The following is a 57,671-nucleotide window of genomic DNA, read 5'->3' as shown; positions in this document are numbered from 1 at the left end:
CCGTTGGGGTGGTGAAGAAGCTCGCAATTACGATCCGAAGAGTAATTGTTTAACTTTTAACCGTTGGTTAAGAAATGGATATAAAGTTAAAGCAGGAGAAAAAGCACTTAAGTCTTTTATTGTTATTGAACAAAGAGATGAAAAAGGCTTAATTGTTTCGAAGTATCCGAAAAGTATAAGTCTTTTCTATATTCTTCAAGTCGAGAAGATGGGACAAAAAACTGTCTAGGCAAAAGGGAGTGTCTCCTTAGGGATTCGCTCCCTTTTTGCTGTTTACTTCTTGCGGTTTTTTGAGTAAGCTGGTATTTCTTCTGAATTGGGAATTAGACCAGTATTATCATTGGAATGTTCTTTTTTGTATTCTCTGTGATAAAGAAATTCAGGATATTCAATAAAATTGACAGCTTCATGCGTGTTATAACAATTAGCTTTTTTCTTATTAAATAAAAATACCTTTCTTTTGACTGCTCGACGTTTTAAATTGTCATCTTTTAAATCTTGCAATTCAAAGTAGGAAACCATAAATATCAAATGAAAAATGTTTCTTACTTCTGCAAAGTTTTGCCCCAAATCTCTTATCCTTTTGTCTATATTTGAGGTGTGTTGTACACCAGCCCAAATGTTCAGTGGAATAATTTGTCCATTTTTACCCTTCTTTACATCATGTCTGTGAGCAGAAAATTTTTGTTTAGCTGAAGGAGGCATATCTTGCCATTCTCTAGAATCAAAATATCCTTGGGCCTCATCAATAAAAATCTGTCCGCCTTTAATATGAAGTAATTCAGGAATCTCTGACCAAAAATATACTTTACCTAGCTTTTTTTTATTGTTTTTCTTCTTTACTGCATATTCAGAAAAATCTAACTTCCAATTTGCGTAAATATCGTATCCTTTCAAAAACATTTCCAAAGCTTTGTAAGTCATGAACAAGGTTTTTCCAGCTCCAGGTTTTCCTGTAATTATGGTAATCATATTTAAAATCTAAAGAATACAGCGACTTTCATGACTAGCATAAATAAAAACAAAAAGTTGCGTTAAAAGATGGACAGACTGTAGATGATAGAAAAGGAATTGTTAAATTATATTATTCAATTTATAGTAAAAATAAACCTAACGTTTTTAGTCCTCAGGAAGAAAAAGATCAATATTTATTAAAGTTATCTGAACTAATAAAAAAAGCCGAAGATAGAGAAGAGCAGAAATATACAAAATTAATGCTTACTAATAAATCTATTGCGAATGAATTAGGTTTTAGTAATTTATATAATTTGTATAGCTTAAGAACCTGGGAAATTAATGAACTTATAAAAAAAGATTTTGATAGACTAGGCATTAATGACTTAGCTAAATTATGTATTGATTTTAAAAATAGAAATTATAATAAAGTATTAACAACAATAAATAAGTCAGGATTCAAGTTAATAAAAATCGAAGATCAAGAAACAGTGTCCAATTTTTTTAATGAATTGATTATAGGTGAAATAGATTGTATAAAAGCAGTTGGAAAAGCTTTTGAAAATAAGTTTGTAAAAAAAACTAGTTCTTATAATTATTACATTGAGAATAAAGATGAATTTTTAAGAGAATTAAGTATAGATAAAGATTATCATGATCGTAAAACTTCTTATAAAAGCGGTAACACAACAGCAAAACAAATGAAAGTTGATAAAGAATTATTTAATGAATTTTTGCGAAAATATAACAAGGAACTATTTTATTTTGATTTATTTAAAAATAAAAAGGTGTCTTTTAAAGAAATTATTAATTATCAAGAATATATAGATGAAAATATCAAATCTGAATATATAACCATGCATAAAACAAAAGGTGGAGAAATTGAAAATGTAATGATTGTCTTAGACGAATTTTTTTGGAATCAATATGATTTTCAAATTATTTTTAGCGATGAAGAATTAGAGAAAAAACTTAAAAATCAGAAATTGTTTTATGTTGCCTGTTCAAGAGCCGTTAAAAATTTAATTTGTATAAAATTAATTAAAGAAGATGAAGAAAATAATTTATTAAATTATTTTTCCAATTATGAAAAAATTTAACTAAAATTAGTCAAAAAGATTTTATTGTTATTTTTGTATGCAAAACACAAAAGTGAAGTTGTCAAAAGAAATCATAAATTATATTGATTCATATAAAAATAAAAGTTTATTTGAAATTAATAAAATCATTGTTAAGTGGGCTTATGGGACTAATAAAAAATATTTATCTAAGTATTACAAGCTTATTGGTTTAAAAGATTATTCTATATATCTTGTAAATACAAAAGAATTAATCAATAAAGCAGATTTTGGAGAAATGGGTCATACAAAGTTAAAACCCGATATATTATTTAATGGTATCGACGAACGTGATTTTAGAATCGCAAAATTGTTAGAACATTGGGGTGATGGGGGATTTATTGATCCACCAGAAATTTTCATAAATAATTTACCTAATATTTCTTTTAATGATGGACGCCATAGAACAATAGTAGCTTTTCATTTAGGTGAAAAAGAAATTCCTGTAATAATACATAATACTTTAATTGAAAAAATTTCTTCTATTACAAAATTAAATAAAAAATTATTTTAATATGTTAAACAACAAAAAACAAAAAGTAGTAGTTATATCAGCAATAATATTAGTATTTTTTATAGCCCTTTCATACAATTATTTTATTCAGCGTAAATTTATTGAAACAAATCGTCAATTAAATCGCTTGTTGGACTGGATGAATAGTAAAAATGTGCCGTGTACCTCAACGTTAGATGATAATAAAAACATATTTACCTTTGATCATATAGGGTTTGGTAAGGAAGGAGATGTAGGTTGGACTAGAATTATGAAAAATAATGAAATAAAAGATTCTCTAGGGTTTTATACTAGGCATATTGATCCTATTCTTACATCTTTAACTGAAAATACTTTAATTGGATCTGCTTGGCAATGGCCAAAAGATTCCAAATTAAATAATGGGCCATTTTTCAATTATCATTTAGATTTTAACACTAGAAAGACAGAAGAATTGCCAACCAGAGGTAAACTTATCATAATCTCAAATGATGGAACAAAGGCAGTTTTCTTAGAAAGTGAATGTGTAAAAAATCCAGACAGTTTGAAATTAGGCACAGAGTGTAATGATAAAAATTTAAGTTTACGTACAATTGAATTGCCTTTAAAATAAAATGTATTAAATAATTCAAATAGAATTCTTATAAATTAAAAACAAAAAAATACTATTTGTTAAAAAAGACTTGACAACTAATAAAAAATAGTTTAAACTGCTGCCAACGCTCGGAAAAAATGTTCCTTCACAACAACCCAAAACCGAGCAGAGGAGAGAGAAAATGAGAAAGTACGCACAAATCTTTATTTTATTTTGTGTTATGTTTTTTTGTGTTTCAAGTGTATATGCTTTTACCAATGATGAATTAGCTGGCACTGCTCTTAGCTATGACACTGAAAATGTTTACCCTTTTGAGTGTAAGGGGTTTGTTCAACAAGTAATCAACCAAGAATTAGGTGCTACTCTTGGTACAGGATATTGCCAAGCTTATCTTGATCTTGGTTCTGAAGTGTCTGGTGGAATTACAAACGCCCAACTAGGCGATGTGATTCAAATTAATACATCTTCAGGTTATGAATCTTGTAGTGCATATAATAACACGACTTTTGTAACAGGCATGCACACAGCCATTTTTTTTTGGAAGACCTTGGTAGTGGCGTTATCAGAGTAGTAGATGCTAATTTTGTTTCTAGCAATACGGTTGGTGTGCATGACTGGGATATAGATTCTTGGATGGACACTTATTCAACTTTATACCTTCACGTGTATAGACTAGGCTCCACAACTGAAAACGAATATGTTTTTAATGAATATAGGCAGTTGGAAAGTGATTGGAGTACCAAAGCCTGTAGAGGTATAACTGGAAGCTCATCAACAAACTGGGTTTACTCTTGTACAACAGAAACATATACTTATTATACAGGTCAAACAGTTTATGTTTTATCAGGTATTCATAATATCCGAGAAGAACATAGATTTAAGACAATTTTTTACCGTAATGACGAAGTATATGCGACCCAAACTTCTGGATGGAATTCCGTCAGCCCTTATGTTTGGGAGCATGGGTATACATGGCATTCTTTACATCTAAGTCAAGCAGGAACATACCAAGCAGATGTTTACGTTGATACTATAGATGATGACGATGATGATTGGGAATATTTAGATTATGTACCCATAAATGTACCTTACTAAACTGTAACCGGTCTTAAAAAGGCGGGTTTTTTGTTGACTTTTTTTATGCTTTAGTGTATCTTTTAACAAATTATGAAACTAATAAAAAATTATGAATAAAAAAATAAAAATTATTATTGCATTTATTGTGGCTGTAACTGCTGTTGGAGGTTTTCTATACTTCAATTCTTTGGATAACCAACAAATGGATGAAGTGCCAAATGACGTGGTAGTTGATAATGGTGAATACACAAATAACAAAATTGGGTTTACTGTAAACATTCCTAAGAATTTTGAATTTAAAGAAGAAAGAAATGACGTGAAGTTATATTCTGAGGGTGGACCTGTCGGAGATAGTATTTACTTTGAAAAAGATGATAAAAGAGGTGTGTTTATTTTCCATGTAGATTCTTATAACGCTGGTGTGTTTGAAAAGTTTGAAGATTACCACAAAGGAGATCCTGTTCTTGTAGAAGAAAAAGAAGATCTTGCATGGAACGCTTCAGTAATTACACATGGTTTAGGTACAATTCTAATCTTTACTCCAGAAAACACAAATGAATATTTTGAGTTTAATATTAGTAGAGAAGTAGAAAATCCAAAAGAATTTGCAAAAACAATGCTTGAAAGTTTTAAACAAATCACAAAATAAAAGCTCGGAAGCTATCTCGATATTCAAACAAAAACAAAACACCACTTCAAAATAGAGTGGTGTTTTGTTTTGAGATCAATCTGCCCAAAATCTGCCCAAAAATTCAGTTTTTGTCGTTTTTCAGCGAAAATTGAGATTTTAGCGAAGTCGTAAATTTCGCTTATTTTAGCAATTTTGCTAGGTTAAGTGACATTTCAAAACCTGCATATTCGGGTTCGAATCCCTTGGCGTGTACAAACAAAATACCTGAAATGGTATTTTTTTGACGCCAAGGGATTCGAACTAAGGGGTGGTAGGGGAAAACTTTCCCCTACTTGTAGAGGAGGTTTTCCTAAGAACCTGAAGGTTCTTAGGAGCGCAACCCGAAGAGGTGAGTAGTGAGATTCTTTTGGAGTGTACAAAAATATCCAACAGGATATTTTTTTGATAGTTTCTTGAATAGAACTTATAAATAAAATTTTATAAATTATATGTATTATCTATGTTTATGAAATGCACAATTATAATATAAAAACATACTAAAAAATCAGTTTATTTTAATAGTCTAGAAATGCATCTATACGAGGAGAATTTGTAAGTTATACACAAGTCTAATATAAAAAAAATTAATAAATATGGTATAATTAAATTCGTAAGATTATTTATTAATTATTATTTATATAATTCATAGCATATGCAAATGAAAAAAACTTTGGCAAAAGCAAAAGGTTTCACTTTAATCGAATTGCTTTTGGTAATCGCAATTATTGCGATTTTGGCTCTTTTAATTTTTGTAGCGTTAGATCCTGCAACTAGGTTTGCAGACGCTCGTGATTCAAGAAGGTTCTCGGATGTAAATAATATTTTGACCGCAATTAAGGTTGACCAGGTGGATAATAAAGGTCCGTACCTAGCTAGTATTACTAGTGCGACAGCTTCCGAGGTTTATATGGTCGGTACTTGTACTACTGGAGCAACAACCACAGTAACAAATTATCTTTGTACAACAGAACCAACTCAAGATGCTTGTGCAGACTTAACCGGACTTGTGACAGATGGTTATTTAGGATCTATTCCTATAAGTCCTGATGGTACCGCAACATGGTCAGCTGCAAACACAGGATACACTATTGCAAAAGCTGCAAATGGGTCTGTAACTATTAGAGCTTGTGAAGATGAGAACACAACAGAGATTACTTTAACTCGTTAGTTTTCAAAAAACTTCAAAAACAAAAAACAAGCATAAGGCTTGTTTTTTGTTTTGTCTTATAAATTTAAATATTTTTTATTTTGTGGTATAATGTATGTATTATTATTTCGTTATTTTTTTATGAAAATTAAAGAGTACTTAGAAAAAAGAAAAGGTTTTACTTTAATCGAATTACTTTTAGTTATTGCAATTATTGCAATTCTGGCTCTTTTAATTTTTGTAGCTCTAAATCCTGCAAAGCGTTTTAAAGATGCAAGAGATGCAAGAAGATTTTCAGATGTAAATAACATTCTTCAGGCTGTTAAGGTGGATCAAATTGACAACGGCGGTACATACCTTACTACAATTACAAACACAACTGTTGGGCAGGTTTATCTTATCGGAACTTGTGTGACTGGGGCTACAGCTTCAAATGTGACAAGTTTTTGTACTACAGATCCAACACAGTCTGTCTGTGTGGATATTTCAGATATGGTGACACAGGGATACTTGGGCTCAATCCCTATTAGTCCAAATGGAGACGGTGCTTGGTCTGCATCTATTACAGGTTATACTCTGGAAAAATCATCTGCAGATCTTGTGACTATTCGTGCTTGTGAGCACGAGCTTAGCGCAGAGGTAGAGCTGAGTAGATAGGTAAAAACAAAAAACAAGCGTAGGTTGCGTTTGTTTTTTTTGTGTTATAATTTAAGAGTAAATATGAAAGATAAAAATAGAAAACAACTAAACCTGTATGAGTCCACGGCTTTGATAGTTAGTGGTACTGTTGGTGCTGGAGTTTTGGGGATACCTTTTGTTGTTGCAAAAGTTGGTCTTATGGTTGGTCTAGTCTATATAGTTGTGTTTGGTGTGCTTATGACAGGGTTAAATCTTTTAATTGGAGAGGTTTTGTCTAAGTTGAAAACTAATTTACAACTCGTTGGTTTGGCACGAAAGTATTTGGGAAGATTTGGTGAATTTTTAATGATGTCGTTGGTTTATTCTATGGCTTTTGGGGTGCTAGTTGTATATATAATAGGAGAAGGGCAAGCTCTTGCAACTTTGTTTGGTGGTAGTATTTTTATTTGGAGTATTTTATTTTTTGTTTTTGCAACAGCTTTAATTTTTGTTGGAATGGGCGTTATTAAAAAAGTTGAACTTATTACAAGTTTGGGTTTAATTTTAATTGTAGTTTTAATAGTTTTTTTAAATTTTTCTCATTTTGAAGTTCAAAATTTAGTATATGTAAATTGGAAGTTTTTATTTGTGCCTTACGGTGTGCTACTTTTTGCTTATAGTGGTTTAGCTACAATTCCAGAAGCAAAGAGTATTATAAAAGGAGATAAAAGAATTTTTAAAAAATCTATAATTTTAGCAGGATTAATAAATATCTTGATTTACTCTCTTTTTACTCTTGTGGTAGTGGGTGTGACTGGTGCAGACACTACAGAAATTGCAACAATTGGTTTGGGGTATAAAGTTGGTCCAATAATGTTGATTTTGGGTAATGTTTTTGCGGTTACTGCTATGGGAAATAGTTTTTTGCTTACCGGTCTTGCTCTCAAAGATTCGTTTATGTGGGATTTTAAAATGCCTAAATTACTAGCTTCCATTATTGTCTCCGTATTACCAATTATATTATTTTTGGCTGGAATAAGGGGGTTTATTCAGACAATAGATGTAATAGGAGGTGTATTTTTGAGTTCACAAATGCTTTTGGTTTTGTTGATTTATTGGCGTGCAAAACAACTCGGAGATCTTAAAACTGGTAGATTTAAGTTGCATCATGTCTTATTTTTAATTATAATACTTCTTTTAACTCTTTCTGGTGGTATTGTCTATAGTATTTTAAAGTGGTTTTAGATTTTATGACTACATTTTTTCAGGCATTTTTTTTAGGAATACTGCAAGGTGTTGCTGAATTTTTGCCAATTTCATCTTCAGGACATCTAATATTACTCTCTAATTGGCTTAACTGGTCTGATCAGGGGTTGTTTTTCGATGTTGTCCTGCATTTAGGAAGTTTACTAGCTGTTGTATTTTATTTTCGTAAAAAACTTTTATCATTGTTATTTTCTATTTTTGGAAAAACAGAAGATAACAAAGAAGAAAGGAGGTTTATTTTTCTGCTCGCTATTTCTACTTTACCAGCAGTATTGGTAGGTTTTTTAATAAAAGATTTTGTGGAAAATAGTCTAAGATCTGTTTTGGTTGTTGCTTTTGGTCTTATTTTTTGGGGTGGGGTATTGTGGTTTGCAGATTGGAAATCCAGACATCATAAAACACAAAAAACACACAATGACTTAAACTGGAAAGATACATTGTTCATAGGTTTTGCCCAAGCAATAGCTTTAATTCCAGGTACGAGCAGGTCTGGAATTACGATAAGTGCGGGACTTTTAAAAGGAATGAATAGGAAGGATGCGGCGAGTTTTTCTTTTTTGATGAGTATTCCTGTAATTTTTGGCGCAGGGCTTTTGACTTTTTTAGATATTACCAAATCTAGTTTAGAAACCATTTCTGTCTCTCATCTTTTTGTAGGATTTATATCAGCATTTGTAAGTGGTTTTTTTGCTATTTGCTTTTTGATGCGGTTTATACAAAAAAGAACTTTCAAAGATTTTGCAATTTATAGATTTGTATTGGGTGCTTTAATTTTAATTTTATATTTTGTTTAAAATATTTATGTCTAACAAAACAGTAACAGTAATAGGTGCAGGAAATATGGGTACAGCATTGGCCCAGGTAGTTGCAGAAAATGGATTTAATGTAAAAATATGGAATTGGGAAGGGGATATTGAGCCTTTGACTCAAATAGCTAGTTTTCAGGAAAATAGAAAGTATCTAAAAGGTGTAAAATTGTCAAAAAAAATAAAAGCTGAAAAAGACTTAGAAAAAGCAGTAAGTGGTGCGAGTATAGTTATTTTTGCACTACCCACAAATGTTATATTGAGTAATTTTAAAAAAACAATACCATTTTTAAATAAAAATTCTATTGTGGTTGATAGTTCGAAAGGTGTATGCCCTGACACTTTTGGATTTATTCCAGAGTTAATGAAAAAAAATAAAGAGTTTAAAGGAAGTGTCGTTGCAATTTCTGGTCCAGCTATCGCAAGGCAGATGGCAACAAGAAATTATACTTTTATGAATATCGCATCTAAAGATGAAAAAGCTATAAAAGTGGTGAGTTCAGTTTTGCAAAATGATTTTTTAAAACTATATCCAACTTCTGATATTGTTGGTGTGGAGTTGGGTGGTTTTACAAAAAATGTGTATTCAATAATTCTGGGTATTTGCGATGGTCTTGGATTTAGTGAAAATACCAAAGCTGTTTTTGTTGTGTTAGCTTTAGAAGAGATGAGTATATTAAATAAGGTATTTTTTGGAAAAGATGATAGTGTTTACAGTTTTGCAGGAATTGGAGATTTAATAACTACAGGATTTTCAAAAGAAGGTAGAAATAGAAGTTTTGGTGAAGCACTTGGAAAAGGTATGTCTCCAAAGTATGCTATAAAAAAAGTTGGACAAACTGTGGAAGGTGTTTCTGCAGTAAAAGCACTTTTGAGTATTACAAAAACAAAAAAAATAGAATTACCTCTGGCAAAATTGGTTTCAAAGTGTGTAAAAACTACAGGAAAGATAAAACAAAAAAAACTGATAGACATGTTTTTAAAAAAGATTTAGTATGGAATTGAAGAAAGTTTTACAGGAAATTCAGAAAGTGGGGAAGGTTTATGTTGTTGGCGGGTTTGTTCGTGATCTACTTCGTTTCTTAAAAGATAATCCAAATGGTAATTTTACACAACTTAAAACAAAAGATGTGGATTTTGTTGTTTTGGGAAGTGGTGTTGAGTTTGCAAAAAAAGTAGATAAAGTTATGGGTGAGGTTGGGTCTTTGGTTTTGTTTGAAGATTTTGATACTGCTAGATATGTATTTGATAATGGTTTGGAGTTGGAGTTTGCTGGGGCTCGAAGCGAAGAATACAAAGAGGATACACGCAAGCCAAAAGTTGTATCTGCAACTTTAGAAAGCGATCTGTCTAGACGAGATTTTACAGTAAACGCTATGGCTTTAGGTGTTGCAGATTTGTTGGTTGGAAAGATTGAAAATGTAGTTGATAATTTTAATGGAATTGCAGACTTAGAAGGTGGAATTTTAAAAACACCAATAGATCCAAATAAAACTTTTTTTGATGATCCACTTCGTATGATGCGAGCTGTTCGATTTTCTGCGCAGCTTGATTTTGAGATTGAAGAAGGAACTTATAGAGCGATAGAAAAAAATGCAGAAAGGTTAAAAATAATTTCAAAAGAAAGGATAAATGAAGAGCTTTTTAAGCTTCTTAAAACAAAAGAACCTTCAGTTGGTCTTTGGGCTCTTTATAATACAAAACTTTTTAATTATTTTTTACCAGAAATAAATGATTTGTATGGTGTCGAAGAAGTTTATGGGCAAACCCACAAAAATAATTTAGCACATACATTTAAGGTTGTGGATAACATCTCTAAATATACTGATAATGTAATGTTGCGTTTTTCGGCACTTATGCACGATATTGGTAAGCCAGGAACAAAAAGATTTACAAAAGGTAGAGGTTGGACATTTGATGGGCATGAAATGCTTGGTAGAAAAATGGTGTGGAACATAGGGAGGCGACTTAGAATGAAAAAAACAGACATTGCTTATACTGCAAAACTTGTGCGTTGGCATCAACACCCAATAAGCCTTATGGATGACAAAATTACAGACAGCGCGGTGCGTCGTCTTATTGTAAATGCAGGTGAAGAGTTGGAGGATTTATTGAAATTAGGAAGAAGTGATATTACCACAGGAAATCCATCAAAAAAAGAGCGCAGACTTAAAAACTACGATTTCTTGGAAGAGAGAATTGAAGAGGTGTTAGAAAGAGATAAGTTGAGAGCTTTTCAGTCTCCAGTTCGTGGAGAGGAAATTATGGAGCTGTGTTCATTAAAACCAGGTCCAACGGTCGGTAAGATAAAAGAGGCGATAGAGACAGCTATTTTGGATGGGGTTATCCCAAACGAACACGAGCCAGCACAAAAGTATTTTTTAAGTATAAAAGACGAATATTTAAAAGATGTTGAAGATTGGGAAAAAACTTAAACTTTTGTGGTATACTTTAAAAATAAAAGCTTTATAAAATATGTTAATTTCCATTTGGAACGACCTACTATATAAACCATTGTTTAATTTTTTGATTTGGGTTTATAACAATTGGACAAACCAAAATCTTGGATGGGCGGTTGTAAATGTGACAATTTTGCTGCGTATAGCATTATTACCATTTACTCTTGTTAGCGAAAGAAATAGAGTTAGAAACGAGGTTTTAATAAAAGATGTGAAGGCTGTACAGAAAAATGTTCACATGGATTCTATTACAAAAAAGCAAGAGATAAGAAAAATGCTTAAACTTCGCAGAGTTCAGCCGTGGGCAAAGGCCGTTGTTTTGGGTATACAAGCAGTAGTTTTAATTTTGATTTATCAGGTTTTTCTGCGTGGTATTACAGGAGATAAAATTGCAAAGTTTTTGTATCCTTCTGTGGAGTTACCAGGAGATATAAATACTATTTTTTTTGGTTTTGAGTTGGGTATGAACCATAGTTTTTTTTGGTCTGCACTAGTTGGAATGTTGTTATTTTTTGAAATTTATAGGAAATATAAAAAATTAAAACTAAAAGTTAGAAAAAAAGATTTAGCTTACTTCTTCTTGTTTCCATTTTCAGTATTTCTAATTTTATGGTTTTTACCAATGGTGAAAGCACTTTTTGTCTTGACATCTCTGCTATTTTCTGTTATTGTACACCAGTTTACTAAAGTAGTTTTTACACCAAAAAAGATGGAGGACAGTTAGTAAATTTGTTAGAAAAATAGTTTAAAATAATATTATGTCTCAAGAAGAGTCACTAGATAAATTAATGTACTCATTTGTAATGGAAGATGTCCTAAAAGGCTTCTTTATTTATGTACCACCTGGATATGTTGCATGTGTTTATGATCTTGGTCGTGGAGTATTGAAAAAGGTTTTGACTCCAGGATTACATTTCAAAATACCATTTTGGCAAAAAGCCAAGCTTTTTAATACACAAACTTTGGAGTATGGAATTTCTCGTAAATTTAACCCAGAGCATGAAAAAGCAATGGGAGATATTCCAATATCGGCTGTCACAAAAGATGCAAAACGCATTGCTTTTGAGGGAACAATTCTACTTCGTTTGGATATTCAACAAATCCCATCTTTGTGGCAAACAATAGGAGAAGATTTTGTAATAAAAATAATTCGTCCAACTGTAAGAAGTCGTATTCGAATGGTTGCAAGTAAATTTACACAAGAAGAAATAGTAGGTGTAAAAAGAGATGAGGTTGAGACAGAATTAAAAAATGAAATAGAAAGAATTTTTTACCCTCGTGGAATTTTTGTGGAAAATATACTTTTAAGTGAAATTGGAAGTGTAAATGAATACAAAAAAATAGCAGAATAAAACACACAAAAATAAAAAAAAGACGCTGAGCGTCTTTTTTTGTTTTTAATAATTTTTTATTCACAATTCCCAATTTGATATTATTGTAATTAAAAGATATAATTAAAAGATTAATAGAGATTTTTATTTATTTTTATATATGATAGCTAAACCTAAAAATAATTTTTTGTATAGAAAATTATTCTTTTTTATTTTTTTATTTTTATTTTTTTCACTAATTCCTACGGCGTCACAAGCAGCCACCAAATATTGGATAGGAACTTCTGGAGGAAATTTTTCTGCTGACACAAATTGGTCCACCACAACCGGTGGGGCAAATGATACTACTCATCCTGTTTCTGGAGACACAGCTATTTTTGATGGTGGAGATGTGGACAATGCAACTATTGATGTTGATTCTACTGTTACAACTTTTCAAATAGATGCTGGTTATTCTGGGACTATTACTGTTGCAACAGGTGTTACGCTTACTACTGGAAATTTTACACAAGCTGATGGCACATTTAATGCAGGGGATACGATTATTGATATTAATGGATCTACTACAATTTCAGGAGGTACATTTAATATGCAATCTTCAGTATTCGAACCATATAATAATTTCGTTTTCTCAGGAGGTACTTTCGATGGTGGAACAGGAACTATGATATTCCAGTATAGTTATGCAGATCTTACAATTTCAGGTGGAACTTTTACATTCCCAACCGGAACAACAACTATTACAGACGATTTAACTATTGGAGCTGGTGCTACTGTATATGAAAATGGCACAAATTTGATAATGACTTTTATAACTAGTGCTGTTTTAAATGTTCCAACAACTTTTACTTTTACAAACCTTACAATTGCTGGTGGAAGCGGTCAGCGGTTAGCTATTTATACTGGTGACACTGTAATAGTCTCTTCCACTCTTACGCTTATAGACGGAGAGCTAGATGGCACTGGAGTTTTAGAATTTACAGGTCCTGGGAGTGGTTTTTCTTTGGCTACAACATTTGATGGCGGATCTTCTGCATCATCTGGACAGCTTAAGATATCAGGAGTAGAAACAAGAAATATTATACTTGATGCAAATGTTAAGCTTCCTTTACTTAGATTGGACGCAGTAAACACAACAATAGAATTTTCTGGAGTAGCGTCTACAACTTTTGAAGGTTATTTATATTTGGATGCTGGTACTATAAATGCAAGCTCTACGGATATAAGCTTTAAATCTATTATAATGACAGGAGGAACTTTTGATGCACAAAACTCAAATTATTTGGATATTAATGGCTCTACCACTATATCAGGTGGTATTTTTAGTTTACAAAGTGCATTAATGGAAAGTTATAACACTTTAACAGTTTCTGGAGGAACTTTCGATGGTGGAACAGGAAATCTTACAATTCAATATACATATGCAAATCTTACAATTTCAGGAGGAACTTTTACATTCCCAACAGGAACAACAACTTTAAAAAGAAATTTAACAATTGGTGCAACTGCTACTGTTTATGAAAATGGAACTACATTATATTATACTCATTCAATATCAGCAACTATAGATGTACCAACAACTTTTACTTTTACAAACTTTATAATTGATGGAAGTACTAATCAAACAGTGAGCATGGCTTCAGGAGATACATTAGTAGTTTCTTCTACTTTAAATTTAGTTGATGGTGCTTTGGATGGTTCAGGTACTTTTGAATTTATAGGTCCTGGAAGTGGATTTTCTATGGCCACTACATTTGATGGTGGAACAGGACTTCTCAAAATAACAGGAACAGACACAAGGAATATAATAATTCCAGCAGATGTCGATATGCCTAAATTTACACTAAACGCAACGAATACAACAATAGAATTTTCTGGTGTAGCTTCTACTACTTTTGAAAGTACTTTAAATTTAGAAGCTGGAACAATAAACGCAAGTTCTACTGACATTGTGTTTAACGGTGCTTTTACAATGACAGGAGGAACTTTTGATGCTCAAAATTCAAACTATTTGGATTTTAACTCCTATGCTATAAATATCTCTGGTGGAACTTTCAATATGCAAAGTGCATTAATGGAAAGTTATAGGGCTTTAATAGTTTCTGGAGGTACTTTCGATGGTGGAACAGGTGATCTTTCAATCACATATATTTACGAGGGTCTTTTTATTACAGGCGGAACTTTTACATTCCCAACCGGAACAACAAGTCTTGTTTACAATCTTACTATTGGAGCTGGTGCTACTGTTTATGAAAATGGAACTACATTATATTATACTCATTCAACATCAGCAACTATAGATGTACCAACAACTTTTACTTTTACAAACTTAACAATAGAAGGAGATAGTGGTCAAACAGTCACTATTGCTTCAGGAGATACATTAGTAGTTTCTTCTACTTTAAATCTTATTGATGGTAGGATGCCTGGTAATATATTAGAATTTACTGGAACAAACTTTTCAATGGCCAGCACATTTGACAATTTAGATGTGGCCACATTCAACCTAACGGGAACCCAAGATCAGACAATAGATTTAACAGGAGTGGAAGATAAAATAAATTCAGATATAAACATAAATAAATCATCAGGAACTGTCACATTAAATTCTGGTTTAACAATGGATTATGCGAATACAGATTTAAACATAATAGAAGGAACCTTAGACCTAAACGGAAATACTTTAATAGTAAATGGATCTTCTGGAACAGTAGTGGTACAAGATGGTGGAATTTTAAAAATGCAAGGTGGTGAGACTGTTACAACAAACGCAACTTATCCTAGTTTTAGCTCTGGAAGTTCAGCTATATTTTATGGAGCTAGTTCATACACTCTTCCAAGTTTTTCAACTTTTTATGATGTTTCTTTCACAGGAGGTGGAACATATACATTCAATACGAGTACGGTAGCTACAAGCACAATGACAATTAGCTCTGGAACAGTCGCATTAAATGGAAATAATTTAACTGTTTCAAGTACATTTAGCAACGATGGAACACTTCGTATTCAAGGAGGTGAGACTGTAACACTTACAAATGACACAGATTCAGGAACAGTAGAATATGTTGGAAATGGTGATGCAAGTTCAGATGCTTATTCTACTTCTATTGTGGATTTTTATGATATTTCTATAAATTTTACAGATTCTGGAGATAGTTTGGCTCCGAGTGTTGCAACAACAAATATAAATAATGATATAACTTTGGCATCTGGAATATATTCAGCAACTGGAACATTAAATATAACAGGAGACTTCCTAAACACAGGAGGTACACTTACACCAAACTCAAGTACGGTAGACTTTGTTGGCGCAAGCCAGACAATTTCTGGTGCAAATACTTTTTATAACCTAACTAAAACAGACTCATCTGCAAACACTTTTACACTTCCAGCTAGTACGACCACAACAGTAAATGGAACTCTAACTTTGGCAGGAACATCTGGAAATCTTTTGAGCCTAAGAAGTAGTAGCTCTGGAACACAGACAAAGTTTGATCCAAAAAGTACAACGAGCGCACAATATCTAGATGTAAAAGATAATAATAACTTAAGTAGTACACAAATAGTATGTACAACCGGTTGTAGTGATTCTGGAAATAATACTCGTTGGCAGTTTGATTATGAGATTAATTTTTCTGCAACCACAGCTTCTGGAGATGAGGGAACAACAGCAGTCTCTGTCTTAATTTCTTCAGATCAAAGTGTAGTAAGTGATGTCTCAGTAGATTATGCAATAACAGGAGGAACAGCAACAGGAAGTGGAACAGATTACACACTTTCTAGCGGAACGGCTTCAATTACAAATGGAAACACAACAACTTCTTTGAGTTTGGTTGTAGTAGATGATGACTTGGTTGAAAATGATGAAACTCTAATAATAACAATATCAAACCCTGTTGGAGGTTCGCTAGGTTCTACTACAACTTACACATATACAATTACAAACAATGATACAGCAGGAGTTACAATCTCTCTTTCGTCTGTTTCTGTGACAGAAGGGTCAACAACTGACACATACACTGCGGTTTTAGACGCACAACCTACGGACGATGTAACTGTGTCAGCCGCACTATCAAACTCAGAAGTTAGTCTTTCTTCCTCTGACCTCACCTTTACAAATGCAAATTGGGATACAGAACAAACTGTGACAGTCACAGCTACAGATGATAGCGAGGTTGATGGCGAGACTACAACTATAATCTCAAACACATCTGCAAGCTCAGACTCTAACTTTGACAGCTTAACTATCGCAAGTGTAACCGCAACTATTACAGATGACGATGTTGCGTCTACCGGCGGTGGATTCTTTGCACCACCACCAACTCCATCCAAAACTCCAGCTACGGAAAGTGTATCGTCAGGATTATTATTTACAGAGTTTTTCCTGCAAGAAGAAAAATCTGCAGAAGTTGGAGCTTCTTTTCATAGTGTGTTTGTCTCTAGAATAGCAAAAGAGAGTATTACGGTAACAATTGAGTCAGACCCAATTATATTGAACCTAATAAAGGGTGTGAGTCAAAAAGTAGACACAAACAAAGATGGAGTTTTAGATTTGGAAATAGAGTATGCAGAGTTTTTAAATTATGATTCTGTGAAAATTAATCTAATAAATTTAACAGATGAATCAGAAATTTCTAATCCAGTTGTAATAAATTATGGAGCTTATACAACAGAGTCAAGAGATGTAACTATAACTTTTAACATATTAGATGCAGATAGAATGGCAGTTTCAAATTCAAAAGATTTTGCTGGTTCAGTATTTACACCATTTACCTCAAAATTAAACTGGAAACTGCCTTCTGGAAATGGAGAAAAAACTGTTTATTCTAAATTTCTTTCAAGCGGTGGAACAGCATCAACATATTTTGACACAATTCTGTTAAATGAGTTAAATACAGAAACTGAGACTGATACTCAAACAGAAAAACAAGGTTCAGACTGCAGTCTAAAAGAAGGTGGAGTATATAAAACACCAAACTCTTCTGCCGTATATCTTGTTACACCAGACTGTAAAAAAAGAGCTTTTAGTAGGGCAGATGTTTTCTACACATACTTTGACTCTTGGAATAATGTGGAGATAGTAGAAGAGAAAAGACTAGAAACAGTAGAAGATGACACTTTAGGTTTTATGCCTTGGGGTCCAAAATATGATCCAAAATATGGTGCTCTTGTAAAAATTACAACAGATCCAATGGTGTACCTACTTCTTGGTAATCAAAAATATTGGATAGACTCTGAAGAAGTATTTAATAAACTAAACTATAGTTGGAATTGGATAGAAGATATTGACCCAAGACTTCTCAATAAATACACAATTGGTGAGATAATAGATTATACAAATCGCCATCCAAACTACACACTTGTTAAATATGAAAATAACCCAGAAGTATTTAGGCTAGAGCCAGACCTAACAGACCAGACAAAACAAGTAAAAAGACATATTAAAAACGAGGAAGCCTTTAGTAGATTGAATTTTAGGTGGGATAGAATAGTGACGATAAAAAATGATGAAGAATACGAAATAGGAAAAGAGTTAAAATAAAAACATAAAAAACCCGCGAAATGCGGGTTTTTTTATGTTTTTATTAATAATAGAGTTTGTAAAATACTCTATTATTATTTTTTCTTGACACTAAAAAATAGATGTGATATATTATCACTCAATAGGTTAGAGTGATAATATATGAAAGAAAGAAAGAAAAAATTACTAAAACTTATCATAGAAAATTATATAAAAACTGTAGAGCCAGTTGGATCTAAATTCTTAGCAAACAGCGGGAGTTTGGATGTAAGTGCACCGACAGTTCGAAATGAGATGCGAGAGCTTGAATCTGAAGGATTTTTGACTCATCCTCATACTTCTGCAGGAAGAATTCCTACAGAAAAAGGGTATAAGTTTTATGTTGAGAATATAATAAAACCAGTAGGAATTGGTGAGTTTAAGGAAGTGTTGGAAAAAAGTGAAATAGTGAATTTTGAAGGTTGCGATAGGGTAAAAAAAATAGCTCAAGAGGTTGCAGAATTTTTAAACAATGCCGTTTTTGTGGCTTTTAATAGTAATTCTGTTTACTACACAGGAATTTCCAATTTATTTTCACAGCCAGAATTTAAAAATCATATAAATACTCTAAACACATCTGTAATGTTTGATAAATGTGAAGAAATAGTTTATAATCTTTTGGGTAAAATAGAGCAGAATAAAACGAGTGTTTTAATAGGTAGAGAAAATCCGCTCGGCTCATCTTGCTCTAGTATTATTGCAAGATTTGGAGAAGAGGGTTTGTTTATATTGATTGGTCCAACTAGAATGGATTATGAGAAAAATATAGCTATATTAAAATTTTTGATTAGTAAATTATGAAAAAAGAAAAAATAATAAAACCTGCAAAAAAGAAAAGTAAAATACAGGAATATAAAAATATGGCTTTACGCGCGCAGGCTGATTATCAGAATTTGCAAAAGGAAGTTTCTGAGCAAAGAATTGTTTGGGCAAAGATGAGTAAGGTTCAAGTAATAGAAGATTTTTTACCAGTATTTGATAATTTTACAACAGCTTTTGCACATAAAGACAATTTGCCAGAAGACAAGAATTGGGAGAGTTGGTCAAAAGGAATTGGATTTATAATGAAACAGTTTGAAGATATTTTGACTCAAAATGGGATAGAAGTAATAAAAACTGTTGGAGAAGATTTTAATCCAGAATTTCACGAGGCTGTAAGTGAGGAAGATTCAGAAGAGTTTGAAAGTGGAAAAATTTTGAAAGAAGTTGGTGTTGGTTATAAGGTTGGCGACAAGGTTTTGAAAGTTGCTAGAGTGATAGTAAATAAATAAAAATATGTCAATAATGAAGTGGAGACCAATGTTAGATCCATTTGAAGAAATGGAAGAGATGATGAAGCGTTTTTTGCCAAATAGAAACCCTATAAATAGAAAGTCATTTATACCAGCTGTAGATGTCTATGAGGAGAATGGAAGGGTGGTTGTGGAAGCACCTTTGGCAGGGATAAATCCAAAAGATGTAAGTATTTCTGTGGAAGATAATGTTCTAACTATAAAAGGTGAGAGTAAAAAAGAGCATGAAGTGGATGATAAGAGTTATTATAGAAAAGAGGTAAGAATGGGTTCGTTTTTTAGGCAAATTTCTCTACCTTCTACTGTAAATAAGGAAAAGATAAGTGCAGATTTTAAAGATGGTGTTTTGAAAATAACCTGTCCAATAAAGGAGGAAAAAAAAGAAATAAAGAAAATTGATATTAATATTAATTAGTAAGTCTCTTGGTTGAAATTTTCAGCCAAGTCCTTAAAAATTAAGTAAAAGTACTATATGGGAAAAATTCTAGGTATAGACCTTGGAACAACTAATTCATGTATGGCCATTGTGGAAGGTGGTCAGCCAAAAGTTTTGGAAAGTAAGGAGGGCAACAGAACCACTCCGTCTGTGGTCGCAGTATCAAAGAGTGGTGAGCGTTTGGCAGGGCAACTTGCAAAGCGTCAAGGAACCACAAATCCACAAAATACACTTTATTCTATCAAGCGTCTTATTGGGCGTAGTATCAAAGATAAAGAAGTGGATGAAATTAAAAAACATGTGCCTTACGAAATCACAGCAGACGGTGAAAAAGTAAAGGTAAAAATGGGTGATAAAACTTATACTCCACAGGAAATTTCTGCAATGATTTTGCAAAAGTTAAAAGCAGACGCAGAAGAAAAATTGGGAGAAAAAATCACAGAAGCAGTTATTACTGTGCCAGCATATTTTGACGACTCACAAAGACAGGCAACAAAAGATGCAGGAGAAATTGCAGGATTGAAGGTGAGTAGAATTATCAACGAGCCAACGGCAGCAGCTTTTGCGTATGGTTTTGACAAGAACAATGACCAGCAGATTTTGGTGTACGATTTGGGAGGTGGAACATTTGATGTTTCAGTTCTAGATATTTCTTATGACAAGGAAGACAACAATTCTACAGTGGAGGTAAAATCAACAAGTGGTGATACTCATTTGGGTGGAGACGACTTTGACCAAAAGATTATTGCTTGGATTATAGGTGAATTTAAGAAAAATGAGGGAATTGATTTATCAAATGATCCGCTTTCACTTCAGCGTGTAAAGGATTCAGCAGAAAAAGCAAAAATTGAGCTTTCTAGCTCTAAAGAAACAGAAATCAATGAGCCGTTTATTACAGTTGGGACAGATGGGCCAAAGCATTTGGTATTGAAATTGACTCGCGCTAAATTGGAAGAGTTGGTAATGGAGTTGGTAGAAAAAACATTTGAGCCAGTGAAAAAAGCTTTGAGTGATTCTGGATATGATAAGAAAGATATTGAAGAAGTGATTTTGGTTGGTGGTATGACTCGTATGCCGTTGGTACAGAAAAAAGTAGAAGAATTTTTTGGTAAAAAACCAAATGTAAGTATCAATCCAGATGAAGTTGTAGCTTTGGGAGCAGCAATTCAGGCTGGACAGCTTCAAGGTGATTTGGGCAAAGAGATTTTGCTTTTGGATGTCACTCCACTTTCACTTGGAATTGAGACAATGGGTTCTGTAATGACAAAACTTATTGAGAGAAATACAACAATTCCTACAGGAAAAAGTCAGATTTTCTCAACTGCAGCAGATAGTCAGCCAAGTGTGGAAATTCATGTTTTGCAAGGTGAAAGACAAATGGCAGGAGACAACAAGACTTTGGGAAGGTTTATGTTGGATGGAATTCCACCAGCACCGCGCGGAGTACCACAAATTGAGGTAAACTTTGACATAGATGCAAATGGAATTTTGAATGTTTCTGCAAAAGATAAGGCAACAGGAAAAGAGCAGTCAATTCGTATTGAGGCTTCCAGCGGTCTCTCTGACGAGGAAATAGAAAGAATGAAAAAGGATGCAGAAGCACACGCAGACGACGACAAAAAGAAGCGTGAGCTAATTGACGCAAAAAATACAGCTGATACAATGGTGTACACAACTGAGAAAATGATGAAAGATGTGGAAGAGAAGAAAATTGAACTTACAGACGATGAGAAAAAAGGTGTAGAAGCATCACTTGCGAAGTTGAAAGAGGTAAAAGATGGCGATGATTTGGAAGCTATTCAAAAAGCGTCTGATGATTTGGCAACTGCTGGACAAGCTATTGGAACAAAAATGTACCAACAAGAACAGGCTAAAACGGAAGCAGACGCAAAAGCTGAAACTTCAAAAACAGAAGGAAAAGAAGAAAAGAAAGAAGAAGGTGAGACAATTGAGGGTGAAGTAGTAGACGAAAAGAAATAATCGTCATAAAACATCCGAACCCTGAGTACTGCTCGGGGTTCGTGGTTTTAAAATAAATTATGTCAAAAGATTATTATAAAATTCTAGGAGTGGAGAAGAGTGCAACGGATGATGAAGTGAAAAAGGCTTTTCGTAAGTTGGCGCACAAGTTTCATCCGGATAAAAAAACTGGGGACGAGGCTAAATTTAAGGAGGTAAATGAGGCTTACCAAGTTTTGGGTAAACCAGAAAAAAGACAAAAATATGATCAGTTTGGGTCTAATTTTGATCAGCAAGGTGGATTTGGTGGTGGAGCTGGTTGGGAAGACTTTATGAATGCTTCTCGCGGACAAAGTGGAGGGGGATTTCAGTTTGATTTTGGAGATATAGTGGGAGACTTGTTTGGATTTGGAGGAAATAGAAACAGAAAAGGAAAAAGAGGAAAAGATATTCAGGTTGATATTGAGATTAGTTTTGAAGACGCAGTTTTTGGAATTGAAAGAGAAATAAATTTAACAAAAAATAATAATTGTGATGTTTGTGCTGGAAGTGGTGCAGAACCCGGTTCAAATATAAAAACTTGTAGAGAGTGTAATGGACAGGGACAAGTTTCTAGAGTTCAACAGACAATTCTGGGTGCCATACAAACAAATGCAGTTTGCTCAAGCTGTAATGGTGTGGGGGATAAGGCAGAAAAAGAATGTAAACACTGCAATGGTCGTGGTTTTGAAAAAAGTGCATCAAGCTATAAATTCAAAATTCCTGCTGGGATAAGTAACGGTGAAACTATAAGAATCTCTGGAAAAGGGGAGAACTTAGGTAAAAATGCGACTTCTGGAGATTTGTATGTGGTTGTGCATGTTAAATCTCACAAAGAATTTAAAAGGAGTGGGGCAGATATTTATTCTAATTTGACTGTAAATTATCCACAGGCAGTTTTGGGTGAGACAGTAGAGGTAAACACAGTGGATGGCAAGAAAAAAGTGGTAGTACCATCTGGAACTCAGTCTGGACAGCAAATTCGTTTGAGAGGTTTAGGTGCACACAGATTAAATAGATCTGGAAGAGGAGATCACTTTTTGAAGGTAATTGTAAACATTCCAAAAAGAGTAAGCAGAAAAGCGAAAAAGTTGTTGAAAGAATTGGAAAGTGAATTGTAAAATTAATTTATTTGAAAATAAAAAGACCCCGCAATTTGTGCAGGGTTTTTGATTTATGGAAGGTCTGAAAGTTCTATTTCTAATCCTTCTGCTTTTAGATAGTAATAATCCATTTGAAGTTGAACCCTTCTTTTTGTTATTGCAAGTTTTATTCTTTGTTTTGCAATACTATTTCCAATAGGGAAGTCACAACATTTTAGGCAAAATTCTCCAACATTTAGTGTTATTGTTGGTGTAAAAGGTTCTAAATTATCACAAGATTTACAAAATGGAGTTTCTTCAAACTTTACTTCTTTTGGAATTTCAGTATCTTGAATAGGATTTTCAGAAACATCTTTGTCAAAATCTGTTTTTAAGGGGAACAATGTATTGAATAAATAAGTTTTTTTTGCTTCTATTCCTAATATTTTTCCTAAATCTTTTTCCATCTTTACTCTTATTGTGTACAGATCACTCAAATCCATAAACATTAAATATAGTGCTGGGTTTGTGTTTGGATCACAATTTATCTCAATTACCTCTTTTTCAGAATGAGTAGGTAAGAGGTTTTGTGTTTCTGTGTTATCAAAACTAATTTCGTACAAATATGTTAGTTTTTGGAATTGTTCTTGGCTAAAAATAGCAAAAATTTTAAAATCCTCGGTAAAAATTAATGATTGATTTAGTGGATCACTTTTTTTATCTTTTGCGCTAAGTGCAATAAGAATTTGTAATTTTTCCATCTTTCACTCCGTTGTTTGTAAAGGTCGACTGAGTATAGAGTATCTAAAAAAGTAGATTTAGTCAATAAAAAACCCTACATTTTTGTGTAGGGTTTATTTTTTATGGTCTACATACCTCATTGTTGAAAAATTTATCTAACTCATGTTTTTTGTTAAAAATAATACTTTCAACATACATTTCTATGAATTTTAATAAAAATCTTGGTTTATTTCCTAAAACCATAGTGATTAAGATTAAAAAAGATAAAATTTCTAAAGTTATATTAATGGGTGTATTTAATAGCTTTTGAATTTTTTCAAACTTGTCTTCTGTATTTGAGATCTGCTCGCTAATTTTTAAAAGTCTTATAGCAAGCACTTTTGGTGAGATTATTGGTAAAATTTTCACTTATCTTCTCCTAGTTTGGGTATAAAAGAACATTAAAACAGTATCATATTTTTTTTGTTTTGTCAACTTAGATTGACAAAATAGTAGATTTTTGCTAATGTGTTTTGTAGGAGGTGAAAGATGAGAAATGTAACTTTTGTTCTGTTCGCGATCTTTATATTTGGTTGTTCGTCCGCAAATTTGTACTATGAGGTTGACATTCCAAAAGAGCAGTTTTATAATTATGAAGGTACAAAATTGATAATTGTAGATAGTCATAATACAAATGCTGGGTGTAGTTTTAATTGGGAGGCTAGTGTGCCTTTTTTATTTCTAAATCCAGATTATTTGAAAAGATTTCCAAAAGAGTTTCAGTGGTTTGTTTTTTTTCATGAAGTGGGGCATCACGCTTTAGGGCATACAAATTATGTGCCAGACGATTTTATAAGTGAAGATGTGTACCAAGAACAGATGGTATATTTTGAAATTGAGGCTTCAAAGTTTTCTTTGTTTATTTTACATAAAAAATTCGATTATTTGGATAATGAATTTGATATAATTTTTTATTATATGCCCAAAGAGTTAGATTCTGTTTTAGTCGTTTTAATGCAAGAGTTTAGGGATGCTGGTTTTAAACAGCTTTAGTAAAAATATAAGATGCAATTTTTTTTGCATCTTTTTTATTGTTATAATGTAAGTGTAGTTTATATAATTTAAAATATGCCAAAACAAAAAGTAAAAATTATTCCTATTAATAATTTTATTCTACTCTCTCTTATAACTTTTGGAATTTACGAATTAGTTTGGTTTTATAGGGGTTGGAAATTATTAAAAAATAAAAAGAAGATGAATATTAATCCTTTTTGGAGAGCTTTTTTTTCTCCTTTTTATGCTGGAGATTTTGCAAAGAATTTCCAAGAATTTTTAAAAGATAAAGATTTAAAAATAGAAAAATCCGATTCAAAAAATATAGGTATGATTTATTTTATATTGTCAATTTTATATATCTTACCAAATCCTTTTTGGATGATTTCATTTTTTACTTTTATACCGTTACTACCTTTGGTAAAAAATATGAATAGATTTTATAAAGTAGAAAATCCAAAATTAAAACCTAAAAAATTTAACTGGCTGCAGAAAATTTTAGTTGTAATTGGTGTTGTTTTTCTTATTATTATATTTTTTGGAAATTTATCTTAACTTAAACTTATTTTTATTAAAAAACAGTCAAAATTTTGACTGTTTTTTTGTTTATTTTTGTTGATCAAGAATTTTATTCACCCAAGCGTCTGCTTCTTTGTTGAATTCTCTTCGAATGTGTTTTATTTCCACTTTTTTGAATTCTTGCATTGCATTCCAGCCTTCTACAAAAAGTTTTTGTAGTGTCGGTTCTTTCACTTTCCACTCTCTTTTCATTTGTTTTTCTAATAGCTGACTATCCACAAGTGATTCTACCTCGGTTGCTCCGAGTATCTTTGCTTTTTTTAGACCAGAGATAAAAGCAGAATACTCAGCAAAGTTGTTTGTTTGTTTTCCTAGATATTCACCATATTCTGCAACAATTTTCCCTGCTTTATTTTTTATTACAACTCCTGTTGCAGATGGACCAGGATTTCCTCTTGCTCCACCGTCTGAATAAATTTTTAATTTCATAGTATAATATAATTATGTAGTTTTTCTAATGTCGATTATAGTTCTTTGTAGTTCTGTTGTTCCATTCCACTCATTTATCCCAAGTTCAAAAACTATGTCTATTTTATCACCAATTCGTAAAATTTGACACCAATCTTTTTCTTTTCTACCACATAAATTCCAACCAACTACTTTAAAAATTCTTTGGGATCTGTGTTTTACCATTAGTCGAACATGTTTTCCACCTTTTCCCATTTGTTGTATGTGTGTAATTGTAAGTTCGTTTGCAAGGTATTTTGGTTTTTCATTGTCTTTTCCAAAAGGTTCAAATCTTTGGACATAATTGTACATATCCCAGTCCAATTTTTCCAAATCTACTTCTGTGTCAATTTTGATTACTTTTCGTCTATCTTTGTCTCCTGTTTCTAGGAAATATTTTATTAAGCTATTTTGAAAATCTTCTACAATATCAATGTGTTTTAAGGTGAATCCACAAGCCATAGGATGTCCGCCAAATTTAACAAAAAATTCTGGCATTTTTTGCATAGCTTCTATCATATTGAAGCCTGTGATACTTCTCCCAGAACCAACCAGAGATTGAGTATGAGATACAACGAGTGCAGGTCTATTGTATTTTTCTTTCAATTTGCTTGCAACAAGCCCAACTAGTCCGCTAGACCAATTTTTTCCAATTACACATAAAACTTCTTTGTCGTATTGTTCTTTTTCTACAATATGAAGTGCGTCTTTTAAGATAATTTCTGTTTCTTGCCTTCTATTTTTATTGTGAGTATCCAATAAATAGGCTAAGTCTACAGCATTTGTTTTACTTTTTGTTTTTAATAAGTCAAAGGCAATTTTTGGGTGTGAAATTCTTCCGGCAGCATTTATTCGAGGTGCTATATAAAAACCAATTGTTTCTTCTGTAATTCTTTTTTTCAGTTTTCCATCTACTTCTGCAATCCTTGCTTCTACATATAATTTTTGAAGTCCAGCTCTTCTTGTTTTGTTTAGTACGAGTAGTCCATATTTGGTTAAAGTTCGTGATTCTCCTTTCAAAGGGACCATATCGGCAACTGTGGCAATCGCGACCATATCAAGTGACCATTTTTCAAATGCTTCGTGTTTTTCTCCATCTGGTAAGACTTCGTTTGTTTTTTTGTGGTGTTTTAAAAGTCCTTGTAGAAGTTTAAAAGCAACACCCGCACCAGCCAAAGTGTTATCTGGATATGTTGTGTTTTTTATACCGGGATGAATTACTGCAACTGCATCTGGTAAAATATCTGGAACTGTGTGATGATCTGTGATTATTGTATCTATTCCTAGTTTTTTTGCTTTTTTAACTTCATTTCTGTTACTTATCCCGCAGTCGCAAGTTATTATTAGGTTTACTTCATCTTTTGCAAATTGCTCAATATTTTTTATATTTAACCCGTATCCGTCATTTTGTCTGTGCGGTAAAAATACACTTACTCCTCCTCCCAATTTTTCAATTATAGAGTCTAAAAGTATTGCACTAGAAATTCCATCTGCATCGTAGTCTCCATATATTATTATGTTCTCCTTTTTTTCTATTGCTATAAAAATTCTATCCACAGCTTTTTGCATATCTTGAAACAAGAAAGGATCATGAACATTTTTGGAGTAAACAGGATTCAAAAATTCATCTGCCTCTTTGGTAGTTTTTATATTTCTATTGTAGAGGAGTGTGGAAACTAATTTTGGCAAAGCATTTAACTTCTCAAAAATATCCTCTGGAGTTTTTGGCATTATATCCCAATGTGTTTCCATAAAAAACAGACAATTTTAATTGTCTGTCTATTTTAGAACAAAAACTCAGATTAGTAAAAGACTGGCAAGATAGTAAAGAAAACCATACTTACAATCATTACAATACTTACGATTGTCCAGAATATTTTAAATGTTTTACTTTTGTGTTTCATATTTTTTAAAGTTAAAGTTGTTCTATCGCTTCGCTTGTTCGAAATGTTCTTTTCTTTTCCTATTCTAAACCTCCCGAACATTTGAAATTTTTGGACTAATTTATTTTCAAAACTTATGGTTTTCTGAGGATACAGAAAATAACGAATTTAGCGAACTGCGGTGAGTTAAATAAGTTTTAAAAAGAAATTAAGCCTAAAATTTTCAACCGTTCGGCACTTTTGATTATCTTTTGGTGCCAAAATGTAAGATAAGAGAATTTTGTTGTTATCGCTAAAAAAGAATATATTTAAATCAACATTTAAGGGATTTCTCACTTTAGTTCGAAATGACAGGAAAGTGAATATTTAACGCTTAAGAACTGCTAAATATGCTTCTGTTGGAATATCTACTTTACCTTTTCCCATTGCGAGCATTCTTTTTTTACCTTTTTTTTGTTTTTCTAGTAGTTTGCGTTTTCTTGTGACATCCCCACCATAAAGTTTTGCTGTCACATCTTTGCGAAGTGCACTAATTCTTTCTGCTGCAACTATTTTTCCACCAATTGCGGCTTGAATTTTTATGACAAATTGCTGTTTTGGTAGTGTGTCTCTTAGGGATTTTACAATTTGTTTTCCAATTTTATGTGCTTCTCCTTCCCACACAAGTGTGGAAAGTGATTCTACTGGTTCTTCTGAAACTATAATATCTAGCTTCACAACATTTGCTTTTTCGTAGTTTTTTAGCTCGTAATTTAGTGAAGCATAACCACTTGTCACTGTTTTTAGTTTATCATAAAAATCCGTGATAAGCGAAGCTAATGGCATTTCATAGTGAAGCATCGCACGATTTTGATTTCCTGCACTTAGGTATTCTGTATTCAAATACCTTCCTTTTCTATCAGAAACAAGACCCATTACATTTCCAATATAATTGCTTGGTGTAATTATATCCACAACCATCCAAGGTTCTTTTATATATTTTATTTGTGTTCTGAGTGGAAGATCTTGAGGACTTTTGATAATAATATTATCGCCAGATGTTTTGTAAACTTCGTACGCAACACTTGGAACCGTGACTATAATATGAAGACCAAACTCTCTTTTTAGTCTTTCTTGGAAAATATCCAAATGAAGCATTCCTAAAAAACCACAACGAAAACCAAAACCTAAAGCTTGGGAGTGTTCAGGCTCATAACTTAAAGCAGAGTCACTCAATTTCAATCTGTCCATTGCATCACGAAGAGTAGAATAGTCATCACCTTCTTTTGGAAAAATTCCAGCAAAAACCATTGGTTTTACTTCTTTATATCCAGGTAGTCCTTCAATGGAACCTTCTTTTTTGAATGTAATTGTATCTCCAACGCGAACACTTCCAATATCTTTTATTCCTGTGACCACAAAACCAATTTGTCCATTTTCTAATTTTTCAGATGGTGTAAGCTCTGGAGAATAAAAACCAGTTTCCAAAACTTCTGCTTCATTTTTTGTTCCTATAAATTTCAATTTATCCCCTTTCGTCATCTCACCATCAACAACCCTAACAGAAGCTATAACTCCGCGGTAATCGTCGTAAGTTGAGTCAAAAATCAATGCTCGAAGTATTTTTTCTTTTAGTTCTGTTTTTGGGCTTGGAACTTTTTCTATAATTTTATCTAAAATTTGCTCAACACCTTCTCCTGTTTTTGCTGAACATTTTAAAATATCTTCTTTTCTGCAACCAATAAGATGTATAATTTCTTCACTAACTTTTTCCACATCTGCATTTGGCAAGTCTATTTTGTTTAAAATTGGAATAATTTCCAAATCTTGCTCCATTGCAAGGTATAGATTTCCAATAGTTTGAGCCTGCACGCCTTGCGATGCATCTACCAAAAGAATTGCACCCTCTACCGCAGCAAGAGACCTAGAGACTTCGTATGTGAAGTCTACATGCCCAGGAGTGTCGATTAGATTTAGTGTGTGATTTTTAAATTGCATTCTCACAGGTTGAAGTTTGATTGTTATTCCACGCTCTTGTTCTAGCTCCATTGTGTCTAATATCTGAGTTCCTGTCCTTCTTTTATCTATTGTATTTGTGATCTCCAAAAAACGGTCTGCCAAAGTAGACTTTCCATGGTCAATATGTGCAATTATGCAAAAGTTTTTTATCTCATTCATATATTTTAAACTAATACTATTTTTTTACAAAAAATATGGAATTTTATTACTAAAAAAGTATATAGTAGTAGTCCTTATGTTATCCTATTTTTACATAAAAATCAAGGGCTTGACTTGACAAAAGTGTTTTTTTGTGATAGGATTTATTGATAAGTTCTTTTATTTTTACAAAAAAGGAGGAAAAAATGAAAAAAAATAATAACAGAATTCCAGCGTTTCAGATGGTATTGGGAATTCTAGATTATTGTTTTTTGAAAATGATTGAGGGTGGATGTACTATTGATCCGCTTATCATAAGAGTGGAAATTTGTTTCGTTTTACTTGCAAATGTGCAAGATAATGAAACAGATTTCGATGTGCTTATCAGCGAGCTAGAATCACTTCTAGTTTTTACTGAAAAGTATAATTTTAGTAATTATGCTCAAAAGCTAAAAGATCTTTTGGAGCTTTTCAAAGAGGAGAAGGACGAGTGCTGATTCTAACCCTTGCGACTTTAACAGGTTGCAAGGGTTTTTTTTGTTTTTTAAACCTCGTCAGCCTCATTTATCTCGGCTTGGACATTTCTAAGTTTAAGCCACTTTTTGGTAAGACTACTTAGAATATGTTTTAATTCTGGTAATTTCAATAAATAGCATATTATAATATAAACAAATATTCCAGACATTCCTGCAAAAAACCCTTGAGCTAAAATTCCTTTGAAAGTAGTCATATTAAACATATTCGATAGAGGAGTTTTTAATACTTGAATTGTAATTGCCATCCAAAAAGCGGAAAAGATTATTTTATTTAAAGATTTTAAAATAACTACTTCTCCCAAACTTCCTAGTTTTAATTTTAAAAATAACCATAAAAATGAAAGTTGAATTATCATTGCTGCGGAAAAGGCTAAGGCCAAACCGGCAACTCCTAAAATATCTTTGAGGTAAATCCCCAAAGCTATATTTACGCCAGCTGCAATAAAACTAATTATAAACGGCGTCATTGTGTCTTCTAAAGCATAAAAAGTTCTGGCAAAAAGTGGAATTAGACATTGGGCAAAAAGTGAAAGTGTGAAAAATGCTAAAGTGTTTGCAGTTAAAATTGTGGCAGTCCAATCGAAAGCGCCACTTCCTAAAACTACGCGTACAATCTGAGCACGCAAAAGTAGGAATATAATAGTGAGTGGAATTATTAAAAACAATATTTGTCGAGTTGTAGAAGAAATATGTTGAGAAATTTCTTCTTTTTTATTTTTTGCTGCCAAATATGAAAGTGTTGGAAACGCAGCAATTGCAAAAGAGTAGCCGATAATTCCAATAGGGAAGTGTTGCAAGTTATTTGCGAAGTTGAAAATAGTAAGACTTCCTTCGGAAAGTGTGGAAGCAAGATAAGTAATTACTAAAATATGAAGTTGACTTGTGGCGAGTCCTAAAGTTCGTGGAACCATTAATTTTGCAATTTCTCGTACAAATTTATCTTTTAAGTTGAAGACAAATTTATACCTATAACCTTGTTTGAAAAAAGTGGGTAGTTGGATAAGTAAATGCATAAGTGCTCCAAGAATTACACCAAATGCCAAGCCAATCTCACCAAAAATAGGAACAAAAAATAAAGCACCAACTATAATTCCCAAGTTATACATTATTGGAGTTAGAGCATAAATAAAAAAAGATTTTGTGGCTTGCAAAACCCCACTTACAACACTACTAAGCCCAAGTAAAAATGGGCTAAAAAACATTATGCGGGTAAGTATTATTGTTAGTTTCAATTTTTCTCCGCTAAAACCAGGAACTAAGAGTGGTACTATTTGCGGTGTAAAAATAAAAAGAATTGTGCAGGTTATAATTAGTCCAAGTCCAAGAATATGAATTATTCCGTTTGTGACTTCCCAAGCTTTCTTTTTATTTTTTTCGTAAACTTTCAAAAATACTGGAATAAAACCAGCTGAAAGTGCACCGATAACTAATAAATTGTAAACTAAGTCTGGAATTCTAAAAGCTGCATAATATGCGTCTAATGTTGGGCCTGCTCCAAATTCGTGTGCAAAAATCCTGTCACGCAAAACTCCAATAATACGACTAACAAAAGAAGCTGATCCAAGTAGAATGGCAGCCCCAGTTATGCTTTTAATTTGACTAGAAAAAAGCCTGCGAATCATATTTGTGGTATATAGGTTATATTAGTCGTTTCTTTTTTAGAATAATTAGAATTGCAATTATAAAAGTTGCAAGACCTAAGAACATTAACCACACATAAAATGGATTGTGTGAAAAAGGGAGGCTGTCTATATTCATACCATAAATTCCAGAAAGTAAAGTAAGTGGAAGTAGTGCTACAGAAATAGCAGTAAGAGTTGCAACTACACGGTTTGTGCGACGAGCTATCAAAGATTCTACTGTAACATGTAATCCATCTACTGTTTCTTTGTAGTTTTCAATAATGGACCAGATTTTGGATAAAAAGTCATTTACATTGTCAAAATAAAGTGTAAGCGATTCATCTAAAAATGATTTTCTTGTGTGTGATAGGTTTGAGATTAAATATCTTTGCGGATCTATAATTCTACGAAAGTTTAATATATTTCTTCTGTGAATTGCTAACTCTTTTACGATTTTTCCGTCTGGTTCTTTGCTGAAAATTTCTTCTTCTAGTTTAGAAATTTGGCGACCCATATTGTTTAAAATAGGTTGTGAATTTGAAAAAAGTGATTCTAGTATTTTGTTTAATAAATATCCAGAACTTTTACTCATCCAGTCGGATTTTATTTTTCTGTTTCGCATACATCTAAAGAAGAAGTTTTTCATTTCTTTGGATTTTGTATGTTGAATAGTTATTAAATATCCATCTCCCAAAAAAACATCTATTTCTTGTGTGGAAATACTCTTTGAATGGGGTTGCCAAGTTGGAAATTGTAATACAACAAAAAGATAGTTTTTGTAAACATCTAATTTTGGAGTCTGTGCTTCACTCTGTAGGTCTTCCAAGTCCAAATGATGGAAATTATGATTTTCCATTAAGTATTTCAAAGCTTCTTCATCCACCTTGTCTATATTTATCCATGTTAGGTTTTTTTGTTTTATTACACGAATTGCCATATTATTTTGGAGTATTTATTATTTTTACAGAAAGTGACAGGTAGTCTGTTCCTTCTGTTTTTGGTGAATCATTTATAAAAAATAATCCGCTTACACCTTCTTTTTTAAAACTAAATTGCCTTCTATTTCCATTATCTTTGGAGATTAGAACTTTAAAGTTATTTTTCTTGAATTCTTTTGCATAATATTCTTGTAAAAAGTCTGAACTTGCAGATAAATCAAACCATTCTATCGTCACATTTTCTTTTGTGGGAATAATTGGTTTCGTGATAAATTCTGTAAAAGTTTTCCACGAACTTTCTTTATTTTCAGATTTTAATATAACTATAGGAGAAACAATAATTTTTGGTAACATTAATACCAATTCTAATTCTTTATTTTTTTTGTGCTCAGACTGAAGTGTAATTGTGTCTACATTGTCTGCATCGTAAATGGGTATTTCTATTGGAAAAAATTCTGGAAGTTCTTTTAATTCTCTTGGTCTTTCTGTTGTTGTAAATTTTAAAATAACTAAAATTGCTATTAAAAATAATACAATTAAGCCACAACTCATAAAACAGCCACGCTTTATGCAAGATGGTTTTTTTCTTAGTCCACCAATAGGCGGTTGTTTTATTTCTACACTGTCTATTTTTTGTCGCATAAGCTCTTTGAATTATAGCAAAAAGTAGGAAAATAATAAAGTAAAATTTGAGAATATTTTTTTATATATGTTAAACTAATATTATATTTAATAAATGCTATGAAAATAAAATTTTGTGGAGCAAATAGACAAGTGACAGGTTCGGCACATCTTTTGGAGGCGAACGGAAAGAATATTTTAGTAGATTGTGGAATGTTTCAGGGTTCCAATTTCAATGAAGGTAGAAATCATGATGATTTTCCTTTTGTTCCAAAAGAGATTGATGTTGTTTTGGTGACACATGCACATCTAGATCATATTGGTAGAATTCCAAAGTTGATAAGAGATGGTTTTAGTGGTGATATTTTTATGACAAAAGCAACTTGTGCTTTTGCTACTTTGATTTGGGAAGATGCTTTTAGAATAATGGAATATAACAATAGAAAATTTCAAGTGCCTATTCTTTATTCTGAGGCAGATATAGAAACTGCAAAAGCTAGATGTAAGGGTGTAAATTATAATGATAATGTAGATTTGGGAGATGGTATTTCTGCAATTTTTAAGGATATGGGACATATTTATGGGTCTTCTTTTATAGAAATTACAGATGGTAAAAAGAAAATTGCATTTTCTGGAGATGTTGGAAATGACGATGTACCAATTTTAAAAGATACACAAAATCTAAGTAATGTAGATGTTGTGGTTTGCGAGTCGACTTATGGAGATAGAATACACGAGCCAGTGGAAGAGGGGTATGCAGAACTTTTGAAAATGATCCAAGAAGGGGTAAAGCGTGGTGGTGCAATTATGATTCCAGCCTTTTCTTTGGAAAGAACTCAGCAGATTTTATTTCAACTCCATAAAATGAGTGAACACGATCATACCTTGCCAAAAGTACCTATTTATTTGGATAGCCCACTTGCAATAAAAGCTACAAAAGTTTATAAACTTTTTCCAGAATATTATGATGAAGAAGCAATGCGAGAATACCAAACTGAAGGTGATTTTTTGCAGTTTCCAAATTTGAAAATTACTCACACTAGAGATGAATCAAAAAGAATAAATAGTAAAAAAGGTGCAAAAATAATAATTGCTGGCGCAGGAATGATGAATGGTGGAAGAATTTTGCATCACGCTGTGCGTTATTTGGATGATCCAAACTCAACTCTTATTTTTGTGGGTTATCAAGCTCACGGAACTTTGGGTAGAAAACTTTATGAAGGCGCAGAAAATGTAAAAGTAATGGGTAAGTATATGGAAGTAAGAGCAACAATAAAAGCAATAGGTTCACTTTCTGCACACGGTGACCAAAAAAAGTTGATGGAATGGATAAATAGTGGAGAGAAAAAACCAGAAAAAGTTTATTTGGTTCACGGTGAAGAGCATTCTGCAACCGAGCTTTCACACAGACTTCGAGATAAATATGATTTGAAAGTGTTTATTCCTGAATATGAGGAGGAAGTAGAAATTGGGTAGCAGATTAGATAGAGAAAGGAAGTTAAAAAGTTTATAAATTAAAAAGTAAAAAAAGAAAATAAGAAAATTCAACACATGTCATCCTGAGCGGAATGAGGCAAAGTGGAATGAAGTAGAATGGATCTCGAGACAATATCACCTTTCTATCACGCCATCCTGAGCGACAGCCGAAGAATCTCGAAACAAAAACATTAGAAGACTGAATATTCAAAGTTCTAATGATATAGTCCCAAGATATTTCGACTCCGTTTCACTCCGCTCAATATGACATGAAAAAGTTTTCTGTCATTCTCAGCTTGACTGGGAATCCAGAGTATACAAAATAGAACTGTGATATAAACCCTGGATCCCCAGTCAAGCTCAATATGACGTGTGAGAATTACCTTATGAAAAAAGGATTTAAAATAAAATCTAAATACAAGCCAGCAGGAGACCAGCCCAAAGCTATAAAGCAGTTGGTGAGTGGTTTGAACAAAAATATTGAACACCAGACTTTGCTAGGTGTTACTGGTTCTGGAAAGACTTTTACTTTGGCAAATGTGATAGAAAAAACAGGTTTGCCAACTTTGGTGATTGCGCATAACAAAACTTTGGCGGCGCAACTTTGTACAGAGTTTAGGGGTTTTTTTCCAGACAGTGCAGTGGAATATTTTGTAAGTTATTATGATTATTATCAGCCAGAAGCATATCTTTCTGGATCGGACACTTATATAGAAAAGGAAGCTCAGATAAATGATGAGATAGAGCGACTTCGCCATGCTTGTACACAGGCTATTTTGAGTAGAAAAGATGTAATTATTGTTGCGTCTGTTTCGGCTATTTATGGTTTGGGTTCACCCGCAGAATATGAGAGGATTGTACTTCACCTCACTTGTGGGCAAAAAATGGATAGAAGGGGAATGTTGGCTCAACTTATAGAAATGCAGTTTGAGCGAACAAGTTTGGAACTGAAAAGAGGAACTTTTCGAATGCGTGGGCAGTTTTTTGAGATTATGCCAGCAAACGAGGAGAAAATTTATAGATTTGAAATTGGTGAAAAAATAGATAAAATTGAAATAATTGACCCTATAACTCGAAAGATAATTCGCGAGCAAGAAGATTCTTGGTTTTTTCCGGCAAAGCATTATGTAGTTGGGTCAGATTTGCGTGCGCGAGCTTTAAAAACAATTCGAAAAGAAGCAGATGAACAATTGAAGAAATTTAAAAAACAAGGAAAAGTTTTGGAATATGAAAGGTTGAAGAGAAGGGTAAATTATGATTTGGAATTGATCAAAAATTTGGGATATTGTAACGGAATTGAAAATTATTCTAGGCATTTTGATGGGCGCGCGCCAGGCGAACCGCCTGCCACTCTTATGGATTATTTCACACACGGAGTTGGGGATTTTTTGACAATTATAGATGAATCTCATGTGACAATGCCACAAATCCGCGCAATGTATATGGGTGATAAAGCTAGAAAAGACAATTTGGTGGAATATGGTTTTAGACTTCCGAGTGCACGAGACAATAGACCATTAAAATTTGAGGAGTTTGAAAAAAGGACTGATAAGGTTATCTATTCTTCTGCAACTCCTGCTGAATATGAATTAGAAAGAAGCGGTCAAATAGTGGAGCAAATTGTGCGTCCAACTGGTTTAATTGATCCAGAAATTATCATTAAGCCTGTCACAGAAACTGCAAAAAATATTTCTCAAATAGATGATTTAATGAAAATGATTGATAAAAAAGTTGAGAGTGGTGGAAGAATTTTGGTGACAACACTTACAAAAAAAATGGCAGAAGATTTGAGTGGATATCTGGAAGAAAAAGGAATAAAAGTAAAATATTTGCACAGCGACATAAAAACTATGGAGCGAATTGAAATAATTACCGGTTTGCGCAGAGGCGAATTTGATGTTTTGGTTGGTATAAATTTGTTGAGAGAGGGTTTGGATATTCCAGAAGTTTCTTTGGTTGCAATTTTAGATGCAGATAAAGAAGGATTTTTGAGAAGTGAAACAAGCTTGGTGCAAACTATTGGTCGTGCTGCTAGAAATGTAGATGGACAAGTAATACTTTATGCCGATAGAATTACAGGTTCTATGGGGCGAGCAATAAAAGAAACAGACAGAAGAAGAAAAATTCAACTTGCTTATAATAAAAAACATAAAATAACTCCAAAAACAATTGAAAAAGAAATAAAGAATTTGCTGGAGGAATTTGGAATTACAACGAAAAAGAAGAGTTCCAAAAAAACAAAAAAATTAACTTTGCAGGAAAAAGTTTTGGAATTAGAATTGAAAGGGGATGACAGGCCAATTGAGAAAATAATAAGAGAAAAGGAATTTGAAATGAAAAAAGCTGCAAAAGAATTGCAGTTTGAGTTGGCAACTGTTTTGAGAGATGAAATAAAATTACTTAAAAAACAGCAAAATAGGAAGAATAAGGAAAAGGTATAAGACATGAAAATAAAACTGGATATGTATTGTTATTCCCGACCCCGATCGGGAATCCAGAGTCTACAAATCAGAATTATTTTTATATAAAAATATATAAACTATAATAATTACACTATTATATAAATTTTGTTTGTCCGCCGGTAGGCGGGGATCCCCAATCAAGTTGGGGATGACAAAAATCCCACACGTCATCCTGAGCGAAGCCGAAGGATCTCGGGACAGTATCATCACCAAAACATAAAATATTCAAAGTTCTAATGAAATTAAATCGAGATATTTCGACTCCGTTTCACTCCACTCAATATGACGTGCATTGGGTTTTCAACTCCGTTTCACTCCGCTCAATATGATAACAATAAAAAAGAACCCCACTACCTAGAAAGTAGCGGGGCTTTGTCTTTGGAGCCATGACAGATTCCAGAGACAAGACTGTCGGTTGTAGGTTTTTTGTATTCGTACCTACTTAAATTATCAAATGATCTTGATATTCTAAGTAGTGAGTCTTTACTACTCTATTTTTTAATATTTGTCAAGTACTTATGAACAAATTTCTACCTTTTTGGGTGAGTGCGTAGTGTTTTTCATTCCAATATAAACTATTTTTTCTATCTTTTACCTCTTGAATTAGCTCTCGATATATCAAATTTGCTAGTAATTTTGCAATTTGTTTTGGTTTAATATCTTTTTTGAAACTCATTTCACTTCTTATTCTTGTAAAAGGAAAACTTTTTTCTGAATTTATAAAACATCTGTTTAGATAAAGTATTATGAGTACTTCTTCCCTAAGTCTTTTTTTGAGTATTTCTCTAACTAAAAATACTACAAAAAAGATAAACACAGAAAAACATAAAAAATATATGGCAATTGTATATGTAGATTCTATTAAAGAATTTACCAAAGTCATTAGAAAAATAGAAATATAATCCACTGATTCAACCTGCGTGTCCATTTTTACCTCCATTTGTGAAAGAGCTTATTTAAAATCTAGCATAAAGTATATTTTAATTCAATTATATTTACAAAATACTACTTTTCTGATACAATTAGTTTTCTATGCAAGAAAAAATAGTTATAAAAGGTGCACGAGAGCATAATCTAAAAAACATAAATTTAGAATTGCCGCGCAACAAAATGATTGTGTTTACAGGTCTTTCTGGTTCGGGGAAGTCTTCTTTGGCTTTTGATACTATTTTTGCAGAAGGTCAGAGAAGATATATAGAAAGTTTGTCTTCTTATGCTCGGCAGTTTTTGGGGAGTATGCAAAAGCCAGATGTAGATGAAATAGAAGGACTTTCTCCAGCTATCTCAATTGATCAAAAAACTCACAGTGCAAATCCTCGTTCTACAGTTGCTACAATTACAGAAATTTATGATTATTTGCGTGTTATTTATGCAAGAATTGGGAAACCATACTGCCCGCAATGTAATACAAAAATAGAAAAGATGACAGTGGACGAGATGGTAGATAAAATTGTAGAGGTTTTAAAAAAGAAAAATGTAAAAATAAAAGCTCAGGAATTGGTAATATTTTCTCCTGTTGTTCGTGGTAGAAAAGGGGAGTATTATCAAATGCTTTATGATTTATATAACTCTGGATATTTAGAGGTTCGTGTGGATGGAAGGTTAAAAAGTTTGCGTGATCAAATAATTTTGGAAAAAAAGAAAAAACACACTATAGAAGTGGTGGTAGATAGAATTCCTTTGGCAGGGGACGAAAAAGTACAAAATAAAGAAACAAAAGAGCGTTTGGCAGAAGCTGTGGAAAATGCAGTTGATTTATCAAATGGACTTTGTATTGTAGTTTATCCAGATATAGATGAGTCGCTTTATAGTACAGAATATTCTTGTCCTGTAGATAGTTATAGTTTTCCAGAAATTGAGCCTAGAATGTTTAGTTTCAATAGTCCTTATGGTTATTGTAAATATTGTCATGGACTTGGAACCAAAGAATTGTTTAGTGAAGAGGTTTGCCCTGTTTGTGAAGGTAGAAGATTGAATAATGACGCTTTAAATGTAAAAGTTGGTGGAAAAAATATTTTTGAACTTGTGAGTTTGACTATTGCAGATGTGGCAGATTTTTTTAATAATTTGGATGGTTTAAATGAGAAAGAGGTTGAAATTGTTTCTGCTGCACTAAATGAAATAAAAAATCGACTTAGTTTTATGCTTAATGTTGGATTGCATTATCTAACTTTGGCTCGCAGATCTGGGACTTTGAGTGGTGGAGAAGCACAGAGAATTCGCCTTGCATCACAGGTTGGCACTAAGCTTGTGGGTGCACTTTATGTTTTGGATGAGCCTACAATTGGGCTTCATCAAAAAGACAACGAACAACTAGTTGCAACACTTCGTCAGCTTTGTGATATTGGGAATACTGTAATTGTAGTGGAGCATGATGAAGATACAATTTTGGCGAGTGATTGGGTTGTGGATATTGGTCCAGAAGCAGGAAAAAAAGGTGGAAATATAATTTATTCTGGTAGAACAGATGATTTGCTGGATGCAAAAAAGAATCACAAAATTAGTAATAATTATGGCTGTACGGCGAGTGGAACAGTAGATAGTTTAACCGGAAAATATTTAAGAGGGGAGTTGAAAATAGAAGTCCCAGAAAAAAGAAGAAAAGTAGATAGAACAACTCCAAAAATTAAAATAAAAGGAGCAGAAGAGCACAACCTGAAAGATATAAATGTAGAAATTCCACTTCGCAGATTTGTGTGTTTGACTGGTGTTTCTGGATCTGGAAAATCTACTTTGATGAATGATATTTTGTACAGAACTGTTGCAAACAGGCTGAATCATGTGAAGAAAAAAACAGGTAAATATAAGCAAGTTTTGAATACAGAATATATAGATAAGATAATTAAAATAGATCAGCGTGCAATTGGAAGAACTCCTCGAAGTAATCCTGCAACTTATACAAAAGTTTTCGACCATGTTCGTGATTTATTTGCATCTACGCCAGAGGCTAGAATGCGTGGTTATAAAAAAGGAAGGTTTAGTTTTAATACTGTTGGCGGAAGATGTGAAAATTGCGAAGGAAAGGGTATTTTGACTATTGAAATGCATTTTTTGCCAAGCGTTCAGGTGGATTGTGATGTTTGTCGTGGGCACAGATTTGACAATGAAACTTTAAAAATTTATTTTAAAGGAAAAAATATTTCTGATATTTTGAATATGACAATTGCAGAAGCTGAAGAATTTTTTAAAGATATTCCACAAATTTATGACAAACTAAAAGTTTTAAATGAGGTTGGTTTGGACTACTTGACTTTGGGGCAATCTGCAACCACGCTTTCTGGTGGAGAGGCTCAGAGAATAAAATTGAGTAAAGAATTGGCAAAAAGAAATACCACAAAAACTTTGTATTTATTAGATGAGCCTACAACGGGGCTTCATTATGATGATATAAAAAAATTGATAGTTGTACTTCAAAGACTTGTGTCTCAAGGAAATACTGTAATGATAATAGAGCATAATTTGGACTTGATAAAATGTGCAGATTGGATAATTGATCTGGGTCCAGATGGCGGAGACAAAGGTGGAGAAGTTGTAGTATATGGCACTCCAGAAGATGTGGCGATGAATGGTTTTAGTCACACTGGAAAATATTTGAAAAGAAGTTTAAAATAAAAAAACCTCTTTCAATAGAAAGAGGTTTGAGGATTTTTGAACTTTAGCTGTACTAAAATAAATGAAACTGCTATTGCACTAAACACATCTAGCAAATAATGCTGTTTTGTAGTGAGTGTTGAAAGTGCAATTAAAGTCGCAATAAAAAGTATAACAATTCCAATTTTTTTACTTAATTTTAACCAGACAAAAGCCATTGTAAACGGAAGTGAAACATGGAGAGAGGGGAAACAGTTTCGTGGAGTATCCAACTCTTGAATTATATCGTGCATAAGCCAATCGAATATTCCATATTTATTAGTAATCTCTTCGCGCGGATAAATAGTTGGAAAAAATAAGAATATGAAGGTGTGAATAAACAGTAAATACATAAATATTATAGCTGTTGGGTTTTTGTATTTTCTCGGCAACATCCAAATTGTAATAGCCATAAAACCAAAGATAGAAATGTAAACCAAAGATGTTTCTGGAATAAGTGGGATTTGGTCTTCGTAAAATATTTTTGGCAATTCAAATGGCCCATAAAAAGTTGGAATTCTGTTTGTAATTACATATAATACTTCATATAATATGAATAGTGCCGTGTAAACAAAAAAAGGATTTGTATTTTTTAATCTGTCTGTAAGTCGTTTTTCCATTATGTCTCCTAATCGGTGAGTTGAAATGAACTGAATAAAAGATAATAACATATTATAATAGAAAAATCAAGTGAAGAGGTCTTAAGTTATGCAGAATATAAAGAAAAAAATCCAAAATTTACCAGATAAACCAGGAATTTATCTTTTTTATTGTGTAAAAAAACAGCTTATATATGTAGGAAAGGCGACTTCGCTCAAAAGTCGTGTGCGTAGTTATTTTGCTGGGCAAAGAACTTCTAGACCAATAGAAGAGTTGATTCACGAGGTAAAAAATATAAAATACAAGCAAACTGATTCTGTACTGGAAGCAGTGATTTTGGAGGCAATTTATATAAAAAAGTATGAGCCAAAATATAATGTAAAAGGGAAGGACGATAAAAGTTGGAATTATATAATTTTTACAAAAGATGAATTTTCGCGTGTTTTGACTTTGCGTCAGCACACTTTCAAGCAATTTTCTGAAAAAGAAATAAAAAAGAAATATTTAAAAATTTTTGGGCCTTTTCCTGGATTAAAATCTAAGGAAACTTTAGCAGTACTTCGTAGGATCTTTCATTTTTCTGTGTGCAAACCAAACGCAAAACGATCTTGTATGTATTATCAAATGCATCAGTGCGAAGGTGTTTGTGTAGGTGAAATTTCTGCAAAAGATTATAAAAGAAAAATTGTAAATCCGCTTGGATTATTTTTGAATGGAAAAAAGAAGATTTTGATAAAACAGCTAAAAATAAGGATGAAAGAGAGTGCAAAAAAAGAAGAGTTCGAGGAGGCGCGCAGACTTCGCAATCAGATTTTTTCTCTTCAAGAAATTCGTGATATTGCACTTATAAACAAAAGTTTTGTGGCAAACATTGAAGATGAGAAAAAATTAAAAAGAATAGAAGGTTATGATATTTCTAATCTGGGTGAAACTGGCAAAGTTGGCTCTATGGTTGTGTTTGAAAACGGTGAAGCAAACAAAAGTAAATATAGAAAATTTAAAATAAGAACTGTAAAAGGACAAAACGATACAGCTTGTTTGGAAGAAGTAATAAGAAGAAGGCTTCGCCATTCTGGGGCAGTGGACATAGATGAGCAGAGTAATGACAAGTGGCTTTTGCCGAATGTATTTCTAATAGACGGTGGAAAACCGCAAGTAAACAGAGTAAAAAAGATTTTGAAGGAATTTAGTGTAGAAATTCCTGTGGTTGGAATCGCAAAAGGCGCCAAACGAAAAAAGAATGAATTTATTTTTGATCAGATAAATTATAAGTTGGTAGAAGAAAACAAAGAAACTTTCATAAAAGTGCGCGATGAGGCGCACAGGTTTGCAATAAATTATCAGAGGAAGTTGAGGAAAATAAGGTAAAAAAGGCTGACAAAAGGAGTAAAATAGGATATAATTCTGAGTTAGTAGTTTTTAGTTCATTTTTCAATACTTTTCCTAAAGGAGGAAGTAATGGCTACAAAATTTAAGGCTTTAGGGGTGAAGGGGGAGTGTTCTATTTGTCGTAGGATTTTTACCTGGTTTATTTCTATTTTTTTTATTGAGCAAAATTCCATATACTTTTTTTGAAAAAAGACATCGGTTTTTTAAAAGCCGTTAGGTAAAACTAACGGTTTTTTTTATTTTTTGTAGAATGTCCTGTGTTCCTTTTTTGTCATTCCCAACTTGATTGTGGTTTTAAGGTTTGAATCAATGTTCTTATTTGGAGATTCTGGATTCCTAAGTCAAGCTGAGAATGATAAATTAACACACGTCATCCTGAGCGAAACGAAGTGGAGTCGAACGGATCCCCGTACAACATAATCAAAGTATAAATAATTAAAATAAAACTTTAGCCCGTCTTTTTTATTCTTTGTTAATTCTTAATTTAGTGAAACTATTTCAAGATCCCTGCCTGCCGGCAGGCATTCGACTGCATTCCGCTTTGCTCCATTTCGCTCAGGATGATGTGTGTTTTTTGCCTCATGTTATCTGTATCGTGCATCATGATTTTCTACCCTGTGGATAAGTATGGTTGAGAAATGTGCGGAAGTGGTATATAATGGATATAAGTGGTGAGAAGTGGGGAAAATGCTTGTCTTCCTACTATAGGGCTATCACCAAACACTATTTCTACCTAAATCTTCAAATTTTGACTGCGACTTTAAGAAAAAATATTTCCGATGCTATGGCAGGGCAAAGATTTTTTCTTTTCGTCCCGCTCAAAATTTGAAGATTTAGCCAACAAAATAATATTTGGTGATAGCCCCCAATCCTAATTTGAGCGTTTGCTCTTTCACTAGTTTGAAAAAATACTAACCAATAGGTTATATCACTCAAATTAGGATTGACACCACAAAGAGGTTTGCCTCATTAAAAAAATTATGTTTATTGGAGAATACAAGCACAATTTAGACGAGAAGGGGAGAATGGCTGTGCCAAAGAAATTTAGAGAAGATCTAAAAGGTGGTGCAGTAATTACTCGTGGATTGGACAATTGTTTATTTCTTTATACAAAAAAAGAATGGGAAAAGCTAGCGGAAAAACTTGCTTCTTTGCCTTTTAGTCAGGCCAAGAGTCGTGCGTTTTCTAGACTTATGTTGGCTGGAGCAATGGATGTGGATATAGACAAGCAGGGAAGAATAGTTTTGCCAGAATATTTGCGCAGTTTTGCTGGGCTCAAAAAAACAACTATTGTGGCAGGTTTGTACAATAGATTGGAGATTTGGGATCAGGAAAAGTGGGTGGAATATACTACAAAAGCAGAACAAGAAAGTAGTGAAATAGCAGAGCAGATGGCGGATTTGGGGGTATAAAATAAGGAAGTATGAGACATAAACCAGTATTAGTGAATGAGGTGGTAGAGTTGTTAAATTTGAAGTCTGGAATGAAGGTCGTGGATGGGACGCTTGGCGATGCAGGGCATTCGGAGCTCATTTTAGAAAAGATTTTACCAAATGGAAAATTGCTTGGGATAGATATGGATCCCGAGGCAATTTTGCGTGCAAAAAAATTTTTAGAATCTTCAGAAGAAAATGTTGTATTGGTCAGAGATAATTTTTCTAACTTTAGCAAGATTTTGGAAAAAGAGGTTTTTAAAGAAGTGGATGCAATCTTGTTTGATTTAGGCTGGTCTAGTCCACAGTTTGAAGAGCGTGGTCGTGGATTTTCTTTTCAAAAAGATGAACTGTTAGATATGAGGTTTGGTGGAAATGCCCAAGATCATGAAAATTCTGAAACAGCAGCAGATATATTAAACAATGCGAGTTTTGAAGAATTGGAGAAAATCTTTCGTGAATATGGTGAAGAGAGATTTGCCAAAGATATTGCAAAAGTTGTAATTGAAAAAAGAAGAAAAGAAAAATTTTCTAAAACAGGTCAGTTGGTAGAAATTGCAATGGATATTTACAAAAAGAAGGGTTCAAGAGAAAAAATACATCCGGCAACTAGAATTTTACAAGCACTGCGAATTGCTGTAAACGATGAGATCCGTATTTTGAAAGATGTACTTCCTCAAGCTGTAGAAAATTTGAAAACAGGCGGAAGACTGGCTGTTATAAGTTTTCATTCTTTGGAAGATAGGGTTGTAAAACATTTTTTCAAATCACAGCAAAATAAGTTGAAAATTATTACAAAAAAGCCAGTTTCGCCAGGACAAGAAGAATTAAATGAAAATAGGCGAGCTAGAAGTGCAAAATTAAGAGTTGCAGAAAAAATATAATATGCGTGTAAACAATCACAATAAAAATCATGCAATGCGAGACGAGAAATTGAAAGCTCGAAAGTGGTTTATGACAAAAACTACTCGCGCACTCCTTTTCTGTTTGATTGCTTTTTTTGGGATTATGTATTTGGGAAGTGTTAATTCTGTGGCTACAAAAGGTTATCAAATTGCTGATTTGGAAAAACAACTAGTATCACTAGAGCGTGAAAATGATAAATTAAGTTTTGAGATTTCACAATATCGTTCTATGCATAGTATCCAAGATCGTTTACAAGAATTGGAGATGATTCCTATTTCCAAAATTGATTATGTGGATGTGACTGCTGGAGTTTTTGCTAGAAGGTAGAAAAATAAAAATATAATTTAAAAAACCACACTTTTGAAAAGTGTGGTTTATTTTTATTTATGAGGATAAAGAATAAAACCTAGTTTATGTAGAACTTTGTCAAAAACATTTTGAATTTGTTTTAAGCCTTTTTCAGGATCTTCAAAAGGGCCGATATTCCACTCCTTGTATAAATAATTCATTTGTATTTGAAAAACTGGAAATAGGGTTGATATCGGAGAATTTTCAAATAAGTTTGAAATTAGTTCTAATAATTCTGTATAATTTTTTTGCAAAAGTATCTCTAAATATTTTATATTTAGGGATACTCGCCAGTATCCGCTATTGTTTTGACATATAAACAATAGTTGAGCCCCATTTTTTTGGCAAGCCGTATATATTGTTGGTGTAAGTATTTTCCAAAAATAAATTTTTTTTAAAAAATTTTCAAATGTTTCAGGACTTATATTTGAACATGTATTATAAAGTGTTTTAAACTCTTTTTGAACTTTTAATTTTTCTTCTAAAACAAAACCAGCACTTTGTAGAATTTTGTTTGCCAACTCCAAAGATTTTTGTTTACCATTTTCGTAAGTACTAAAAATAAAAGAAATTTCCTCATTACTCTCTACACAATATTTTTGCATACCTGTTTGTATTTTTTTCCATACTTCTTTGTCTATATTTGGTTGTACAAATCTAATTAAAAAATATTTACCATATTCGTTATTGCACACTACTAATAAAGATATAATTTTACCACTTTTATTTTGTGCTATTAAATTTTGTGAAGAAATATTATAATCATTTTCCCAAGAATAGACACTCTCCTCTCTGTTCATTTTTACCCCTCTTATTGTAATGATCGTATAGAAATATAGTACATTATTTTTTATAAAAAGGTCAAGTTAGTTCCACCTCTAAAAATATGGTATTATATATGTATGTGGATAGCAATTATACAAAAATTAATTATAGATTTTCTGCTAGATTTTTTGTATTTTCCAGTTTGGTGGTTTACAAAAGGTTTACAGCAGATTTTGATTTTTTCTTATAATTTGGTTGGGCAGGCAAATTTACGCTTAGCTCCACTTTTGTGGTTTAAAAATCTCTTTGTGCCAATGTTTGGGCAGTATGATTTGCAGGGTAGAATTATGAGTTTTTTTATGCGACTTGTAAATGGGGTTGTTCGTGGATTTTTGGTCATCGGTTGGATTTGGATTGTTGGGGTTTTTGTTTTGTTTTGGATTAGTTTCCCATCTGTACTACTTGTAGTTTTTATTAGCTCTATTGGTTTATTATGAAGTTTCAAAAAGGTGAACAATTACCAGTTATAATCTGTTCTGATCCGGGAAAATTCAAAACTGCTTGCAGTGGATTTTTGGCTGTTTTGGTCCGTAGAAATTTATTGTTAAATTGGGGTAGCGAAATAACTGAATATAATATAAAACTTAAAAAAGGAAGAAAGGTTTTGGATAAAATTAGAATAACGCTTTCTTTGTTTCTATCGTTTATCTTCTTTGGATTACTCTCTTTTTTTCTTTATAGAGATTTAGAAGTTATTTCTTTTTTTACTTCAGATTTTTGGTTTGGTTCTGGTAATTATTTGGTTGCTTTGTTTTTAATTTCTATTTTCTTTTTTTGCTATTTTATTTATAGAACAATGGTTTTTGGTAAAAAGGCTGGAAAAGTTGAGAGTTATAATTATAAAAAGAAATTAGAGTTTGAAAAGCAAGAATTTTCAAACCTTACTTCATCAGATTGGAGTATTGTCGATAAGTTTAAAAAAACTCAACAAAAAGACATATCAAAAAGTTTTACGGAAGACGCACTAGATGTTTTGGGAAAAGTATATTTGACAGCTAAAAATAAAAAATCAGTAGAGGTAAATTCGGAGTATTTATTTATGGGACTATTAGACTCTAAACTTGTCTCTTCTTCAATGCTTCGGCTTGAAGTACCGACAAAATTTTTCAAAGAGCAATATCAGGATTTACTTCTGACACCTGGAAAAAGTGTGCATTTACCAGAGTTTAGAGAGGATTTTTATCAGATTATTTTCAAAGCTTATGAATTAGCTTTCAAAAATGGTCAAAAATATGTTGGTGTTTTGGATTTGTTAGTCTGTACTTTGGAACAATCAGAGAGGTTACAAGAAATTTTGTATGATTTAAAAATTGACAGTGATAAATTAGAAAATGTGACGGCTTGGTTTTCTTTGCGAGAAAAATTGCGAGAAGAGTACAAAGAACTTAAAAAAGCAGGATCTTTCCGTAGTAAACATGGAATTGATAGAGCTATGACTGCGGTCTCTACTCCCTATTTAAATAGATTTAGCGAAGATCTCACTGCAATGGCAAAATATGGGGCAATTGCACCATGTATTGGCAGAAAAAAAGAATTCGAAGAAATTTTTAGAGTTGTGGATAGTGGTAGGTCTAGTATTTTACTTGTGGGAGATTATGGTGTTGGCAAAAGAACATTAGTAGAAGGGCTTGCAAGAAAAATGATAGAAAACAATGTTCCAGAAAGATTATTTGACAAAAGATTGGTAAAAATTTCTATGAGCTCACTAACCGCTGGCACTACGCCGAGTGGGGCAAAAGAAAGGGTTCTAACAATTATGAGTGAAGTAGCTAGAGCTGGAAATGTAATTTTATTTTTAGAAAATTTAGATGAATTATTGAATACAGAGGCTAGTGAGTTGGCAAATGAAGTTGCAAATAGCCTAAGCGAACATTTGAGTGGTGGAAGTATTTTAACTTTTGCAACAAGTACAAATAGTGGCTATAAAAAATTTATTTCTGGAAGTAATTTAAGCTCTGTTTTTGAAACTGTGGACATAAAAGAATTGGATAATAATCAGGCAATTCAAGTGGTAGAATCCAAAATTGGGGGAGTTGAAAGTAAAAATAAAGTATTTTTTTCTTATTCTGCAATTGAACAATCTGTAGTTTTGGCAAGGAAGTTTATAAACAACAAGAGTTTACCAGGAAGTGCGCTAGAAATTGTAAATGAAGCTGGTTCTTATGTTCACTCAAAACCAAATTCTCAGCTGGTGACCGAGGAAGATATTGGATATATTATAAAAAGCAAGACTGGAATTCCAGCGGTTTCTGTAACAAGTGAAGAAAAGAGTAAGTTGATGAATTTGGGAGATGAAATGCACAAAAGGGTAATTGGTCAGGACGATGCTGTTGAGCTTGTTGCAAACGCACTAAAGCGCGCAAGAGCTGGTATGCGGAGTGAGAAAAAGCCAATTTCTGTGTTTTTATTTTTAGGTCCAACCGGAGTAGGAAAGACAGAACTTGCTAAAACAATTGCAAATAATTATTTTGGCTCAGAAAACAATATGATAAGAATAGATATGAGTGAGTACCAAGAGCCAAATAGTATTTACAGATTGATTGGGCAACCAGAAAAACAAGGAACAGGAATTCTCACCGAAGCTGTAATGAAACAACCTTTCTCACTTGTTTTGCTAGACGAATTAGAAAAAGCACACAAAGATGTTTTAAATTTATTTTTACAGGTTTTTGATGACGGGCGTCTTACAGATAGTGTTGGTAGAACGGTAGATTTTACAAATACAATTATAATTTCTACTTCAAACGCTGGCACAGCTTTTGCACAAGAACAATTAAATAGTGGTGTAGAGGTAGAAGAGGTTCGGCAAAAAATGATGCGAAATGAGCTTCGTGAATATTTTGCACCAGAGTTTTTAAATAGGTTTGATGCTATAGTTTTGTTCAAAACTTTAGAAAAAGAAGAGATAAAACAAATTGCAAGTTTGATGTTAAAACAAGTTGGTGTACAATTGGAAGAGAAAGGTTTTGAGTTTAAAGTGGAGAGTATTGCACTAGAAGAATTAGCTGATATTGGCTATGATCCAGATTTTGGAGCACGACCAATGCGAAGAGCTATTCAAGACAATGTAGAAAATAAGTTGGCAGATTTGTTTTTGGAAGATAAATTAAATAGGGGAGATGTCGTGATTTTGGGGAGAGGTTTAGAGTTAGAGATTAAATAAAAAACTACACCCTTAAGTGTGTAGTTTTAGATTAACTTGTTGGTTTTTTCAGTGTAAAAATTAACAACATTAAAGGATTGCTTGTACTACCTACCTCTATGTTTATGTGTTTCAACTCACAACCTTCTGATATTTTTTCACTTAAAATACCTGATACTTCTGGAAAATTTTGCAAAATAAAGATGGTCAAAAGTCTCAAAGACGGGTTTATTCCTAAAGCTTTTTTACATTCTGAACTTAACGCCATTAATATTTTACTTAGAGTGACAATAATATCTATTTCTGAAGAATTGTCTTTATATTCTAGTAAGACTATATTTTTGACGATGGACATTTTATACTCCTTATTCTACTAATTTGAGATGATTTTTTTTATCTGAATCTATTTTTTCTAAAACTATAATAAATAAAAAGTCTGTAGATACATTGTTTTCATCTCTTTGACTTATATCTAAAGCTGCAATTGCATAATTTTCCTGCTGTTTGCTATATATAAAATCAAAAGTCTGTATGCAATTTACAAGTATAAAATCAAGTAAATCATTTACATATTCTCCCAAGTCCACAACAGAATACTCTTCTCCTAAAAAATCTTTAAAATTTTGGTCAGCTTCCATTTTCTCTGCATTTAGAAACAAAAAATATTCTATTTGTGATGGGTCGTCTGGATTTATCACCCAAGCTGTTTTTGTAATGAACGATATAGACACAATGCCCTCCTTGTTTGTTTCTTTACATAATGTTATTTTATCAGATAATTATAGACCGTCCAAATTATGCTTTTAATATATTTTTTTATAACATTTATTTTGTCACTTTCTTTATCGAAGGTTGTTTTGGTTTTGATGAAGAAAATGAATGTCATGGATATTCCGCACGGAAAAAGAAAAAGGCATAAAAAAAAGATTCCACTTGGTGGTGGTTTGGCGATTATGATTAGTTTTTTTATCGTTTCTTTTTCGCTTTATTATAATGGAATTTTAGGTCTAAATGTAGGTTTTAGAAAATTCATTGGGCTTTTTGTGGGGAGTTTAATTTTAATCATTGGCGGTTTTTTAGACGATAAGTATAATTTAAAAGCAAAAACCCAAATAGTTTTTCCTATTTTTGCGGTTTTAGTTGTGATATTTTTTGGAGTTGGGCCACATATAATCACAAATCCTTTTGGTGGAGTTTTTGATTTAAGTTTATTTAAAGTTTCTTTTGGTTCTTTTGGTGATTGGGCTATTTTGGCAGATATTATAGTATTTTTTTGGCTTATGGCAATGATGTATACCACAAAACTTTTAGATGGTTTAGATGGTTTGGTCACTGGCTTGGTGTTTATTGGTGCTTTGATGATATTTTCTTTTTCTACTTATACAATTTGGTTTCAGCCTGAGATTGCAGTTATATCTATTGTTTTTGCTGGTGCTTGTTTGGGTTTTTTGGTGTGGAATTTTTCACCGGCAAAAATATTTTTGGGTGAAGGGGGAAGTTTGTTTGTTGGTTTTATTCTTGGATCTTTGGCAATTATTTCTGGAAGTAAAATAGCCATCACACTTTTGGTTGTTGGTGTGCCAATGCTAGATATTGGTAGGGTGATAATTCGTAGAATACAAAAAAAGAAGTCGGTATTTTTGGGGGATAGGGAGCATTTACATTTTCAACTTTTGGAGTCTGGTTTTTCACAAAAACAGGCAGTATTATTTTTTTATACTATAGCAATTTTGTTTGGGTTAACAGCATTGTTTTTACAAAGTAGTCAGAAACTAATTGCACTTGTCTTACTGTTTATTTTAATGCTTTTGTTAGCGTTTAGGTTTACAAAAATAAACAAAAAACAAGAAGCAGGAAAAAAATAAAATTTAAATAATAAAACAAAAAATATGGGCATTAAAAAAAAGAAGGGTGCATTTAAAAAAATAAATTTAATATTTTTAGGTATATTTTTTGTAGCATTTTCAGTATTATCTGTTTGGAACTTGCGTACGCCGAGTGCGGTAGTTGTTTTGCAAGATAAAAATCTGAATGTAATGGTTTCCAATACAAAATCTACAAGATATAAAGGTCTAAGTAATCGGAAAGATTTTGGAAAATTCGATGGAATGATGTTTTTATTTGATAATTTTGACAGACATGGTTTTGTAATGAGGGATATGGAGTTTTCAATAGATATTGTTTGGTTTAATAGTGGGAAAGTAGTAGATATTGCACCAAATTTGCAACCTGAAAATATATCAAACACTGAGCTTATGGTGTATTATCCAAGAAAAGACTCAAACATGGTTTTGGAATTACCAGCAAACTGGGCAGAGCAAAATAATCTTAAAATAGGTGATATTTTGACTGTTTCCGACAAATAGGCTTGACTAAAATAAAAAAATAATGTATTATAGACCCATTGTGTAATTCATTTTAGCCCATAATTTATAAAATTTAGCTACAAACTATTTTTTCTTAAACACCTTATATTTATAAAGTTTATTAATAAAAAATTGTTTTCGCTTAAATTTTATTAAATTCTAACTAAAAGCAATTACATAATGGCCTATTTGGCGGATTAAATTAAATGTTTACGTATATGATTGCAGTTATAGAAACTGGTGGAAAGCAATACCTTGTGAAGGTGGGAAGCGTTCTAAAAGTAGAAAAATTAGATATAAATGAAGGTGAGGAAGTTACTTTTGATAAAGTTTACTTGCTTGCAAACGAAGAGGGTGGAGATGTAAAAGTTGGAACACCTATTGTTGAAGGTGCTATTGTAAAAGCTACAGTAGAAGAAAACGGTCGTAGTAAAAAAGTTCGTGTAGTAAAATACAAAAGAAAAATACGCTATAAAAAAGTTTTTGGACACAGACAACATTTTACAAAAATTAAAATTACTGAAATCGCTTAAAAATATTTCAGTTAAAAAAAAGACGCTGAGCGTCTTTTTTTATTTTTAATAATTTTTTATTCACAATTCCCAATTTGATATTATTGTAATTAAAAGATATAATTAAAAGATTAATAGAGATTTTTATATATGATAGCTAAACCTAAAAATAATTTTTTGTATAGAAAATTATTCTTTTTTATTTTTTTATTTTTATTTTTTTCACTAATTCCTACGGCGTCACAAGCAGCCACCAAATATTGGATAGGAACTTCTGGAGGAAATTTTTCTGCTGACACAAATTGGTCCACCACAACCGGTGGGGCAAATGATACTACTCATCCTATTTCTGGAGACATAGCTATTTTTGATGGTGGAGATGTGGACAATGCAACTATTGATGTTGATTCTACTGTCACAACTTTTCAAATAGATGCTGGTTATTCTGGGACTATTACTGTTGCAACAGGTGTTACGCTTACTACTGGAAATTTTACACAGGCTGATGGCACATTTAATGCAGGGGATACGATTATTGATATTAATGGATCTACTACAATTTCAGGAGGTACATTTAATATGCAATCTTCAGTATTCGAACCATATAATAATTTCGTTTTCTCAGGAGGTACTTTCGATGGTGGAACAGGAACTATGATATTCCAGTATAGTTATGCAGATCTTACAATTTCAGGTGGAACTTTTACATTCCCAACCGGAACAACAACTATTACAGACGATTTAACTATTGGAGCTGGTGCTACTGTATATGAAAATGGCACAAATTTGATAATGACTTTTATAACTAGTGCTGTTTTAAATGTTCCAACAACTTTTACTTTTACAAACCTTACAATTGCTGGTGGAAGCGGTCAGCGGTTAGCTATTTATACTGGTGACACTGTAATAGTCTCTTCCACTCTTACGCTTATAGACGGAGAGCTAGATGGCACTGGAGTTTTAGAATTTACAGGTCCTGGGAGTGGTTTTTCTTTGGCTACAACATTTGATGGCGGATCTTCTGCATCATCTGGACAGCTTAAGATATCAGGAGTAGAAACAAGAAATATTATACTTGATGCAAATGTTAAGCTTCCTTTACTTAGATTGGACGCAGTAAACACAACAATAGAATTTTCTGGAGTAGCGTCTACAACTTTTGAAGGTTATTTATATTTGGATGCTGGTACTATAAATGCAAGCTCTACGGATATAAGCTTTAAATCTATTATAATGACAGGAGGAACTTTTGATGCACAAAACTCAAATTATTTGGATATTAATGGCTCTACCACTATATCAGGTGGTATTTTTAGTTTACAAAGTGCATTAATGGAAAGTTATAACACTTTAACAGTTTCTGGAGGAACTTTCGATGGTGGAACAGGAAATCTTACAATTCAATATACATATGCAAATCTTACAATTTCAGGAGGAACTTTTACATTCCCAACAGGAACAACAACTTTAAAAAGAAATTTAACAATTGGTGCAACTGCTACTGTTTATGAAAATGGAACTACATTATATTATACTCATTCAATATCAGCAACTATAGATGTACCAACAACTTTTACTTTTACAAACTTTATAATTGATGGAAGTACTAATCAAACAGTGAGCATGGCTTCAGGAGATACATTAGTAGTTTCTTCTACTTTAAATTTAGTTGATGGTGCTTTGGATGGTTCAGGTACTTTTGAATTTATAGGTCCTGGAAGTGGATTTTCTATGGCCACTACATTTGATGGTGGAACAGGACTTCTCAAAATAACAGGAACAGACACAAGGAATATAATAATTCCAGCAGATGTCGATATGCCTAAATTTACACTAAACGCAACGAATACAACAATAGAATTTTCTGGTGTAGCTTCTACTACTTTTGAAAGTACTTTAAATTTAGAAGCTGGAACAATAAACGCAAGTTCTACTGACATTGTGTTTAACGGTGCTTTTACAATGACAGGAGGAACTTTTGATGCTCAAAATTCAAACTATTTGGATTTTAACTCCTATGCTATAAATATCTCTGGTGGAACTTTCAATATGCAAAGTGCATTAATGGAAAGTTATAGGGCTTTAATAGTTTCTGGAGGTACTTTCGATGGTGGAACAGGTGATCTTTCAATCACATATATTTACGAGGGTCTTTTTATTACAGGCGGAACTTTTACATTCCCAACCGGAACAACAAGTCTTGTTTACAATCTTACTATTGGAGCTGGTGCTACTGTTTATGAAAATGGAACTACATTATATTATACTCATTCAACATCAGCAACTATAGATGTACCAACAACTTTTACTTTTACAAACTTAACAATAGAAGGAGATAGTGGTCAAACAGTCACTATTGCTTCAGGAGATACATTAGTAGTTTCTTCTACTTTAAATCTTATTGATGGTAGGATGCCTGGTAATATATTAGAATTTACTGGAACAAACTTTTCAATGGCCAGCACATTTGACAATTTAGATGTGGCCACATTCAACCTAACGGGAACCCAAGATCAGACAATAGATTTAACAGGAGTGGAAGATAAAATAAATTCAGATATAAACATAAATAAATCATCAGGAACTGTCACATTAAATTCTGGTTTAACAATGGATTATGCGAATACAGATTTAAACATAATAGAAGGAACCTTAGACCTAAACGGAAATACTTTAATAGTAAATGGATCTTCTGGAACAGTAGTGGTACAAGATGGTGGAATTTTAAAAATGCAAGGTGGTGAGACTGTTACAACAAACGCAACTTATCCTAGTTTTAGCTCTGGAAGTTCAGCTATATTTTATGGAGCTAGTTCATACACTCTTCCAAGTTTTTCAACTTTTTATGATGTTTCTTTCACAGGAGGTGGAACATATACATTCAATACGAGTACGGTAGCTACAAGCACAATGACAATTAGCTCTGGAACAGTCGCATTAAATGGAAATAATTTAACTGTTTCAAGTACATTTAGCAACGATGGAACACTTCGTATTCAAGGAGGTGAGACTGTAACACTTACAAATGACACAGATTCAGGAACAGTAGAATATGTTGGAAATGGTGATGCAAGTTCAGATGCTTATTCTACTTCTATTGTGGATTTTTATGATATTTCTATAAATTTTACAGATTCTGGAGATAGTTTGGCTCCGAGTGTTGCAACAACAAATATAAATAATGATATAACTTTGGCATCTGGAATATATTCAGCAACTGGAACATTAAATATAACAGGAGACTTCCTAAACACAGGAGGTACACTTACACCAAACTCAAGTACGGTAGACTTTGTTGGCGCAAGCCAGACAATTTCTGGTGCAAATACTTTTTATAACCTAACTAAAACAGACTCATCTGCAAACACTTTTACACTTCCAGCTAGTACGACCACAACAGTAAATGGAACTCTAACTTTGGCAGGAACATCTGGAAATCTTTTGAGCCTAAGAAGTAGTAGCTCTGGAACACAGACAAAGTTTGATCCAAAAAGTACAACGAGCGCACAATATCTAGATGTAAAAGATAATAATAACTTAAGTAGTACACAAATAGTATGTACAACCGGTTGTAGTGATTCTGGAAATAATACTCGTTGGCAGTTTGATTATGAGATTAATTTTTCTGCAACCACAGCTTCTGGAGATGAGGGAACAACAGCAGTCTCTGTCTTAATTTCTTCAGATCAAAGTGTAGTAAGTGATGTCTCAGTAGATTATGCAATAACAGGAGGAACAGCAACAGGAAGTGGAACAGATTACACACTTTCTAGCGGAACGGCTTCAATTACAAATGGAAACACAACAACTTCTTTGAGTTTGGTTGTAGTAGATGATGACTTGGTTGAAAATGATGAAACTCTAATAATAACAATATCAAACCCTGTTGGAGGTTCGCTAGGTTCTACTACAACTTACACATATACAATTACAAACAATGATACAGCAGGAGTTACAATCTCTCTTTCGTCTGTTTCTGTGACAGAAGGGTCAACAACTGACACATACACTGCGGTTTTAGACGCACAACCTACGGACGATGTAACTGTGTCAGCCGCACTATCAAACTCAGAAGTTAGTCTTTCTTCCTCTGACCTCACCTTTACAAATGCAAATTGGGATACAGAACAAACTGTGACAGTCACAGCTACAGATGATAGCGAGGTTGATGGCGAGACTACAACTATAATCTCAAACACATCTGCAAGCTCAGACTCTAACTTTGACAGCTTAACTATCGCAAGTGTAACCGCAACTATTACAGATGACGATGTTGCGTCTACCGGCGGTGGATTCTTTGCACCACCACCAACTCCATCCAAAACTCCAGCTACGGAAAGTGTATCGTCAGGATTATTATTTACAGAGTTTTTCCTGCAAGAAGAAAAATCTGCAGAAGTTGGAGCTTCTTTTCATAGTGTGTTTGTCTCTAGAATAGCAAAAGAGAGTATTACGGTAACAATTGAGTCAGACCCAATTATATTGAACCTAATAAAGGGTGTGAGTCAAAAAGTAGACACAAACAAAGATGGAGTTTTAGATTTGGAAATAGAGTATGCAGAGTTTTTAAATTATGATTCTGTGAAAATTAATCTAATAAATTTAACAGATGAATCAGAAATTTCTAATCCAGTTGTAATAAATTATGGAGCTTATACAACAGAGTCAAGAGATGTAACTATAACTTTTAACATATTAGATGCAGATAGAATGGCAGTTTCAAATTCAAAAGATTTTGCTGGTTCAGTATTTACACCATTTACCTCAAAATTAAACTGGAAACTGCCTTCTGGAAATGGAGAAAAAACTGTTTATTCTAAATTTCTTTCAAGCGGTGGAACAGCATCAACATATTTTGACACAATTCTGTTAAATGAGTTAAATACAGAAACTGAGACTGATACTCAAACAGAAAAACAAGGTTCAGACTGCAGTCTAAAAGAAGGTGGAGTATATAAAACACCAAACTCTTCTGCCGTATATCTTGTTACACCAGACTGTAAAAAAAGAGCTTTTAGTAGGGCAGATGTTTTCTACACATACTTTGACTCTTGGAATAATGTGGAGATAGTAGAAGAGAAAAGACTAGAAACAGTAGAAGATGACACTTTAGGTTTTATGCCTTGGGGTCCAAAATATGATCCA

General features: G+C 32.7%; 51 protein-coding genes (2 of these 51 only partly in view). 37 read left to right on the top strand and 14 right to left on the bottom strand.

Annotated features, from left to right (window positions below; all coding sequences use genetic code 11):
* A protein-coding gene (locus tag L3J07_02585) for a hypothetical protein (GenBank protein MCF6276716.1) crosses the window boundary here: on the top strand, window positions 1–229 show its 3' portion. Its footprint begins 74 nt before the window's first position; only the last 229 of its 303 coding nucleotides appear in the window; the start codon falls outside the window, past its left edge; the stop codon is at window positions 227–229.
* A 44-nt stretch (window positions 230–273) separates the two neighbouring features.
* Here L3J07_02585 and L3J07_02580 read toward each other — a convergent pair whose 3' ends face one another.
* Window positions 274–972 (bottom strand): zonular occludens toxin domain-containing protein, encoded by a 699-nt coding sequence (locus L3J07_02580; protein ID MCF6276715.1) that lies wholly within the window; start codon window positions 970–972, stop codon window positions 274–276.
* A 242-nt stretch (window positions 973–1,214) separates the two neighbouring features.
* On the opposite strand from L3J07_02580, the gene L3J07_02575 reads away from it, so the two are divergent.
* The 20 genes from L3J07_02575 to dnaJ all read left to right on the top strand — a co-directional run bounded on the left by L3J07_02575 (window position 1,215) and on the right by dnaJ (window position 22,941).
* On the top strand, window positions 1,215–2,054 hold the full coding sequence (locus L3J07_02575) for a hypothetical protein (GenBank protein MCF6276714.1): 840 nt from the start codon (window positions 1,215–1,217) through the stop codon (window positions 2,052–2,054).
* 37 nt (window positions 2,055–2,091) lie between these two features.
* The gene (locus L3J07_02570; GenBank protein MCF6276713.1) at window positions 2,092–2,586 is read left to right on the top strand and encodes a hypothetical protein; all 495 of its coding nucleotides are present in this window, start codon (window positions 2,092–2,094) and stop codon (window positions 2,584–2,586) included.
* A gap of 139 nt (window positions 2,587–2,725) precedes the next feature.
* Window positions 2,726–3,178 carry a hypothetical protein gene (locus L3J07_02565; protein ID MCF6276712.1) on the top strand — a complete coding sequence of 151 codons (453 nt, stop codon included), beginning with the start codon at window positions 2,726–2,728 and terminating at the stop codon, window positions 3,176–3,178.
* A 163-nt stretch (window positions 3,179–3,341) separates the two neighbouring features.
* The gene (locus L3J07_02560; GenBank protein MCF6276711.1) at window positions 3,342–3,731 is read left to right on the top strand and encodes a hypothetical protein; all 390 of its coding nucleotides are present in this window, start codon (window positions 3,342–3,344) and stop codon (window positions 3,729–3,731) included.
* Complete coding sequence (locus L3J07_02555) at window positions 3,698–4,255, top strand: hypothetical protein (GenBank protein MCF6276710.1); 558 nt, start codon at window positions 3,698–3,700, stop codon at window positions 4,253–4,255. Before L3J07_02560 ends, L3J07_02555 begins: the two co-directional genes overlap by 34 nt.
* Before the next feature lie 91 nt (window positions 4,256–4,346).
* Window positions 4,347–4,886, top strand: coding sequence for a hypothetical protein (locus tag L3J07_02550; protein ID MCF6276709.1), 540 nt, complete (start codon window positions 4,347–4,349; stop codon window positions 4,884–4,886).
* 673 nt (window positions 4,887–5,559) lie between these two features.
* A complete protein-coding gene (locus tag L3J07_02545; protein MCF6276708.1) occupies window positions 5,560–6,075 on the top strand; it encodes a prepilin-type N-terminal cleavage/methylation domain-containing protein in 516 nt (171 codons plus the stop codon).
* A 120-nt stretch (window positions 6,076–6,195) separates the two neighbouring features.
* Window positions 6,196–6,711: a prepilin-type N-terminal cleavage/methylation domain-containing protein gene (locus L3J07_02540; GenBank protein ID MCF6276707.1), complete on the top strand. Its 516-nt coding sequence runs from the start codon at window positions 6,196–6,198 to the stop codon at window positions 6,709–6,711.
* A gap of 63 nt (window positions 6,712–6,774) precedes the next feature.
* Window positions 6,775–7,917, top strand: a complete 1,143-nt coding sequence (locus L3J07_02535; protein MCF6276706.1) for a hypothetical protein — start codon at window positions 6,775–6,777, stop codon at window positions 7,915–7,917.
* 5 nt (window positions 7,918–7,922) lie between these two features.
* Complete coding sequence (locus L3J07_02530; GenBank protein ID MCF6276705.1) at window positions 7,923–8,732, top strand: undecaprenyl-diphosphate phosphatase; 810 nt, start codon at window positions 7,923–7,925, stop codon at window positions 8,730–8,732.
* A gap of 7 nt (window positions 8,733–8,739) precedes the next feature.
* The gene (locus tag L3J07_02525) at window positions 8,740–9,738 is read left to right on the top strand and encodes an NAD(P)H-dependent glycerol-3-phosphate dehydrogenase (GenBank protein MCF6276704.1); all 999 of its coding nucleotides are present in this window, start codon (window positions 8,740–8,742) and stop codon (window positions 9,736–9,738) included.
* Between the two features lies 1 nt (window position 9,739).
* Entirely contained in the window at window positions 9,740–11,179 is a 1,440-nt protein-coding gene (locus tag L3J07_02520) for a CCA tRNA nucleotidyltransferase (protein ID MCF6276703.1), read from the top strand.
* A 40-nt stretch (window positions 11,180–11,219) separates the two neighbouring features.
* Window positions 11,220–11,927 carry a YidC/Oxa1 family membrane protein insertase gene (locus tag L3J07_02515; protein MCF6276702.1) on the top strand — a complete coding sequence of 236 codons (708 nt, stop codon included), beginning with the start codon at window positions 11,220–11,222 and terminating at the stop codon, window positions 11,925–11,927.
* A gap of 34 nt (window positions 11,928–11,961) precedes the next feature.
* Window positions 11,962–12,555, top strand: coding sequence for a hypothetical protein (locus tag L3J07_02510; GenBank protein MCF6276701.1), 594 nt, complete (start codon window positions 11,962–11,964; stop codon window positions 12,553–12,555).
* Window positions 12,556–12,694: 139 nt separating this feature from the next.
* Window positions 12,695–18,076: a hypothetical protein gene (locus tag L3J07_02505; protein ID MCF6276700.1), complete on the top strand. Its 5,382-nt coding sequence runs from the start codon at window positions 12,695–12,697 to the stop codon at window positions 18,074–18,076.
* Between the two features lie 141 nt (window positions 18,077–18,217).
* Window positions 18,218–18,895: a hypothetical protein gene (locus L3J07_02500; protein MCF6276699.1), complete on the top strand. Its 678-nt coding sequence runs from the start codon at window positions 18,218–18,220 to the stop codon at window positions 18,893–18,895.
* On the top strand, window positions 18,892–19,365 hold the full coding sequence (locus tag L3J07_02495) for a nucleotide exchange factor GrpE (protein ID MCF6276698.1): 474 nt from the start codon (window positions 18,892–18,894) through the stop codon (window positions 19,363–19,365). The genes L3J07_02500 and L3J07_02495 overlap by 4 nt, the downstream gene beginning before the upstream one ends.
* A 4-nt stretch (window positions 19,366–19,369) precedes the next feature.
* Window positions 19,370–19,801, top strand: coding sequence for an Hsp20/alpha crystallin family protein (locus L3J07_02490; GenBank protein MCF6276697.1), 432 nt, complete (start codon window positions 19,370–19,372; stop codon window positions 19,799–19,801).
* A 57-nt stretch (window positions 19,802–19,858) separates the two neighbouring features.
* The gene (gene dnaK, locus L3J07_02485; protein ID MCF6276696.1) at window positions 19,859–21,802 is read left to right on the top strand and encodes a molecular chaperone DnaK; all 1,944 of its coding nucleotides are present in this window, start codon (window positions 19,859–19,861) and stop codon (window positions 21,800–21,802) included.
* 59 nt (window positions 21,803–21,861) lie between these two features.
* Complete coding sequence (dnaJ, locus tag L3J07_02480) at window positions 21,862–22,941, top strand: molecular chaperone DnaJ (GenBank protein MCF6276695.1); 1,080 nt, start codon at window positions 21,862–21,864, stop codon at window positions 22,939–22,941.
* Window positions 22,942–22,994: 53 nt separating this feature from the next.
* Here dnaJ and L3J07_02475 read toward each other — a convergent pair whose 3' ends face one another.
* Both L3J07_02475 and L3J07_02470 read right to left on the bottom strand, forming a co-directional pair.
* Window positions 22,995–23,663 carry a hypothetical protein gene (locus L3J07_02475; GenBank protein MCF6276694.1) on the bottom strand — a complete coding sequence of 223 codons (669 nt, stop codon included), beginning with the start codon at window positions 23,661–23,663 and terminating at the stop codon, window positions 22,995–22,997.
* Between the two features lie 100 nt (window positions 23,664–23,763).
* Window positions 23,764–24,051, bottom strand: a complete 288-nt coding sequence (locus L3J07_02470; protein MCF6276693.1) for a hypothetical protein — start codon at window positions 24,049–24,051, stop codon at window positions 23,764–23,766.
* Window positions 24,052–24,171: 120 nt separating this feature from the next.
* Here L3J07_02470 and L3J07_02465 point away from each other — a divergent pair, with 120 nt between their 5' ends.
* Complete coding sequence (locus tag L3J07_02465; GenBank protein ID MCF6276692.1) at window positions 24,172–24,675, top strand: ImmA/IrrE family metallo-endopeptidase; 504 nt, start codon at window positions 24,172–24,174, stop codon at window positions 24,673–24,675.
* A gap of 75 nt (window positions 24,676–24,750) precedes the next feature.
* Entirely contained in the window at window positions 24,751–25,230 is a 480-nt protein-coding gene (locus tag L3J07_02460; GenBank protein MCF6276691.1) for a DUF4234 domain-containing protein, read from the top strand.
* Between the two features lie 51 nt (window positions 25,231–25,281).
* On the opposite strand, the gene L3J07_02455 is transcribed toward L3J07_02460, so the two are convergent.
* The 3 genes from L3J07_02455 to lepA form a co-directional block, all read right to left on the bottom strand.
* Complete coding sequence (locus L3J07_02455; protein ID MCF6276690.1) at window positions 25,282–25,683, bottom strand: ribonuclease HI family protein; 402 nt, start codon at window positions 25,681–25,683, stop codon at window positions 25,282–25,284.
* Between the two features lie 12 nt (window positions 25,684–25,695).
* Window positions 25,696–27,453 (bottom strand): single-stranded-DNA-specific exonuclease RecJ, encoded by a 1,758-nt coding sequence (gene recJ / locus L3J07_02450; protein ID MCF6276689.1) that lies wholly within the window; start codon window positions 27,451–27,453, stop codon window positions 25,696–25,698.
* 497 nt (window positions 27,454–27,950) lie between these two features.
* The gene (lepA, locus tag L3J07_02445) at window positions 27,951–29,741 is read right to left on the bottom strand and encodes a translation elongation factor 4 (protein MCF6276688.1); all 1,791 of its coding nucleotides are present in this window, start codon (window positions 29,739–29,741) and stop codon (window positions 27,951–27,953) included.
* 185 nt (window positions 29,742–29,926) lie between these two features.
* Here lepA and L3J07_02440 point away from each other — a divergent pair, with 185 nt between their 5' ends.
* Entirely contained in the window at window positions 29,927–30,217 is a 291-nt protein-coding gene (locus L3J07_02440; protein MCF6276687.1) for a hypothetical protein, read from the top strand.
* A 47-nt stretch (window positions 30,218–30,264) separates the two neighbouring features.
* Here the strand turns inward: L3J07_02440 and murJ are convergent, their stop codons facing one another.
* From murJ to L3J07_02425, 3 genes are read right to left on the bottom strand one after another with little or no spacing between them, the layout of a single operon-like run.
* The gene (gene murJ, locus L3J07_02435; GenBank protein MCF6276686.1) at window positions 30,265–31,878 is read right to left on the bottom strand and encodes a murein biosynthesis integral membrane protein MurJ; all 1,614 of its coding nucleotides are present in this window, start codon (window positions 31,876–31,878) and stop codon (window positions 30,265–30,267) included.
* Window positions 31,879–31,894: 16 nt separating this feature from the next.
* Window positions 31,895–32,815 carry a magnesium transporter CorA family protein gene (locus L3J07_02430; protein MCF6276685.1) on the bottom strand — a complete coding sequence of 307 codons (921 nt, stop codon included), beginning with the start codon at window positions 32,813–32,815 and terminating at the stop codon, window positions 31,895–31,897.
* Window position 32,816: 1 nt separating this feature from the next.
* Window positions 32,817–33,458: a hypothetical protein gene (locus tag L3J07_02425; protein MCF6276684.1), complete on the bottom strand. Its 642-nt coding sequence runs from the start codon at window positions 33,456–33,458 to the stop codon at window positions 32,817–32,819.
* Between the two features lie 99 nt (window positions 33,459–33,557).
* Here L3J07_02425 and L3J07_02420 point away from each other — a divergent pair, with 99 nt between their 5' ends.
* The gene (locus tag L3J07_02420) at window positions 33,558–34,913 is read left to right on the top strand and encodes an MBL fold metallo-hydrolase (protein ID MCF6276683.1); all 1,356 of its coding nucleotides are present in this window, start codon (window positions 33,558–33,560) and stop codon (window positions 34,911–34,913) included.
* A gap of 386 nt (window positions 34,914–35,299) precedes the next feature.
* Window positions 35,300–37,354 carry an excinuclease ABC subunit UvrB gene (gene uvrB / locus L3J07_02415; GenBank protein MCF6276682.1) on the top strand — a complete coding sequence of 685 codons (2,055 nt, stop codon included), beginning with the start codon at window positions 35,300–35,302 and terminating at the stop codon, window positions 37,352–37,354.
* 529 nt (window positions 37,355–37,883) lie between these two features.
* On the opposite strand, the gene L3J07_02410 is transcribed toward uvrB, so the two are convergent.
* Entirely contained in the window at window positions 37,884–38,303 is a 420-nt protein-coding gene (locus L3J07_02410) for a hypothetical protein (protein ID MCF6276681.1), read from the bottom strand.
* A gap of 104 nt (window positions 38,304–38,407) precedes the next feature.
* On the opposite strand from L3J07_02410, the gene uvrA reads away from it, so the two are divergent.
* Window positions 38,408–40,987: an excinuclease ABC subunit UvrA gene (gene uvrA, locus L3J07_02405; protein ID MCF6276680.1), complete on the top strand. Its 2,580-nt coding sequence runs from the start codon at window positions 38,408–38,410 to the stop codon at window positions 40,985–40,987.
* Window positions 40,988–40,998: 11 nt separating this feature from the next.
* Here uvrA and L3J07_02400 read toward each other — a convergent pair whose 3' ends face one another.
* Entirely contained in the window at window positions 40,999–41,676 is a 678-nt protein-coding gene (locus L3J07_02400; protein ID MCF6276679.1) for a phosphatase PAP2 family protein, read from the bottom strand.
* Between the two features lie 37 nt (window positions 41,677–41,713).
* On the opposite strand from L3J07_02400, the gene L3J07_02395 reads away from it, so the two are divergent.
* From L3J07_02395 to L3J07_02380, 4 genes are all read left to right on the top strand, one after another.
* Window positions 41,714–42,973: a GIY-YIG nuclease family protein gene (locus tag L3J07_02395; protein ID MCF6276678.1), complete on the top strand. Its 1,260-nt coding sequence runs from the start codon at window positions 41,714–41,716 to the stop codon at window positions 42,971–42,973.
* A 1,001-nt stretch (window positions 42,974–43,974) separates the two neighbouring features.
* Window positions 43,975–44,406: a division/cell wall cluster transcriptional repressor MraZ gene (mraZ, locus tag L3J07_02390; GenBank protein ID MCF6276677.1), complete on the top strand. Its 432-nt coding sequence runs from the start codon at window positions 43,975–43,977 to the stop codon at window positions 44,404–44,406.
* A gap of 11 nt (window positions 44,407–44,417) precedes the next feature.
* A complete protein-coding gene (gene rsmH / locus L3J07_02385; GenBank protein ID MCF6276676.1) occupies window positions 44,418–45,311 on the top strand; it encodes a 16S rRNA (cytosine(1402)-N(4))-methyltransferase RsmH in 894 nt (297 codons plus the stop codon).
* Between the two features lies 1 nt (window position 45,312).
* Complete coding sequence (locus L3J07_02380; GenBank protein MCF6276675.1) at window positions 45,313–45,660, top strand: hypothetical protein; 348 nt, start codon at window positions 45,313–45,315, stop codon at window positions 45,658–45,660.
* 53 nt (window positions 45,661–45,713) lie between these two features.
* On the opposite strand, the gene L3J07_02375 is transcribed toward L3J07_02380, so the two are convergent.
* The gene (locus tag L3J07_02375) at window positions 45,714–46,481 is read right to left on the bottom strand and encodes a hypothetical protein (GenBank protein ID MCF6276674.1); all 768 of its coding nucleotides are present in this window, start codon (window positions 46,479–46,481) and stop codon (window positions 45,714–45,716) included.
* A 102-nt stretch (window positions 46,482–46,583) separates the two neighbouring features.
* Here L3J07_02375 and L3J07_02370 point away from each other — a divergent pair, with 102 nt between their 5' ends.
* Window positions 46,584–46,943 carry a hypothetical protein gene (locus L3J07_02370; protein MCF6276673.1) on the top strand — a complete coding sequence of 120 codons (360 nt, stop codon included), beginning with the start codon at window positions 46,584–46,586 and terminating at the stop codon, window positions 46,941–46,943.
* On the top strand, window positions 46,940–49,669 hold the full coding sequence (locus L3J07_02365) for an ATP-dependent Clp protease ATP-binding subunit (protein MCF6276672.1): 2,730 nt from the start codon (window positions 46,940–46,942) through the stop codon (window positions 49,667–49,669). The genes L3J07_02370 and L3J07_02365 overlap by 4 nt, the downstream gene beginning before the upstream one ends.
* Window positions 49,670–49,700: 31 nt before the next feature.
* Here L3J07_02365 and L3J07_02360 read toward each other — a convergent pair whose 3' ends face one another.
* Entirely contained in the window at window positions 49,701–50,003 is a 303-nt protein-coding gene (locus L3J07_02360) for a hypothetical protein (protein MCF6276671.1), read from the bottom strand.
* Window positions 50,004–50,013: 10 nt separating this feature from the next.
* Window positions 50,014–50,379, bottom strand: a complete 366-nt coding sequence (locus L3J07_02355) for a hypothetical protein (protein MCF6276670.1) — start codon at window positions 50,377–50,379, stop codon at window positions 50,014–50,016.
* Window positions 50,380–50,478: 99 nt separating this feature from the next.
* Here L3J07_02355 and L3J07_02350 point away from each other — a divergent pair, with 99 nt between their 5' ends.
* From L3J07_02350 to L3J07_02335, 4 genes are all read left to right on the top strand, one after another.
* On the top strand, window positions 50,479–51,513 hold the full coding sequence (locus L3J07_02350; protein MCF6276669.1) for an undecaprenyl/decaprenyl-phosphate alpha-N-acetylglucosaminyl 1-phosphate transferase: 1,035 nt from the start codon (window positions 50,479–50,481) through the stop codon (window positions 51,511–51,513).
* 24 nt (window positions 51,514–51,537) lie between these two features.
* Entirely contained in the window at window positions 51,538–52,014 is a 477-nt protein-coding gene (locus L3J07_02345) for a DUF192 domain-containing protein (GenBank protein ID MCF6276668.1), read from the top strand.
* Window positions 52,015–52,232: 218 nt separating this feature from the next.
* The gene (gene rplU, locus L3J07_02340; protein ID MCF6276667.1) at window positions 52,233–52,547 is read left to right on the top strand and encodes a 50S ribosomal protein L21; all 315 of its coding nucleotides are present in this window, start codon (window positions 52,233–52,235) and stop codon (window positions 52,545–52,547) included.
* Window positions 52,548–52,676: 129 nt separating this feature from the next.
* Window positions 52,677–57,671: the 5' portion of a hypothetical protein gene (locus L3J07_02335; GenBank protein MCF6276666.1), read on the top strand. It continues 387 nt past the right edge of the window; only the first 4,995 of its 5,382 coding nucleotides appear in the window; its start codon is at window positions 52,677–52,679; its stop codon lies off the right edge, out of view.

This window comes from Candidatus Magasanikbacteria bacterium, from assembly GCA_021648085.1.
Taxonomy (GTDB): Bacteria; Patescibacteriota; Patescibacteriia; order Magasanikbacterales; family UBA922; genus JAKITS01.
The sequence above is the reverse complement of the archived record's forward strand: the minus strand, read 5'-3'. Positions and strand labels throughout refer to the sequence as shown.

Bases quoted from the DNA above. Each gene is read 5' to 3' on its own strand.
- dnaK (MCF6276696.1), top strand. From the start codon at position 19,859: ATGGGAAAAATTCTAGGTATAGACCTTGGAACAACTAATTCATGTATG.
- L3J07_02500 (MCF6276699.1), top strand. From the start codon at position 18,218: ATGAAAGAAAGAAAGAAAAAATTACTAAAACTTATCATAGAAAATTAT.
- mraZ (MCF6276677.1), top strand. From the start codon at position 43,975: ATGTTTATTGGAGAATACAAGCACAATTTAGACGAGAAGGGGAGAATG.
- L3J07_02400 (MCF6276679.1), bottom strand. From the start codon at position 41,676: ATGTTATTATCTTTTATTCAGTTCATTTCAACTCACCGATTAGGAGAC.
- uvrB (MCF6276682.1), top strand. From the start codon at position 35,300: ATGAAAAAAGGATTTAAAATAAAATCTAAATACAAGCCAGCAGGAGAC.
- L3J07_02380 (MCF6276675.1), top strand. From the start codon at position 45,313: ATGCGTGTAAACAATCACAATAAAAATCATGCAATGCGAGACGAGAAA.
- lepA (MCF6276688.1), bottom strand. From the start codon at position 29,741: ATGAATGAGATAAAAAACTTTTGCATAATTGCACATATTGACCATGGA.
- L3J07_02530 (MCF6276705.1), top strand. From the start codon at position 7,923: ATGACTACATTTTTTCAGGCATTTTTTTTAGGAATACTGCAAGGTGTT.
- L3J07_02460 (MCF6276691.1), top strand. From the start codon at position 24,751: ATGCCAAAACAAAAAGTAAAAATTATTCCTATTAATAATTTTATTCTA.
- L3J07_02575 (MCF6276714.1), top strand. From the start codon at position 1,215: ATGCTTACTAATAAATCTATTGCGAATGAATTAGGTTTTAGTAATTTA.
- L3J07_02425 (MCF6276684.1), bottom strand. From the start codon at position 33,458: ATGCGACAAAAAATAGACAGTGTAGAAATAAAACAACCGCCTATTGGT.
- L3J07_02440 (MCF6276687.1), top strand. From the start codon at position 29,927: ATGAAAAAAAATAATAACAGAATTCCAGCGTTTCAGATGGTATTGGGA.
- L3J07_02560 (MCF6276711.1), top strand. From the start codon at position 3,342: ATGAGAAAGTACGCACAAATCTTTATTTTATTTTGTGTTATGTTTTTT.
- L3J07_02515 (MCF6276702.1), top strand. From the start codon at position 11,220: ATGTTAATTTCCATTTGGAACGACCTACTATATAAACCATTGTTTAAT.
- L3J07_02370 (MCF6276673.1), top strand. From the start codon at position 46,584: ATGTGGATAGCAATTATACAAAAATTAATTATAGATTTTCTGCTAGAT.
- L3J07_02490 (MCF6276697.1), top strand. From the start codon at position 19,370: ATGTCAATAATGAAGTGGAGACCAATGTTAGATCCATTTGAAGAAATG.
- rplU (MCF6276667.1), top strand. From the start codon at position 52,233: ATGATTGCAGTTATAGAAACTGGTGGAAAGCAATACCTTGTGAAGGTG.
- L3J07_02540 (MCF6276707.1), top strand. From the start codon at position 6,196: ATGAAAATTAAAGAGTACTTAGAAAAAAGAAAAGGTTTTACTTTAATC.
- L3J07_02455 (MCF6276690.1), bottom strand. From the start codon at position 25,683: ATGAAATTAAAAATTTATTCAGACGGTGGAGCAAGAGGAAATCCTGGT.
- uvrA (MCF6276680.1), top strand. From the start codon at position 38,408: ATGCAAGAAAAAATAGTTATAAAAGGTGCACGAGAGCATAATCTAAAA.
- recJ (MCF6276689.1), bottom strand. From the start codon at position 27,453: ATGGAAACACATTGGGATATAATGCCAAAAACTCCAGAGGATATTTTT.
- L3J07_02420 (MCF6276683.1), top strand. From the start codon at position 33,558: ATGAAAATAAAATTTTGTGGAGCAAATAGACAAGTGACAGGTTCGGCA.
- rsmH (MCF6276676.1), top strand. From the start codon at position 44,418: ATGAGACATAAACCAGTATTAGTGAATGAGGTGGTAGAGTTGTTAAAT.
- L3J07_02360 (MCF6276671.1), bottom strand. From the start codon at position 50,003: ATGTCCATCGTCAAAAATATAGTCTTACTAGAATATAAAGACAATTCT.
- L3J07_02465 (MCF6276692.1), top strand. From the start codon at position 24,172: ATGAGAAATGTAACTTTTGTTCTGTTCGCGATCTTTATATTTGGTTGT.
- murJ (MCF6276686.1), bottom strand. From the start codon at position 31,878: ATGATTCGCAGGCTTTTTTCTAGTCAAATTAAAAGCATAACTGGGGCT.
- L3J07_02570 (MCF6276713.1), top strand. From the start codon at position 2,092: ATGCAAAACACAAAAGTGAAGTTGTCAAAAGAAATCATAAATTATATT.
- L3J07_02495 (MCF6276698.1), top strand. From the start codon at position 18,892: ATGAAAAAAGAAAAAATAATAAAACCTGCAAAAAAGAAAAGTAAAATA.
- L3J07_02475 (MCF6276694.1), bottom strand. From the start codon at position 23,663: ATGGAAAAATTACAAATTCTTATTGCACTTAGCGCAAAAGATAAAAAA.
- L3J07_02510 (MCF6276701.1), top strand. From the start codon at position 11,962: ATGTCTCAAGAAGAGTCACTAGATAAATTAATGTACTCATTTGTAATG.
- L3J07_02535 (MCF6276706.1), top strand. From the start codon at position 6,775: ATGAAAGATAAAAATAGAAAACAACTAAACCTGTATGAGTCCACGGCT.
- dnaJ (MCF6276695.1), top strand. From the start codon at position 21,862: ATGTCAAAAGATTATTATAAAATTCTAGGAGTGGAGAAGAGTGCAACG.
- L3J07_02345 (MCF6276668.1), top strand. From the start codon at position 51,538: ATGGGCATTAAAAAAAAGAAGGGTGCATTTAAAAAAATAAATTTAATA.
- L3J07_02580 (MCF6276715.1), bottom strand. From the start codon at position 972: ATGATTACCATAATTACAGGAAAACCTGGAGCTGGAAAAACCTTGTTC.
- L3J07_02520 (MCF6276703.1), top strand. From the start codon at position 9,740: ATGGAATTGAAGAAAGTTTTACAGGAAATTCAGAAAGTGGGGAAGGTT.
- L3J07_02550 (MCF6276709.1), top strand. From the start codon at position 4,347: ATGAATAAAAAAATAAAAATTATTATTGCATTTATTGTGGCTGTAACT.
- L3J07_02430 (MCF6276685.1), bottom strand. From the start codon at position 32,815: ATGGCAATTCGTGTAATAAAACAAAAAAACCTAACATGGATAAATATA.
- L3J07_02545 (MCF6276708.1), top strand. From the start codon at position 5,560: ATGCAAATGAAAAAAACTTTGGCAAAAGCAAAAGGTTTCACTTTAATC.
- L3J07_02410 (MCF6276681.1), bottom strand. From the start codon at position 38,303: ATGGACACGCAGGTTGAATCAGTGGATTATATTTCTATTTTTCTAATG.
- L3J07_02365 (MCF6276672.1), top strand. From the start codon at position 46,940: ATGAAGTTTCAAAAAGGTGAACAATTACCAGTTATAATCTGTTCTGAT.
- L3J07_02565 (MCF6276712.1), top strand. From the start codon at position 2,726: ATGAATAGTAAAAATGTGCCGTGTACCTCAACGTTAGATGATAATAAA.
- L3J07_02525 (MCF6276704.1), top strand. From the start codon at position 8,740: ATGTCTAACAAAACAGTAACAGTAATAGGTGCAGGAAATATGGGTACA.
- L3J07_02375 (MCF6276674.1), bottom strand. From the start codon at position 46,481: ATGAACAGAGAGGAGAGTGTCTATTCTTGGGAAAATGATTATAATATT.
- L3J07_02505 (MCF6276700.1), top strand. From the start codon at position 12,695: ATGATAGCTAAACCTAAAAATAATTTTTTGTATAGAAAATTATTCTTT.
- L3J07_02395 (MCF6276678.1), top strand. From the start codon at position 41,714: ATGCAGAATATAAAGAAAAAAATCCAAAATTTACCAGATAAACCAGGA.